Source organism: Paraburkholderia terricola (genome assembly GCF_900142195.1).
Lineage (GTDB): Bacteria > Pseudomonadota > Gammaproteobacteria > Burkholderiales > Burkholderiaceae > Paraburkholderia > Paraburkholderia terricola.
This window is the reverse complement of the sequence record NZ_FRAB01000029.1, coordinates 1-57,203: the sequence shown is the minus strand read 5'-3', so window position 1 is coordinate 57,203 and position 57,203 is coordinate 1. Positions and strand designations below refer to the sequence as shown.

50 protein-coding genes and 1 pseudogene (1 of these 51 running past the window's edge) are annotated in these 57,203 nt (G+C 64.2%); 32 read left to right on the top strand and 19 right to left on the bottom strand.

All coding sequences use genetic code 11. The features are described from left to right. Nucleotides 1-446, bottom strand: the beginning of a protein-coding gene (locus BUE39_RS22460; RefSeq protein WP_073430917.1) for an NAD(P)/FAD-dependent oxidoreductase. 895 nt of this gene lie to the left of the window's left edge; 446 of the gene's 1,341 nt are visible here — the first part of the coding sequence; the start codon lies at nt 444-446; its stop codon lies off the left edge, out of view. A 355-nt stretch (nt 447-801) separates the two neighbouring features. Between BUE39_RS22460 and BUE39_RS22455 the strand changes: the two genes are divergently transcribed. The 3 genes from BUE39_RS22455 to BUE39_RS22445 all read left to right on the top strand — a co-directional run bounded on the left by BUE39_RS22455 (nt 802) and on the right by BUE39_RS22445 (nt 3,698). After that, on the top strand, nt 802-1,056 hold the full coding sequence (locus BUE39_RS22455; protein WP_073430916.1) for a helix-turn-helix domain-containing protein: 255 nt from the start codon (nt 802-804) through the stop codon (nt 1,054-1,056). A gap of 2 nt (nt 1,057-1,058) precedes the next feature. Further along, nucleotides 1,059-2,399 carry a type II toxin-antitoxin system HipA family toxin gene (locus BUE39_RS22450; RefSeq protein ID WP_073430915.1) on the top strand — a complete coding sequence of 447 codons (1,341 nt, stop codon included), beginning with the start codon at nt 1,059-1,061 and terminating at the stop codon, nt 2,397-2,399. Nucleotides 2,400-2,843: 444 nt separating this feature from the next. Continuing rightward, nucleotides 2,844-3,698, top strand: coding sequence for a helix-turn-helix domain-containing protein (locus BUE39_RS22445; RefSeq protein WP_073430914.1), 855 nt, complete (start codon nt 2,844-2,846; stop codon nt 3,696-3,698). A gap of 193 nt (nt 3,699-3,891) precedes the next feature. On the opposite strand, the gene BUE39_RS22440 is transcribed toward BUE39_RS22445, so the two are convergent. The 3 genes from BUE39_RS22440 to BUE39_RS22430 are packed head-to-tail and all read right to left on the bottom strand — an operon-like array spanning nt 3,892 to nt 7,998. Further along, nucleotides 3,892-5,763: a hybrid sensor histidine kinase/response regulator gene (locus BUE39_RS22440; protein WP_073430913.1), complete on the bottom strand. Its 1,872-nt coding sequence runs from the start codon at nt 5,761-5,763 to the stop codon at nt 3,892-3,894. Next, nucleotides 5,733-6,275 (bottom strand): putative pterin-binding protein, encoded by a 543-nt coding sequence (locus BUE39_RS22435; protein ID WP_083086246.1) that lies wholly within the window; start codon nt 6,273-6,275, stop codon nt 5,733-5,735. Before BUE39_RS22435 ends, BUE39_RS22440 begins: the two co-directional genes overlap by 31 nt. A 28-nt stretch (nt 6,276-6,303) precedes the next feature. Continuing rightward, the gene (locus BUE39_RS22430) at nt 6,304-7,998 is read right to left on the bottom strand and encodes an ATP-binding domain-containing protein (RefSeq protein ID WP_073430912.1); all 1,695 of its coding nucleotides are present in this window, start codon (nt 7,996-7,998) and stop codon (nt 6,304-6,306) included. Nucleotides 7,999-8,180: 182 nt separating this feature from the next. Between BUE39_RS22430 and BUE39_RS22425 the strand changes: the two genes are divergently transcribed. Together BUE39_RS22425 and BUE39_RS22420 are read left to right on the top strand one after the other, a co-directional pair. After that, nucleotides 8,181-8,807, top strand: coding sequence for a glutathione S-transferase family protein (locus BUE39_RS22425; RefSeq protein WP_073430911.1), 627 nt, complete (start codon nt 8,181-8,183; stop codon nt 8,805-8,807). A 64-nt stretch (nt 8,808-8,871) separates the two neighbouring features. Then, nucleotides 8,872-9,537, top strand: coding sequence for a transcriptional repressor (locus BUE39_RS22420; protein WP_073430910.1), 666 nt, complete (start codon nt 8,872-8,874; stop codon nt 9,535-9,537). Nucleotides 9,538-9,565: 28 nt separating this feature from the next. On the opposite strand, the gene BUE39_RS22415 is transcribed toward BUE39_RS22420, so the two are convergent. Both BUE39_RS22415 and BUE39_RS22410 read right to left on the bottom strand, forming a co-directional pair. Then, entirely contained in the window at nt 9,566-10,078 is a 513-nt protein-coding gene (locus tag BUE39_RS22415; protein WP_073430909.1) for a response regulator, read from the bottom strand. A 356-nt stretch (nt 10,079-10,434) separates the two neighbouring features. Further along, on the bottom strand, nt 10,435-11,217 hold the full coding sequence (locus BUE39_RS22410) for a TetR/AcrR family transcriptional regulator (RefSeq protein ID WP_073430941.1): 783 nt from the start codon (nt 11,215-11,217) through the stop codon (nt 10,435-10,437). A gap of 105 nt (nt 11,218-11,322) precedes the next feature. On the opposite strand from BUE39_RS22410, the gene BUE39_RS22405 reads away from it, so the two are divergent. From BUE39_RS22405 to BUE39_RS22395, 3 genes are all read left to right on the top strand, one after another. Next, nucleotides 11,323-12,855: an MDR family MFS transporter gene (locus BUE39_RS22405; RefSeq protein ID WP_073430908.1), complete on the top strand. Its 1,533-nt coding sequence runs from the start codon at nt 11,323-11,325 to the stop codon at nt 12,853-12,855. Between the two features lie 303 nt (nt 12,856-13,158). After that, on the top strand, nt 13,159-14,211 hold the full coding sequence (locus tag BUE39_RS22400) for a hypothetical protein (protein ID WP_227470928.1): 1,053 nt from the start codon (nt 13,159-13,161) through the stop codon (nt 14,209-14,211). Nucleotides 14,212-14,235: 24 nt separating this feature from the next. Continuing rightward, entirely contained in the window at nt 14,236-15,336 is a 1,101-nt protein-coding gene (locus BUE39_RS22395) for a TAXI family TRAP transporter solute-binding subunit (protein WP_073430906.1), read from the top strand. 23 nt (nt 15,337-15,359) lie between these two features. Here the strand turns inward: BUE39_RS22395 and BUE39_RS22390 are convergent, their stop codons facing one another. Next, on the bottom strand, nt 15,360-16,793 hold the full coding sequence (locus BUE39_RS22390; protein ID WP_073430905.1) for an aminotransferase-like domain-containing protein: 1,434 nt from the start codon (nt 16,791-16,793) through the stop codon (nt 15,360-15,362). Nucleotides 16,794-16,910: 117 nt separating this feature from the next. Between BUE39_RS22390 and BUE39_RS22385 the strand changes: the two genes are divergently transcribed. From BUE39_RS22385 to BUE39_RS36090, 5 genes and pseudogenes are all read left to right on the top strand, one after another. Beyond that, nucleotides 16,911-17,798, top strand: coding sequence for a DMT family transporter (locus BUE39_RS22385; RefSeq protein ID WP_073430940.1), 888 nt, complete (start codon nt 16,911-16,913; stop codon nt 17,796-17,798). A 130-nt stretch (nt 17,799-17,928) separates the two neighbouring features. Beyond that, on the top strand, nt 17,929-18,531 hold the full coding sequence (locus BUE39_RS22380) for a GNAT family N-acetyltransferase (protein WP_073430904.1): 603 nt from the start codon (nt 17,929-17,931) through the stop codon (nt 18,529-18,531). After that, nucleotides 18,528-18,783 (top strand): annotated as a pseudogene (locus BUE39_RS22375) (MerR family transcriptional regulator); the annotation flags it as partial. The gene BUE39_RS22380 and the pseudogene BUE39_RS22375, both read left to right, overlap by 4 nt. A 108-nt stretch (nt 18,784-18,891) precedes the next feature. Further along, a complete protein-coding gene (locus tag BUE39_RS22370) occupies nt 18,892-19,890 on the top strand; it encodes a sulfonate ABC transporter substrate-binding protein (protein ID WP_073430903.1) in 999 nt (332 codons plus the stop codon). Nucleotides 19,891-19,943: 53 nt separating this feature from the next. Beyond that, a complete protein-coding gene (locus tag BUE39_RS36090) occupies nt 19,944-20,126 on the top strand; it encodes a hypothetical protein (protein ID WP_412534867.1) in 183 nt (60 codons plus the stop codon). A gap of 174 nt (nt 20,127-20,300) precedes the next feature. On the opposite strand, the gene BUE39_RS22360 is transcribed toward BUE39_RS36090, so the two are convergent. After that, nucleotides 20,301-20,855 (bottom strand): putative glycolipid-binding domain-containing protein, encoded by a 555-nt coding sequence (locus BUE39_RS22360; protein ID WP_073430902.1) that lies wholly within the window; start codon nt 20,853-20,855, stop codon nt 20,301-20,303. 316 nt (nt 20,856-21,171) lie between these two features. Between BUE39_RS22360 and BUE39_RS22355 the strand changes: the two genes are divergently transcribed. Both BUE39_RS22355 and BUE39_RS35945 read left to right on the top strand, forming a co-directional pair. Continuing rightward, nucleotides 21,172-21,948 carry a class II aldolase/adducin family protein gene (locus tag BUE39_RS22355; RefSeq protein ID WP_073430901.1) on the top strand — a complete coding sequence of 259 codons (777 nt, stop codon included), beginning with the start codon at nt 21,172-21,174 and terminating at the stop codon, nt 21,946-21,948. Next, nucleotides 21,830-22,195, top strand: a complete 366-nt coding sequence (locus tag BUE39_RS35945) for a 4-oxalocrotonate tautomerase (protein WP_073430900.1) — start codon at nt 21,830-21,832, stop codon at nt 22,193-22,195. Before BUE39_RS22355 ends, BUE39_RS35945 begins: the two co-directional genes overlap by 119 nt. Before the next feature lie 295 nt (nt 22,196-22,490). Here BUE39_RS35945 and BUE39_RS22345 read toward each other — a convergent pair whose 3' ends face one another. The 7 genes from BUE39_RS22345 to garD form a co-directional block, all read right to left on the bottom strand. Next, nucleotides 22,491-23,690: a porin gene (locus BUE39_RS22345; protein ID WP_073430899.1), complete on the bottom strand. Its 1,200-nt coding sequence runs from the start codon at nt 23,688-23,690 to the stop codon at nt 22,491-22,493. An 88-nt stretch (nt 23,691-23,778) separates the two neighbouring features. Then, the gene (locus BUE39_RS22340; RefSeq protein ID WP_073430898.1) at nt 23,779-25,131 is read right to left on the bottom strand and encodes a TRAP transporter large permease; all 1,353 of its coding nucleotides are present in this window, start codon (nt 25,129-25,131) and stop codon (nt 23,779-23,781) included. Between the two features lie 7 nt (nt 25,132-25,138). Further along, nucleotides 25,139-25,618, bottom strand: a complete 480-nt coding sequence (locus BUE39_RS22335; RefSeq protein WP_073430897.1) for a TRAP transporter small permease — start codon at nt 25,616-25,618, stop codon at nt 25,139-25,141. Between the two features lie 139 nt (nt 25,619-25,757). Next, the gene (locus BUE39_RS22330; protein ID WP_073430896.1) at nt 25,758-26,759 is read right to left on the bottom strand and encodes a TRAP transporter substrate-binding protein; all 1,002 of its coding nucleotides are present in this window, start codon (nt 26,757-26,759) and stop codon (nt 25,758-25,760) included. A 608-nt stretch (nt 26,760-27,367) separates the two neighbouring features. Next, nucleotides 27,368-28,303: an SMP-30/gluconolactonase/LRE family protein gene (locus tag BUE39_RS22325; RefSeq protein ID WP_073430895.1), complete on the bottom strand. Its 936-nt coding sequence runs from the start codon at nt 28,301-28,303 to the stop codon at nt 27,368-27,370. A 2-nt stretch (nt 28,304-28,305) separates the two neighbouring features. Then, a complete protein-coding gene (locus BUE39_RS22320; RefSeq protein WP_073430894.1) occupies nt 28,306-29,148 on the bottom strand; it encodes an NAD-dependent epimerase/dehydratase family protein in 843 nt (280 codons plus the stop codon). A 42-nt stretch (nt 29,149-29,190) separates the two neighbouring features. After that, nucleotides 29,191-30,780 carry a galactarate dehydratase gene (gene garD, locus BUE39_RS22315; protein WP_073430893.1) on the bottom strand — a complete coding sequence of 530 codons (1,590 nt, stop codon included), beginning with the start codon at nt 30,778-30,780 and terminating at the stop codon, nt 29,191-29,193. A gap of 216 nt (nt 30,781-30,996) precedes the next feature. Between garD and kdgD the strand changes: the two genes are divergently transcribed. The 3 genes from kdgD to BUE39_RS22300 all read left to right on the top strand — a co-directional run bounded on the left by kdgD (nt 30,997) and on the right by BUE39_RS22300 (nt 34,380). Further along, nucleotides 30,997-31,914 carry a 5-dehydro-4-deoxyglucarate dehydratase gene (kdgD, locus tag BUE39_RS22310; protein WP_073430892.1) on the top strand — a complete coding sequence of 306 codons (918 nt, stop codon included), beginning with the start codon at nt 30,997-30,999 and terminating at the stop codon, nt 31,912-31,914. Between the two features lie 163 nt (nt 31,915-32,077). Next, the gene (locus BUE39_RS22305; RefSeq protein ID WP_073430891.1) at nt 32,078-33,427 is read left to right on the top strand and encodes an MFS transporter; all 1,350 of its coding nucleotides are present in this window, start codon (nt 32,078-32,080) and stop codon (nt 33,425-33,427) included. Between the two features lie 209 nt (nt 33,428-33,636). After that, complete coding sequence (locus BUE39_RS22300) at nt 33,637-34,380, top strand: FadR/GntR family transcriptional regulator (RefSeq protein ID WP_073430890.1); 744 nt, start codon at nt 33,637-33,639, stop codon at nt 34,378-34,380. A 102-nt stretch (nt 34,381-34,482) separates the two neighbouring features. Here BUE39_RS22300 and BUE39_RS22295 read toward each other — a convergent pair whose 3' ends face one another. After that, entirely contained in the window at nt 34,483-36,066 is a 1,584-nt protein-coding gene (locus BUE39_RS22295) for an aldehyde dehydrogenase (NADP(+)) (RefSeq protein WP_073430889.1), read from the bottom strand. Between the two features lie 222 nt (nt 36,067-36,288). On the opposite strand from BUE39_RS22295, the gene garL reads away from it, so the two are divergent. The 3 genes from garL (at nt 36,289) to BUE39_RS22280 (ending at nt 40,138) form a co-directional block, all read left to right on the top strand. Then, entirely contained in the window at nt 36,289-37,089 is an 801-nt protein-coding gene (gene garL, locus BUE39_RS22290; RefSeq protein ID WP_073430888.1) for a 2-dehydro-3-deoxyglucarate aldolase, read from the top strand. Beyond that, nucleotides 37,086-38,015 (top strand): 2-hydroxy-3-oxopropionate reductase, encoded by a 930-nt coding sequence (locus BUE39_RS22285; protein WP_073430939.1) that lies wholly within the window; start codon nt 37,086-37,088, stop codon nt 38,013-38,015. Before garL ends, BUE39_RS22285 begins: the two co-directional genes overlap by 4 nt. 110 nt (nt 38,016-38,125) lie before the next feature. Next, nucleotides 38,126-40,138, top strand: a complete 2,013-nt coding sequence (locus tag BUE39_RS22280) for a glycoside hydrolase family 28 protein (protein ID WP_073430887.1) — start codon at nt 38,126-38,128, stop codon at nt 40,136-40,138. A 107-nt stretch (nt 40,139-40,245) separates the two neighbouring features. Here BUE39_RS22280 and BUE39_RS22275 read toward each other — a convergent pair whose 3' ends face one another. Together BUE39_RS22275 and BUE39_RS22270 are read right to left on the bottom strand one after the other, a co-directional pair. Beyond that, nucleotides 40,246-41,538 (bottom strand): MFS transporter, encoded by a 1,293-nt coding sequence (locus BUE39_RS22275; protein ID WP_073430886.1) that lies wholly within the window; start codon nt 41,536-41,538, stop codon nt 40,246-40,248. A 27-nt stretch (nt 41,539-41,565) separates the two neighbouring features. Then, a complete protein-coding gene (locus BUE39_RS22270) occupies nt 41,566-42,399 on the bottom strand; it encodes an NAD-dependent epimerase/dehydratase family protein (protein WP_073430885.1) in 834 nt (277 codons plus the stop codon). 614 nt (nt 42,400-43,013) lie between these two features. Here BUE39_RS22270 and BUE39_RS22265 point away from each other — a divergent pair. The 7 genes from BUE39_RS22265 to BUE39_RS22240 all read left to right on the top strand — a co-directional run bounded on the left by BUE39_RS22265 (nt 43,014) and on the right by BUE39_RS22240 (nt 47,684). Beyond that, nucleotides 43,014-43,346 (top strand): type II toxin-antitoxin system RelE/ParE family toxin, encoded by a 333-nt coding sequence (locus tag BUE39_RS22265; protein ID WP_073430884.1) that lies wholly within the window; start codon nt 43,014-43,016, stop codon nt 43,344-43,346. After that, the gene (locus BUE39_RS22260; RefSeq protein WP_073430883.1) at nt 43,333-43,620 is read left to right on the top strand and encodes a helix-turn-helix domain-containing protein; all 288 of its coding nucleotides are present in this window, start codon (nt 43,333-43,335) and stop codon (nt 43,618-43,620) included. Before BUE39_RS22265 ends, BUE39_RS22260 begins: the two co-directional genes overlap by 14 nt. 33 nt (nt 43,621-43,653) lie before the next feature. Beyond that, nucleotides 43,654-43,818 carry a hypothetical protein gene (locus BUE39_RS34920; protein ID WP_159442586.1) on the top strand — a complete coding sequence of 55 codons (165 nt, stop codon included), beginning with the start codon at nt 43,654-43,656 and terminating at the stop codon, nt 43,816-43,818. Nucleotides 43,819-43,945: 127 nt separating this feature from the next. Next, nucleotides 43,946-45,358: a cytochrome ubiquinol oxidase subunit I gene (locus BUE39_RS22255; RefSeq protein WP_073430882.1), complete on the top strand. Its 1,413-nt coding sequence runs from the start codon at nt 43,946-43,948 to the stop codon at nt 45,356-45,358. A 36-nt stretch (nt 45,359-45,394) separates the two neighbouring features. Next, nucleotides 45,395-46,399 carry a cytochrome d ubiquinol oxidase subunit II gene (cydB, locus tag BUE39_RS22250; RefSeq protein WP_073430881.1) on the top strand — a complete coding sequence of 335 codons (1,005 nt, stop codon included), beginning with the start codon at nt 45,395-45,397 and terminating at the stop codon, nt 46,397-46,399. Continuing rightward, the gene (locus tag BUE39_RS22245) at nt 46,374-46,559 is read left to right on the top strand and encodes a hypothetical protein (RefSeq protein WP_073430880.1); all 186 of its coding nucleotides are present in this window, start codon (nt 46,374-46,376) and stop codon (nt 46,557-46,559) included. The genes cydB and BUE39_RS22245 overlap by 26 nt, the downstream gene beginning before the upstream one ends. 330 nt (nt 46,560-46,889) lie before the next feature. Beyond that, nucleotides 46,890-47,684, top strand: coding sequence for a response regulator transcription factor (locus tag BUE39_RS22240; protein WP_073430879.1), 795 nt, complete (start codon nt 46,890-46,892; stop codon nt 47,682-47,684). 239 nt (nt 47,685-47,923) lie between these two features. Here BUE39_RS22240 and BUE39_RS22235 read toward each other — a convergent pair whose 3' ends face one another. Beyond that, nucleotides 47,924-49,819: an ATP-binding response regulator gene (locus BUE39_RS22235; protein ID WP_073430878.1), complete on the bottom strand. Its 1,896-nt coding sequence runs from the start codon at nt 49,817-49,819 to the stop codon at nt 47,924-47,926. Nucleotides 49,820-50,242: 423 nt separating this feature from the next. On the opposite strand from BUE39_RS22235, the gene BUE39_RS22230 reads away from it, so the two are divergent. From BUE39_RS22230 to BUE39_RS22215, 4 genes are all read left to right on the top strand, one after another. Then, the gene (locus BUE39_RS22230; RefSeq protein WP_073430877.1) at nt 50,243-51,034 is read left to right on the top strand and encodes a hypothetical protein; all 792 of its coding nucleotides are present in this window, start codon (nt 50,243-50,245) and stop codon (nt 51,032-51,034) included. 236 nt (nt 51,035-51,270) lie between these two features. Beyond that, entirely contained in the window at nt 51,271-54,687 is a 3,417-nt protein-coding gene (locus BUE39_RS22225) for an alpha/beta fold hydrolase (RefSeq protein WP_073430876.1), read from the top strand. A 172-nt stretch (nt 54,688-54,859) separates the two neighbouring features. After that, on the top strand, nt 54,860-56,674 hold the full coding sequence (locus tag BUE39_RS22220) for an L-lactate permease (RefSeq protein WP_073430875.1): 1,815 nt from the start codon (nt 54,860-54,862) through the stop codon (nt 56,672-56,674). Nucleotides 56,675-56,985: 311 nt separating this feature from the next. Next, nucleotides 56,986-57,203 (top strand): transposase (locus tag BUE39_RS22215; protein WP_073430120.1); only part of this gene is annotated, 218 nt, incomplete at its 3' end.

The window sequence follows — 57,203 nt, the reverse complement described above, 5'->3', positions numbered from 1 at the left end:
CCTTGCATGCCGGTCACGATGGTGTCGATCTGCTTGCGGTCGAGCATGCGGGTGTCGAGCCCATGCTGACGCGCGACGTCCATCCATTGCTGGAACGAACTCCAGTCCTTCTCCTTCGTTGCCACGTACAGGCAGCCGCCCTGACGCCATTCGAGATCGAAGTTCAGCTCGCTTTCGAGCCCTTTCCACAGCGGGATGCCCGCCATCATCAGCGGCACTTCAGCAGCCTCGCGGCCCTGCTGGCGCACGAAACCCCATGCCCGCGACGACTGCTGCCCCGCAATCCGCGACTTGTCGAGCACCACCGCCGACAGGCCGCGGCGGGCCAGATAGTAGGCGGCCGCACAGCCCATGATGCCGGCGCCGGCGATCACCACATCGGCACGTTTCGGGAACGCCTGATCGGCGGGCGTGAAGCTCGCATGCAGCGGATAGGTCGTGGTCATCGGGCAGGAAAGGTTTTAAGTGGGGGAATAATCTTCGCAGGCGGCAGCGTTGTCCGCAATGCCGCGGCGGTCGCGAGGCTCGGGGCGCATGGGCTCGCGGCGTCGTTGCGTCTGCGGTCTGCGGTTTGCGGTTTGCGGTTTGCGGTTTGCGGTTTGCGGTTTGCGGTTTGCGGTTTGCGGTTTGCGGTTTGCCGTATGCCGTCTGCCGGGAGCACGCCCGCGCGGTTTATTCGCTACACGCATATTCGCCTTTTATTCGCGAGACAGATATTTGCAGAATATGCGTCACACGAATATTTGACAAATATCCGTGTGACGCATAAAGTGCGTTTATTCGTCTCGCGGATATTTTGCCATGCTCCATCTCATCGCCACGCCGGGTCAAATGGCCCTGCTGCTCGCCGCCGGCCGGCGCCAGGCCGGCCTCACGCAGGCGCAAGCCGCGGCGCGGGTCGGCATCAGCCAAAGCCGCATTTCGGCGCTCGAAACCGACGCAGCGGCCATTACCCTCGCGCAATTGCTGGCGCTGTGCGGCGCCTACGGCCTGCAATTGCAGGTACGCGACAAGAACCAGCCGGTGTCTGATCCGGCGCCGTTGATCGAGTGGTGAGCATGGGTCGGCAAACGCATTCACGGGCGCTTTCAGTGTGGGCCAATGGCGAGCGCGTCGGCGTGTGGCGCCTTCCCACGCGCGGTTCGATGGAGTTCGCCTACGATCCCGCGTGGGTCGCCTCGCCCGCGGGCCGGCCGCTTTCGCTGTCGCTGCCGTTCACGCCGAGCAATCTGCCGCAGAAAGGCTCGCGCGTGCTCAACTATTTCGACAACCTGCTGCCCGACAGCGAGGCAATCAGAAAACGCATCGCCCAACGCTACCAGACCGAGACGCTGGATGCGTTCGATCTGCTGCAAGCGATCGGCCGCGATTGCGTGGGCGCCGTCCAGTTGCTCGCCGAGGACGACGCGCCAACCGGTGTCGAACAGATCGAGGGCACGCCGCTCGCGGACAGCGAGATCGAGGCCATGCTGGCGCGCACGGTCGGCAACCCGGCGCTCGGCACGCCCGACCAGGCCGACGACTTCCGCATCTCGCTCGCCGGCGCGCAGGAAAAAACCGCGCTGCTGCGGCACGACGGCAAGTGGCAGCGCCCGCATGGCGCGACGCCCACCACGCACATTTTCAAGCTGCCGCTTGGCCTCGTGGGCAACAAGCTCGCCGACCTCAGCACGTCGGTTGAAAACGAGTGGCTATGCCTGCGCATTCTGCGCGCCTATGGCTTGCCGGTCGCGAACACCGACATGCTGACCTTCGGCAAGCAGCGCGTGCTGAGCGTCGAGCGCTTCGACCGGCAACTGCATTCGAGCGGGCAATGGCTGCTACGGTTGCCGCAGGAGGACTTCTGCCAGGTGTACGGCGTGCCGTCGCATCGCAAGTACGAAAACGAAGGCGGCCCCGGCTTGCTCGACCTCGCGCGAATTCTTCAGCAGTCGGTCACGGCCCAGCAGGACATCGAAACGCTGCTGGCTAGCCAGATCCTGTTCTGGATGCTGGCCGCGCCGGACGGCCACGCCAAGAACTTCAGCATTCGCCTGCTGGCGGGCGGCCAGTATCGGCTCACGCCGCTCTACGACGTAATGTCGATCTGGCCGGTGGAAGGCAACGGTCCGAACCAGTGGTCGTGGTTCAAGGCGAGACTCGCGATGGCGATGTGGTCGCGCAGCAAACACGATGCGTTTCGCGACGTGCAGCGGCGTCACTTCAACACGATGGCGCTGAAGTGCTCGCACGGCGCCAACGCCGAGCCGCTGATCCGGCGGCTGATCGAACAGACGCCGCAAGTGATCGAACAGGTCTCGGCCGAATTGCCGGAGCGGTTCCCCGCCAAGGTGGCCGAGCGGATCTTCAAAGGACTGAGAACCTCGGCGGCCAGGCTGGAGAAAATGCCGGCAACGTAGGCTTCGGATTGCAGGCGGCGGCTTGAGCGCTTCTGGCTCGATGCGGTTCGAGGACACTTGCTTAAGCCTTCCTTAAGCTCGCGTGCAATACGCTTACCGGCTGCTCATGAAAAGGCGAGTCCGCCATCTTTTTTCGTTTGCCGGGCACCGCTCGGACGGTGCGCGCCGCAAGGGCTGCGAGCGGCTCCATGTATTTCCCTACAGATACGACGCGTCACATCGGTAAAATACCGTTAATGCCGAGTGCATAAACAGATCGCCGAATCTGTCCGTTCGCGCCGCGCGCGGACCGGTTCAGCGGCCGTCCTACAAAAACACAGGTCGCGATACTTTACGGTACATTTGCTGTCCCTCGCGTTGCCCGTGTCAATGCACATTGAATGCATGAGCGAGTGGCGTATCGCATTCCCCACAGCCCTTTACGACGGCGGATTTTCACGCAGTATGGCCAACGAAACACACTCACCCGACTCCATCGCAGTCGCCGAACGCGTGCGCGAGTTGATGAGCCGGCACGGAATCGGCAAACGCCAGCAAACCACGGAACTCTGCCGCATCCTCGATCTGAGTTTTTCGCAGGGGCACCGCAAGCTGCGCGGCAACAGTCCGTGGACCCTCTCGCAGATCAAGAAGGTCGCCGAGGTGTTCGGCGAACCCGCCGCCCAGCTATTCGGCGCGCAATCGCTCGATCCGGGCATGGTCGGCGCGATCGCGCAGGAAGCCGTGTTCAGCATCGGCGCGACCGAACTGGCCTGCACCGCCTGGGTCGGCGCCGCGCTCGAACCCGGCAGCCGCCCGGAATTCGTCGCCTATTCCAAGCTCGGCCAATGGCGCGTTGCGCGTCACGACGGCGCGCTCTATCAGAGCGCCTACGAAGTCCACAAGATCGAAATCTATCCGCGCCGCGCCGAGACCGACAAGCCGACCATCGCGGTAGTCGACGACGATCAGGCCAGCGCCGACAACCTGCGCGACTATCTGGAGCGCAGCGGCTTTACGGCGGTGGCGATCTACGGCCTGACGTCGTTCGCCGAGCAACTGCAAAGCCAGGTGTTCGACGGCGTGGTGATCGACTGGCTGTTCGGCTCGCAGACTTCGGCGGCGGCGATTCGGGCGGTGCGCGCGTCGGAGAATCCGGACGCGCCGATTTTCGTGCTGACCGGCGAATTGCTGACGGGCAAGGCCAGCGAATCGGAGATCAGCCAGGTGATACGCAACTACGACGTGGCGTGCTACGAAAAGCCCGCGCGCATGGCGATTCTGGTCGCCGATCTCTCCAAGCGGCTGAATCGGCCGTAAAGCGTCGGCCGTCAAGCGACGACCGTCAAGCGCGGGTCAGCGGCTGAAGGTGTGTGCTCAGGTTGATGCCCGCCTCCATCGCCTCCATTGCGCGCTTCCATGCGCCGTATCACACGCGCCTCGCTTCATCGTCCGCTTTGCAACCCGCTTTGCAACCCGCTTCACAACCCGCCTTGCAACCGCTCCCCCCGCTTCACACCGTATGCCGCGACGCCAGCGCTCGCTGCAACGCCTGACGCAAATCCTCGTAATGCACCGGCTTTAACAACGCTTCAAAAAACGGCTTCGAATCGGCCTCGCCTTCGGCCACGACGTTTTTCGTTCCAGCCACATCCGCCTCCGGCGCATACGCGCTGACCACGATCACCGGCACGCCTGCCGACGGTCCGCCGCGCACGGCGAAGTCCGCGAGAAACGCATAGCCGTCGCGCTCCGGCATATGCAGATCGAGCAGCACCACGTCGCAGCGGCGCGTGTCGAGCCACGCGAGCGCGTCGTCGGCGTTGGCGGCGACGTGCGCGTCGAAACCCATGTGCGCGACCATTTCGCTCAACGACTCGCGGATCAGCCGGTTGTCGTCGACGATCAGCACGCACGGCCGCTCGCCGCCCGCTTGCGCGTGAACGCTCACGCCTGCCGGCGCGACAGCCGCGACCGGCGTGACCGGAATCGTCACCGTGAAGGTCGTGCCCTGGCCCACCGTGCTCGCGACGTCGACGGTGCCGCCGAACAGCCTGACCAGCCCCTGCACGATCGTCAGCCCCATCCCCGCGCCTTCGAAGCGGCGCGTGCGCGACGCGTCCAGTTGCGTGAACTCCTGGAAGATCAGCGGAATCTGCGCATGCGGCACGCCCGGTCCCGTATCGCTGACGATGAACGTCAGCGTCTCCGGCTGCTGCTTCAACCGCACGCGCACCGTGCCGGTTTCGGTGTAGCGGATCGCGTTGGTGACCAGGTTGTTGACGATCTGGCGGATGCGGTGCGGATCGGAGTCGACCAGGCCGCTCACGCCGCCTGCCTCGATGACCTCGCTTTCGAGTTTCAGCCCGCGCGCGGCAGCCGACATCGCGTGCTCGTCGACGATCGACGCCAGCAATTCGCGCGGCTCGAAATGCTCGTGACGCAATTCGAGCTTGCCCGCGCCGAGGCGCGCGTAGTCGGTGAGGTCTTTCATCTGCGCCTCGAGATGCCGCGCCGCGGTTTCGAGCCGCTGGATCACCTTGCGGTCGGCTTCGGAATGGTAGTTGAAGCCCAGCAATTCGATCGACGAGACGATGGCGTGCAGCGGCGTGCGCAGTTCATGGCTGATCATGCCGAGGAACGCGTCCTTGGCGAGACTCGCCTCGCGCGCCGCGCGGCTCGCCTGGTGCTCGGCTTCGAGCGCCGCGTGCTGCTGAAGCATCAGACGCGTGCGGCGCCGGCCATTGAGCACGAGCAGCAGCGTGGCGGCCGCCGACAGCAACAGCATCAACATGCCGCCCGCGAACAGCAAGCGGCGCTTGTCGATGAAATCGCGGCTCATCGCCTCGCGATCGGCGACATCGGCGAAACGGCGGCTCAACGCGAGGTCGTTGACTTCGTTCCAATGCAGGCGCAACTGCGCAACGATCTGATTGGCGCCGCGGCGGTCCTTCGCCACGGCGGCGACCTCAGGCGCGAGGCCGGTGAGCAGACGATCGAGCGACTGCACTTCGTCGCGTTGCCGCTGCAGCAAAGGCACTTGCGCGGTCAGCCTGCTCGTGGAGCCGGCCAGCACGTGCAGCTTCGATTGCAGCAGCTGATAGCGCAGCAGCAGGCGCGGATAGTCGTCGTCGACGCCCGACTGATACAGCAGCAACTGATTCTCGAAACGCGCGTAGGCGATCTGCAGTTGCGCCGCGTCCCAGTAGAAGCCGTCGTAGGTGCCGGTCAACTGCTCGGTGGCGCGCGGGTTCAGCAGATTCGCGTACAACAGATAGCCGATCGCGCCGGCCGGCGCCGCGAGCGCGGTGAGCCAGATCAGCACGTAGAGAACGCGGCGCCACGGACGGCGCGCTATTTGACGATGAGAGCCTTGATCTGCCATACGAATTTCGAATCGCTCGCTGCGCCCACGAGTTCGTCGGGGAACGCATCGCGCGGATAGATAAGGAACAGCGGCCCGAAGTCGCTAAGCTTCAGACGCCGGCCGTTCATGCTGTACGCGACGATCACGCCATAGCGATCGCAGTCCGACACCGGCACGGTGTAGGTGTAGTCGTCGAACGTATGGATCTCCACGTGATCGCCGTACGCGCCGACTGTCTTCAGAATATCCGCGAGCAGCGGTCCCGTGAAGGTAGAGCGCGGAGTCCACGTGGTGCTCGTCGTGATCGCATGCACCGGCAGCGCGAGCAGTTGCGCCTCGGTGAAGTGATACGACTGGCGCGAGGCGTCGGTGGTCCTCGCGATCTTGCCCTTCACGTCGAGCGAGAAGGGCACCGAGTCCTGCTGAGCGTGCGCGCTCCATGCCGCCAGCGCGAACATCAGGCCCATTGCCCAGCGCGCACCCCGGTACGCGCGTTTCCCACCCTGCATTTTTTTGGTCACCTTGGTCATGTTTTTTTCCGTTGTTTTTTGCGGCGCGCTACGTTTCTCCAACTTCCCGTGCTTCTCTGATTTCCTTACCGTCGCGCAGATGCAGATGCCGCGCGGCCCGCTGCGAAGCGACCACGATCAGCTTCATGGTCGCGCGGGTGGCGCCGACGAACAGCTTGCGCGCGATGCGCTCGTCGAACGTAGCGAAGTCGATCTCCGTGAAAATCACGCACGGCGCCGCTTGCCCCTTGAAGCGGTAGATCGACTCGAACAGCACGTCGCCCTCGCGGTATTCCGGGTTGCCGAACAGGTCGTATTTGCCCGTGAAACTGCGCAGCCGGTGCGGACCGAGATGATCCTGCGCGGTGATCGCCGAACCTTCGCGGCCGCGGAAGGACAGCACCACGATGTCCTGCTTGCGAAAGCCGAGCGAGAGCGCCTGCGTGATCGCGCGCTTGGTGGCCTCGATGCTGCCTTCGACGGCATGGGCTTCGTCGTAGACGGACAGCGCAATGTCCGAGCCGTCGAACGGACTGCCCGATGCGAGCGCCGCCGCGACCGGCACCGCGGCGCCGACCACGTCGCGCACATAGTCGAGGATGTCGCGCGGGCTGCGGTAGTTGGTGGTTTCCTTCAGCGTGGTCCAGCCGGGCAGCTCGACCGGCTCACGCATGTACAGATTCTGCAGCGGGTCTTCGAGCCACCACCACGCCGCGCCCGGGCGCAGCAGCCGCTCGAGCGCCGCGACCCACGGCTGCTGGAAGTCCTGCCCTTCGTCGACGATCAATACGTCGAATTGCCAGCGCGCGCCGATCGGCGTCTGCGCGAAAACCGTTTCGAGCTGGTCGAAGACGTCGCCCGAACGGAAATCCGGCTCGCGGCCCGCATCGCGCGCAATCCAGTCGCACAGTTGGTGATAGTTCGCCACCTTCGCCTCGGGCGGCGCGACTCGCGCGATGTGATCGGCCAGCGGCCGGTTGAAGCACACGTATAAAGGCCGCTGGCCGCGCGCCACCGCGTCCTTCATCACCTGCACCGCGAGTTGCGTCTTGCCGGAGCCGGCCGTGCCGATCACGCGCAGCCGGAACGGCGAAAATTCGAGCCGCCGCGCCCATGTCGCGAGACCGCCGGCGAGGCGCGTGACGAGCGTGCCCGCCTGTCCGACCAGCGCGCTGGCGTCGGGCGTGAGCGCGAGTTCGTCGGCGAGAAAGTGATGGATTTTCGGCGCGCAGGCAAGGCGCGGCTCGTCCGCCGGCAACGCCTCGCGGATGATCGCCGCGAGCCGGGTTTTGCGCGTGGCGTCGACGATGCGCGCCGGGTTCACGCCCGCGATCGCCGCGTCCTTGACGATGTGGTCCGGGCAATACAGCAGTTCCTCGATGAAATACGTGCCCGCGCCGAATGCCGCGGTAAAACGCCGGTGCAGCCCCTCGATGGTGTGCGCGAGCGCGATCGCCACGTTGCGCTCCGTTTGCAGATAGACCTTGACGAGACCCTTCGGCGTTTCGCGCAGGAAACCGGTTTTCTGCTCGACGATCATCACGCGCCCGGCCGGACTGACGATCACGAAATCGGCCTCGCCGAACACCGAAAAGTTCTGGTTCAGACGCGTCCAGTGCACGCCGTGATAGACGGTATAGCCGTCGGGCAGCGTGTCTTCCAGCAACGCGAGGGTTTCGCGTTCGCGTGCCGCCGCGCCGGTGGCGGCGAGGCTCTTCCAGTCGTCGGGGACAATGCGGGCCATGCGGTGCCTCGTCGTATTCGGGTGCGCTCATTGTACGCAACGCGCAGATGTTTCCGGCATGCGCCTCGACGTGGGCCGATCGCGACCCGCCGCGTGCAAAACCATGCGCATCGTGTATCGTTACTGGCTGAACGCCGCGCGCCGGGCGCGGCTTGCCAACTGTAAAGAAGAGGATTTGCCGGATGATCACGATCTGGGGACGCACTAATTCGGTCAACGTTCAGAAAGTCTTGTGGTGCTGCGATGAGCTCGTGCTGCCCTACGAGCGCATCGACGCCGGTCTGCAATTCGGCCGCAACAACGAACCCGACTATCTCGCGATGAACCCGACCGGCAAGATTCCGACGCTGGTCGATGACGGCTTCGTGCTGTGGGAATCGAACTCGATCCTGCGCTATCTGGTGCTGCAATACGGCGAGGCGAGCCTGCTGTATCCGTCCGAGCCCAGGCTGCGCGCGAGCATCGACCGCTGGCTCGACTGGTCGCTCTCCACGTTGCAACCCACCGAGCGTCCGGTGTTCTGGGCGCTTGTACGCACGCCGGCCGCCGAGCGCGACGCCGCCAAACTCGCGGCCGACTTCAGCGCGGTCACGCTGCTATGGCGCATGCTCGACACCCACTTGCAAGGCCGCTTCTTCCTCGAGGGCGAACGGTTCACGCTCGCCGACATCGTGGTCGGCGCATACGCGAAACGCTGGTTCGGGGTGGACGGCGTCGAGCGTCCGCCGCTACCGAACGTGGAGCGCTGGTATTCGCGCCTCGCCACGCGGCCGGGCTTCAAGAAATACGTTGATTTTCCGCTGACGTGAAGCGTGGCTGGCAGCCGTGCCATGCACCGGCACGGCGCGGCGCGATGGCCCTTATAATCGACGCATGAAAACCGCCAAGCCCACCGCGACCGCCGCTGTGAAAGCCGCTGCGCAATCCACCGCGCAATCCACCGCGCAATCCACCGCGCAATCCACCGCGCAATCCACCGCGCAATCCACCGCGCAATCCACTACAGCCAGCTCCGCTCATTCTCATGAAGCGGGGCACATGCACGGCGATTCGCAGGAAGCCGCACTGACCCTCGCGGAAGAATACTGCCGCGAACGCGGCGAAAAACTCACGCCGATCCGCCGCAAGGTGCTCGAATTGCTGTTGAATTCGGGCCGCGCCACCAAGGCCTATTCGCTGCTCGACGAGATGCGCCAGATTCACCCTGGTTCGGCGCCGCCCACGGTTTATCGGGCACTGGACTTTCTGCTGTCGGCGGGGCTCGTGCATCGGATCGAATCGATCAATGCGTTCACCGTCTGCCACGATCTGACGCAATGCCAGCACGGCATTCTGGTGGTCTGCCAGCAATGCGGCACCGTCACCGAATTGCATCAGCCGAAGCTGCGCCAGGCGCTCGTCGCGCAAATCGAAGACGCGGGCTACCGCCTCGCCAGCGATGAGATCGAGTTGAAGGGACTGTGTGCCGCCTGTCAGGCAGCGGAAGCGGCGGCGACCGCCGCCGCGGGTTCAGCGGCATCCGTCGCCGCCGCGAAATAACGGCGACGCCCGTTTTGCAGCGGTCCGATCAACCCGCCGAGCGGGCGTCGATCGCGTCGTGCAGCAAGGTCACCAGATCTTCCGGCAGCGCCGGTTTGGTCATGAAATGCTGGAAGCCTTCGCCGATACTGCGCAAGCGATAAGCGTCGTCGGTATGACCCGTGAGCGCCACGGCCACCGAAGGCGCGTGATCGCCGCGAATCTCGTGATCGCGCAGCCGCTGGATCAGATAGAAGCCGTCCATGGCCGGCAATTCCAGATCGCATACCACGGCGTCGGGCAATAAACGCAGTGCCGCTTCGACACCCTCTTCCGCATCCGCCACCGCGACGACATGCGCACCTTCCGCTTCGAGTAACAAGGTCAGCGATTCCCGGCTGTCCGGGTCGTCTTCGACGAGCACGATCGTGGCCTGATCGAGTCTCAATGCTCCGTTCATGTTCTGTTGTTGCTCTAAAAAACCGGTTAGGCCGTCAGACTTGGCCAACTTATCGCCCTGCTGCTTGCCGCCGATTTGCGCGGCTGGGTTGTTGCTGTTCATGATTCCGACCCGGCTTCGCGCACCGAGTTGCAGACAGGCACACGATTTTAAAACATGGCCTTGGCGCAACGCGTGCGCACAGTAACGCGCCAAAATTGCACGCGGATGAAGAAACGGCCCTCGACGCCGTGACGATGGCAACGCGATAGCCGACATCCGATTCGCCGCGGCGGTTCGTGCCCCCGTTGGCACGGCCATTCTCGCCCGGCGTCGTTTCTCGAATTCGTATTCCGCTTGCGGCGCGGGCGACATTGCTTATTCCGCCCGGCGCTCACTTCCACCCGACAGGTAGCATGCCGCGTGCCGCGGCGGCTTCCGGCTCGCGGCATCGGCGCACTTTGCGGCGAACCCGCGCTTTAACCGGCTTTCTTCGGACCTATGCCCTGCACCAGCAGCGCCACCGCATGCCGCGCGATTTCCTCGCCGCCGACGTTGCACCGCATGGGATCCTCGCGCCACAGCTTCGAGGTGGCCAACGGCAGAATCGTCAGACCAAGCAACGTGACGAAGACCAGCGACGGCTCCAGCGCCGCGTTCAGGCGCCCCTCCTTTTGCCAGCGCGCGATGCATTCAAGCGACGCCTTCTGTTGCACGTTGCCGAACCGTTCATGCATGCGCTGGCGCAGCAAGCCGCCGTCGCTGATGACCTCGCGCACCCATAACGACGGAAACCACGGATTCTCGCTCGCCACTTGCACCAACCGCCGCGTGAGCGTGGTGATCGCCGCCACCGGATCGTCGGCGTGCTCCTGAAACGGCACGCCGAGCCCGGCGCGCAATGGCGCGAAACGCTCGTCGATCAGCACGTCCAGTAGCTGATCTCGCGTCTTGAAGTAGTAATGCATCATTGCCGGCGTGAAGCCCGCCTCGCGAGCGATCTCGCCAAGCGTGGTATCGACGATGCCCTGCCGCGCGAAGAGCGCGAGCGCCGCCTCCAGCAAACGGCCGCGCTGCTCCGGTCCGCGCGCGGCGCCCGAGGGCCGGCCGGGGCGCCGTGCGGGCGCTCCGGCCGCCACGCTTGCGGGGTTGACGTCTCCGCCAGCGCCTCCACCACCGGCTTCACCAGCGGCTTCAAGCCGCCCCTGCTTCGCGGGCTTGCGCGGTTTCGCAGTCGCCGCATTACGTGGCGCGACTTTCATCTTGTGCTCATCGGACGGAATTCTTGCCATTGCATTCAATTTGACCGGGGCGGCGATGTCGCATATATTAATCGCCACATTAATTAATTTCAATAGCGTGTCGCCATGGATCAATCGACAACGACTCAACCTATCGAACTGGCGGACACCGGGGCGCAGCCAGCCGCGGCCGCCGATCAACCGCCGATCCGCCTGCTGTTCCCTGCGCTGCTGCTCGTCATGCTGCTCGCCGCGCTCGATCAGACGATCGTCTCCACCGCGTTGCCGACGATCGTCGGCGAACTCGGCGGGCTCAACAATCTGTCGTGGGTGGTGACCGCCTACCTGCTAAGCTCGACCATCGTCGTGCCGCTGTACGGCAAGTTCGGCGACCTGTTCGGCCGCAAGATCGTGCTGCAAACAGCGATCGTGGTGTTCCTCGTCGGCTCCGCGCTGTGCGGCGTCGCGCAGGACATGACCCAGTTGATCGTGCTGCGCGCGCTGCAAGGGCTCGGCGGCGGCGGCCTGCTGGTCGTGACGATGGCCGCGATCGCGGACGTGATTCCGCCGGCCGAGCGCGGCCGCTATCAGGGCGTGTTCGGCGGCGTGTTCGGCCTCGCCACCGCGGTCGGGCCGCTGCTCGGCGGTTTTCTCGTCGAGCATCTCACGTGGCGCTGGATCTTCTACATCAACCTGCCGCTCGGCATCGTCTCGCTGCTCGTGATCGGCGCGGTGTTCAAGCCGCATGCGCGTCATGTGAAGCACACCATCGACTATATGGGCGCCGCCTTTCTCGCCGGCGCGCTCACCTGCATCATCCTGTTCACGAGCCAGGGCGGCACGATCCTGCCGTGGTCGTCGCCGCAACTGTGGTTCACGCTGGGTATGGGGCTGGTGGCGACCTGGGGCTTCATCCACGAAGAGCGCAGCGCGGTCGAGCCGATCATGCCGTTCGAGCTTTTCAAACAGCGCACGTTTTTGCTGAGCAGCCTGATCGGCTTCATCATCGGCGTGTCGATGTTCGGGGCGGTCACGTTCCTGCCGCTCTATTTGCAAGTGGTCAAGGGTTCGACGCCCACCCAAGCCGGCATCCAGATGCTGCCGATGATGGGCGGCCTGTTCGTGATGTCGATGGTGACCGGCCGCGTGATCAGCAAGATCGGCAGATACCGCATGTTCCCGATCGCCGGCACGTTGCTCGTGGCCGTCGCCATGCTGCTGCTCGCACGCCTGCAGATCGGCACGCCGATCCATGTGATGTATATCGACATGGGCATTCTCGGCTGCGGCCTCGGCATGGTGATGCAGGTGCTGATCCTCGCCGTGCAGAACAGCGTCGAATTCAGGCATGTGGGCGTCGCCACGTCGGGCGCCACGCTGTTCCGTTCGATAGGCGGGTCGATCGGCGTGGCCGCGTTCGGCGCGGTGTTCTCGAACGGCCTTGCGTCGCGCCTCGAAAAACTGCTTCCGCCCGACACCGAATTGCCGCACGCGCTCGGGCCCACTGCCATTCACGCGTTGCCTCAAGCGTTGCGCGACGATTACCTGCATGCGTTCGCCGGCGCGCTGCACACGGTGTACCTCGCGGCGGCTTGCGTGGTGCTGGTTGCCTTTGCGCTCGCGTGGCTTTTAAAGGATCATCCGCTGCGCAAGCAGTGAGCGAAGCACTCGCGTCCGTTCGTCCTCCGACATGCGAGATGCTTCGCCATACTATGAATGTGCGCTAACGCACATAAGGTAGGTAGCAACTTCGATTGACGTTCGCAACGAAACGCCACATATTGCAGGCGGCGGCATCGCAAGCGTGCGCTTGCGCCCCGACACTCCCCGGCGCATGTGGATCGTGATTTCCGCGGACATCGCTCCTGCCTCAGCACGATCCGGGGCATGCCGTATGGCATTGTTTTCCACAGGTGGGGCCACAGCATGTCCACCCAGTCAGCAGCCGGACATAGTTTTCCAATGCCCTGCAATCGGTGTGGCGGCGCCCTGTACCGCCAGGTCGACTATTGCCCGTATTGCGGCGCGGCGCATCCGCTCGATACCAGCCCACCTAAGCGCACCGTCATTCCCGGCAGCCGCGCCAGCGCCACGAGCGGAGCGGCGCGCAACAGCGGCTTCGATCCCCTCGCACCTGGAGAAGTACAACTCGCGGCGGGTGCCGCGCGCGTCGGCGCGGCCGCGTCTGCCGAGGTCGCGCTGCATGCGCCGATAGCGGTGTCGCCGGATACGTCGATCCCTTCTCTCGCCGGCGCGCTTGATTCGCATGGCCGCGCCGCGCACCGGATTCGCGGGCTGCTATGGGCGATCGCGGCGATTGTCGGAATCGGCCTCGCCTATGTCGGCTATGCGCTATTCGGCGACAGCCATGAAGCGCGCAACGGCAACAACGCGCAGATCGCCGAAACCGATCAGGATGCGAGGACAACGACCACGACGACCGGAACGATCGCGCGCTATGCACCCGCTCAGTCGACGAATCAGGCGGCCGCTGTCGAGCCGGCCAAGGCTGACGATGCGATGAAGGCAACGCCGGCGGCTCCCGCGACGCCGCTCGCGCCTGAAGCGGTGATGCAACCTGCCGCGCCGCGTTTTAGCGATGCCGGTCAAGCCATGCGTTCCGCGCGCCTCGCGTTCGACGCCAACGATCTGTCCGCGGCGCAAGCCGCGCTCGGCGCCGCGCAAACGCTGCGACCGGAGAATACGGACGCACGGAACCTGGCGGCCGAACTGAAGCCGCTCACCGCGCGCCGCGACATCGCGTTGCAAGCGGCGCAGCTCTGCGCCGCGCAACAGTCGTGGACCTGCGCACGCCAGCACGCCAACGAGGCGCTCACTATCGACACAGGCAGCGAAACCGCCAAAACCATTTTGCAGCGCGTGATTCGCGAGACCGGCTGGAAGCCGCTCAGTCCAGCGCAAGCCGCATCGCCGTCGCCATCACCATCGCAGCAAGCCCGGTTGCCAACGCGTTTACCAAAAGGCGGCGCGCACTCGCGCGAGAAGCGCTTCTAACCTGAACCATAGGCGGAGGAGACCATGCTGAAGAGACTTCTGACGGGGTGGCTGGGGCTGGTGCTGCTGGCCGTGTCTTCGTTCGTTTTCGCGGAGCCCGCGCACTACAAGATCGTGACCGGTCCCGAACGAGGCACGTACATACAGATCGGTCAGGATCTGTCGAAATGGGTCGCGCAACCGGCGGGCATCGACCTGGAGGCGGTGGCCTCGAAGGGCTCGGCCGAGAACGTGCAGCGCATGCGCTTCGAACCCGGCGTGAAGCTGGCGCTGGTGCAATCCGACGTCTACCAGGCCTACATCGACATGGCCAACGCGGGCAACGCCGACGCCGGCACGGCGATCCGGCCGCTGCGGCTCATCATGCCGCTTTACGACGAGGAAATTAACGTCGTGGTGCGTGCGGACTCGCCGTTCAATACCTTCGCGGACATCAGGAACAAGCGCATCAGCGTCGGCCTGATCGGCAGCGGCACCGCTCAATCGGCCACGACGCTCTATCACCTGATGTTCGGCACGGCGATTCCCGAACAGAACGTCGAGCACCTGAGCAACGAGGACGCGCTGGCCGCGTTGATCGTGAAGAAAGTGGACGTGGCGATCATCGTGGTCGGGCAGCCGGCGAAACTGTTCAACGACATGAATCCGGAACTGCTGCAACAGATCCGCCTGCTGAAAGTCGATCCCGCCGCGCCCGAAACGGCGCGCGCCAAACAGACGTACTTCCCCGCGACGATCCGTGCGAGCAGCTATCCGAACTGGCTGAAGGAAGACGTGCCCACGCTGACCGTGAAAGCCTTTCTCGTCACCTACGATTACGGTCTGCGCGACACGGTCGGCAATCTGAATCACTTCGCCGACTCGCTCTGCGCGAACTTCGACACGCTGCAGGAACACGGCCACCCGAAGTGGAAGCAGGTGAAGCTCGAATTGCCGGGCCTCGTGCGTGGATGGAAGTACTACCCGCCGGTCGAGAAGCATCTTCGCGCGTGTCTCGCGAAGCGGAACGCCGCGCTCAGCGCGACGGCGGCGGCGACGACGGCAAGGGCAACCGCGGCCCAGCCTGCGCAAAAACCCCTCGCCGCCTGCACGGATCAGGAACGGCTGCTTCTGCTGTGCAAATGAATCGGCGCGCGGGACGCGTTTGCTCAGGCGCGCGCCCGCTCCTTCGAAACAGCGGACGCTTCCATCGCCCGTTGCAGCGTCTCGTACACTTTCGGGCGGTTGCATTGCGAGACGTTAAAGCGCAGAAAACCGGCCGCCGATTGCGATGCGCTGAACACATTGCCGGGCGCGAACACCACACCGCCGGCTAGCGCGTGACGCGCGATGTCGGCGGCGTCGAGCGGGTCCGGCAAACGCGCCCACACGAACATGCCGGCGCGTGGCCGCGTCCATATTTCCAGGCCCGCATAGCCGAGCCGCCTGACCGTCTCGCCCATCGCGTCGGCGAGCTTCGCGCGCATCGACTCCAGATGCCGCCGGTAAGCGCCGTCCACCAGCAAACGATGCACGACGCTCGCCGCGAGCTGGCCGTTGCCGAACGAGGTGGCGAGCTTGAGATCGATCAGCGGCTCGATCCATTCGGCGCGCGCGGCGATGTAACCGCAACGCACCGCCGCCGACAGCGTCTTCGAAAAGCTGCCGATCGACACCACGCGCGCGAGCCCGTCGAACGCGGCAAGACGCGGCGCGGCTTCCTCTTCGAAGTCCGCGAAAATATCGTCCTCGACGATCAGCAGATCATGTTCGCCCGCGAGCTTCAGCAGCCGGTGCGCGACGGCCGGCGCGAGCGTCGCGCCGGTCGGATTGTGAATGGCCGAATTGGTCACATACAGGCGCGGACGGTGCTCGGTCAGCGCGCGTTCGAACGCCGCCAGATCGGGCCCGGACGGCGTATAGGGCACTCCGACGATGCGGGCGCGATGCGCGCGCAGCAACGCCTGAAAGTTGAAGTAGCACGGGTCGTCGATCAGCACCGTATCGCCGGGCTCGAGCAGAAAACGGCACACGAGATCGAGCGCGTGCGTGCCGCCGTCGGTGAGCACGATCTGCTCGGGCGGCGCATCCACGCCGTGCTGCGCGAGCCGCCATGCGAGCTGTTGACGCAGCGCGGGCAGACCATACGGGCTCGCATAATCGGCGAGCGGCGACTGCGGGTCGCGCGCCACCGCCCGCAGCGCGCGACGCACGCCGTCTTCGGGCAGCCATGAGGCGGGCATCCAGCCGCAACCCGGCTTGAGAACTTTTGACCCCGCTTCCAGCGACTGCCGGGTCAGCCACAACGGATCGACCTCGCGATCGAGGCTCGGCCCGAGATCGGCAAGCGCGAGCGGCGGCGCATGGCCCGACACGAAGAAGCCGGACCCGCGGCGCGCCACGATCACGCCCTCCGCGACCAGCCGGTCGTAGGCTTCCACCACCGTCGACTTGGATACGCCGAGCGTTTCCGTCATCACCCGGATCGACGGCACGCGCGCGCCCGGCATGAGCGAACGGCTCGCAATGCGCTCGCGCAAGCTGTCCATCACCGTGCCGACACGCGTGCCCGACGCCCCCTGCATACCTCGACTTTCCGCCATCTGTACTGCTCCATGTTCGGTACAGTTTGTACGAATTGTACTGATCCGTAGCTTACCGTTTACGGCCGGAAAGCGGATGCTACGAATTCCGTTTTCACGTGCATGGACTTCATGGCAATGGACAAGACAACGAACGGCTGGATCAGCGGCATGATTGGCGTGTTGATCTTCAGCGGCTCGCTGCCCGCCACGCGCCTCGCGGTGCAAGGGCTCGATCCGGTGTTTCTGACGGTGGCGCGCGCGACGATCGCCGGCACGCTGGGCCTGGTGCTGCTGCTCGTGTTTCGCGAAGCCCGCCCGGCCCGGCGTGACCTGATTCCGCTGGTAGTCGTCGCGCTCGGCGTCGTGGTCGGCTTTCCGCTGTTGACGGCTCTCGCGCTGCGTCATGTGAACGCCGCGCATGCGGTGGTGTTCGTCGGGCTGCTGCCGCTCGCCACCGCGATCTTCGGCGTGCTGCGCGGCGGCGAGCGTCCGCAGCCGGCGTTCTGGCTGTTCTCGGCGCTGGGCAGCGGCGCGGTGGTTGCATTCGCCTTGCGTCACGGCCTCGATGCTTCGCCCGTCGGCGACGCGTTGATGCTGGCGGCGATCATCGTCTGCGGCCTGGGCTACGCCGAAGGCGCGCGTCTGTCGCGCCACCTCGGCGGCTGGCAGGTGATTTCGTGGGCCCTCGTTCTGTCGCTTCCGGTGATGGCGCCGCTCGCGTGGTGGGCGCGGCCCGCCTCGTTCGACGGCGTCAGTCATGCGGCGCTGTGGGGACTCGCGTACGTGTCGCTCTTCAGCATGCTGATCGGCTTCGTGTTCTGGTATCGCGGACTCGCGCTCGGCGGCATCGCGGGCGTCGGGCAACTGCAGTTGCTGCAGCCGTTCTTCGGCTTGCTGCTCGCGGGGCTGCTTTTGCACGAACAGGTGCCGCCCGCGATGATCCTGGTCACGGTCGTGGTGGTGGCATGCGTGGCGGGCGCGCGGCGTTTCTCGCGAGCCGCGCCGGTGCGGTCGGCGGTCTGAGACAGTGAACGTCAACGCCAAGCCGGTGTGACCATACCGGGCACGTCGATTTTTGACTCCCTTCAAATTCGCGCGCGGGACGGGCATAGTCAAAGCTATCCTCAGACCCACCGGCCACCACAGGACCCGTATGAGCACCACCCACCCCGCGCCCGCGCCGTCCTCTTCCGACGCAGCAAGCGCCGCGCAGCCGCCCGGCGCCGCACTGGTCCGCGACGCCACCGAAGCCGATCTGCCCGCGATTCAGGCCATCTATGCGCATCACGTGCTGACCGGCGTCGCGTCGTTCGAGGAAACGCCGCCTTCCGTGGACGACTTGCGCACGCGGCTCGCGTCGGTGCGCAGCCACGGCTTGCCGTACATGATCGCCGAGATAGACGGCGAGGTCGCCGGCTATTGCTACGCCACGCCGTACCGGCCGCGCGCCGCCTATCGCAACACCATCGAGGATTCGATTTACGTGAGCGACGCTTATCGTGGGCGCGGCCTGGGGCGTGTGCTGCTGCAAGCGCTGATCGAGCGCTGCGAACACGGACCGTGGCGCCAGATGGTGGCCGTGATCGCGGACGGCGGCAGCGGCGGTTCGCTGTCGCTGCATACGCAACTGGGTTTTGAATTGACCGGCACGTTGAAGGCGGTCGGCTTCAAGCATGGCCGATGGCTCGACACGACGTTGATGCAACGCACGCTGGGCGTGGGCGACTCGATCCCGCCGGACGACGTGGCGCGGTAACGCGGCGGCTGGACCGCTACGATGCCGACGCGCTGCCGCGCCGACGTGCCCGCCCTGGCCGACGCCATCTGGCGCGTGCGGCCGCTGGCGATGGTGCTGACCGAAAGCGAAATGACCGGCGCGCTGGAAGAAGCCTCCGGTGATTATCTCGGCGACCGCGTCGCCGCAATCATGGCGAAAAAGCTCGGCCATCCGCTGGAAGGCGCGGCGACGGAGCGCGCCAGCGCGAAAAAGAACAAGCGCAAGAAGTAGCGCACGCGGCGCGCATCATATTCAAATCTCCATTGCTTCGTTTGACGGGCGCAACGTCCATGCGACGATCGCCCAACGAACCAATCGAACGCAACGGAGAATCACCGGATGCACCGTCACACCCGTTTGTCACTTCATCTCGCCGCCGCATTGCTCGCGGCGTTCACGACCTTGAGCGCCGCCGCGCAAACCAACGGCAGCAGCGGCGGCGAGCCGGCCAAGGTGCTGCGCATCGGTTATCAAAAATCGGGCTTGCTCGCGGTGCTCAAGGCGCAAGGCTCGCTCGACGAGAAGCTCAAGCCGCTCGGCTATAGCATCAAGTGGTTCGAATTCCCCGCAGGACCGCAATTGCTCGAAGCGCTGAACGCCGACAGCATCGACTTCGGCTATACCGGCGCCCCGCCGCCGGTGTTCGCGCAAGCCGGCGGCGTGCGCTTCGTGTACGTGGGCGCGGAGCCGGCCGGGCGTCATTCAGAAGCCATTCTGGTCAAGAACGATTCGGCGCTGCGCGGCGTGAGCGATCTGAAAGGCAAGCGCGTCGCGCTGCAAAAAGGCTCGAGCGCGAACTATCTGCTGCTCGAAGCGCTGAAAAAAGCGGGCCTGCGTTACGAGGACATTCGGCCGGTTTATCTGCCGCCCGCCGATGCGCGTGCGGCCTTCGAAAGCGGCGATGTCGATGCGTGGGTGATCTGGGACCCTTACTATGCCTCCGCACAACAAGCGCTGAAGGCGCGCACGCTGGCCGACTATTCCGAACTCGACGGTCCATACAACTTCTACGAAGCGACGCGCGACTTCGCGCGGCAGCATCCCGATGTAGTCGGTGCGATTCTCGGTCAGTTGCGCAGCGCAGGATTGTGGGTCAACGCGCATCCGGTTGAAACCGCGGCACTGATCGCGCCGAAGGTCGGCCTCGATCAGAAGCTGGTCGAAACCTGGGTGCGCCGCTACCCCTACGGCACCACGCCCGTTACCGACGAAATCGCGCGCGCCCAGCAAGTGGTCGCCGACGCGTTTTACGGCGCGCATCTGATTCCGCAAAAAATCACCGTGAAGGACAACGTCTGGCAAAACCGCGAAGTCGCCGCGGCGTTGGTCGCCAAGTGATTCTTCCGCGCGGCCACCGGCCGTGTTTCACACGGCTAAATCCGTGCGCACGCATGTGGCCGCTGTGGTTGCGCCTGACCGAACGCGTGAGCGCGGTGCGCGATCCGGCGCGGATGCGCAATGCGGTCAACGGTCTGAACCTCTACCGCGCCAATTTCATCGACAGGCTGCGGCACCGGCGCAAGCGGCGAGCGTACGCGCCGGTGCAATTCATCGTGCCGTTGCGCGACCGTTAGATTGGGCCCGCGCGCGCTCGCTTGGACTGGAAGGCTGGCTCGGCGCGTATCACCGCATCGAAATCGACGCGGGCCATTGGGTCGTGCCGCGCGAACCCGAGCGTATCGCGGCCTGCATCGAACGCTTTGCCGCACGGCGCGAAGCGAGTCGTGACGGTGGCGGCGACGCGTCGTTCAACGCGCACGCGGCAGGCGTGTGAACAAGGTCGGATAGTCGATCACGAAGCCGTCTTCGTCCACCGACAGGTTCGCGGTGAAATTGCGAAAGATGCCCTCGTAGCGATACTCGCGATTCACCTCGACACATGAATACGCCTGCTCGACGCGCGTGACCTGCAAATCCGGCGTCGAGATGTACGCCACTGAAATCGGTTGACGCTCGCCCTCGGCCAGTTGCAAACGGCGGATCGGCAGTGTGTTCGTGAACGGCGTGGCGGCGATGTCGATATCGACGCAGCCCTCGATTGCGCTCAGCACGAGGCCGTGACCGTCGCGCCAATTGCCGGCGCCGTCGCCATGCAATTCGAGTTCGCCGCCGCCGACGATCTTGAGCCACGCATACCGGGTGCGCCACTGCGCGTCGCAGCGCACCACGTAGTGCAGGCCATACGCCTTGCCGTAGCGCTGCCCGACCACGGCGCTTTCCACCGCGAATCCGTCCTCGCCCGTTTCGAACGCCAGATGTTCGATGCCGTCGCCCTCTTCCGATGCCCAGCGTAATTCACGCATTACCCTGTCTCCTCGTGAAGCGGCGCAGCGTGTGCGCGCCGGGCTCTTATCGTAGCGCGAAAGCTTGTGGTCCACCGGTATCGCTCTTCATATGCGAGTGCCGGCGGGCCTGCTAGGATTCAACGAACGCACTGGCCGATTGCGGCATGGCATGTGCCCTTGGCGGCGTGATCGTTGCGCTCGGGTCCGAAGCGGCTGAAGGTGCGGCAACCGCCAACGCCGCCAATCTTTGCCGGTACGCGAATTAGCGTCATGCGCCTCGGCCGCGACTCGGTTCGTGCGGTCAGCGCTCATCAAGCCATCCCTGGAGACGAACATGTCGTTCACTCACACGCCCACCGGACGCGTCGCCGAAACGGGGCCGCTGTCCGACGCGGAACAGCAGACCCGCGTCGACCTCGCGGCCGCTTATCGCCTCGCGGCGCTCAACGGCTGGGACGATCTGATCTACACGCATATCTCGGCGAGCGTCCCCGGCGAACCCGGCCACTTTCTGATCAATCCGTTCGGCCTCGCGTTCGACGAAGTGCGCGCATCCAATCTCGTGAAGATCGACATCGAAGGCAAGCTTGTCGGTGAAAGCGCGCACGCGGTCAACGCAACCGGTTTCGCGCTGCACGCGGCCGTGCACGCCGCGCGCGCCGACGCCTTCTGCGTGATGCATTTGCACAATACGGCGGGTGTCGCGGTTTCGATTCAGCCGGCGGGTCTGCTGCCCGCGTCGCAACACGCTTTACGCTTTTACGGCTGCCTCGCCTATCACGACTACGAGGGTCTCGCGTTCACCCGGGCCGAGGGCCAACGTCTCGTCGCGCATCTCGCCGACAAGCCGGCCATGCTGTTGCGCAATCACGGCACACTCACGGTCGGCCGCACCGTCGCCGAGGCCTATGTGCTGATGGCGACGCTGATCAAGGCCTGCGAAATCCAGTTGCAGGCGCAAGCGTGCGGCGCGGAACTGGTGGTGCCGGGCGATGCGATCGCCGCACGCACGGCCGAACAACTGTACGACGGCGACGCGATCGAGGGCGCGCTCGAATGGCCCGCCTTGCTGCGCAAGCTCGACCGGATCGATCGCGGCTATCGCGATTGAAGCCGCTCTGCACGCCGACCTTCGGCTCAATCCATTAATCAAACGGAGTCACGCAATGCCCACGTTTCATATCGAACTGTTCGAAGGCCGCTCGCTGGAGCAGAAACGCCAGTTCGTCGAAGCCATCACCAAGGCGACCTGCGAATCGCTCGGCGTCGAACCGAATTCGGTCGACATCATTCTCACCGACGTCAAACGCGAAAACTGGGCAACGGGTGGGCGCTTGTGGTCCGACGCGGACGCTTGAACGTTCGAGTACATCGCGGCGCGGTGCGCGGTTTTCACGTTATCGACAGATAACGGCGCTGAGCGCGGGAGAATTTGCCACTGGAAACGGCTGCCGATGCGAAGTCCCGCGATCTGCCGATGGTGACGTTTGTATGACTGAATGCGCTGGTCGGGCCGCCACGCGCGTTACCGCAAAGCGCGCGTCGCCGAAGATGCTGCGCGCGTTGCGCGCGCAGCCGGAGGAGGGTCAGCGACGCGTATTTAAACGCGTCGCTGTGGCGGCATAACAACACACCGCCGCCATACGAGCCCGATCAGAAGCGGTGAATGATGCCCACGCCGGCAGCAAACTGGCTGCGCGACGACGAAGGCGCACTGTTCTGGCCGTCGCCGATACTGGCCGTTGCGTTGATGATGCTCGTGCCGTTGTTTCCAATCGTCTGGCCGCTCGCACGCTGATAGGCTTCCAGCGCATACAGGCCGGTACGCTTGGACAGGCTGTAGTACTGCGAGAGGTTGAACTGCTGATAACGAGCCGCGCTCGAAATGCCGTTCGACTCGGTTGCGCGCGTGTAGCTATAGCCAGCGGCCAGGTCGAGTGCCGTCAGCGGCTTGAAGTGCACCACGGCGCCGGCCGTGTTGAACGTCGCCTGATGACGGAACGCCGAGCCCACGCCCGGAATGTATTGCACGTTCGAGTACGAGAACGACACGTCCCACTGCGAGTTGAACGCGTAGCCACCCGTCACGGCAACGCGCTGCTGCGCCTGCGCGGTCCGATAGCCGTTGTTGATCGCCGACACGCCCGTTTGCGCGCCGTTGTTCGACGTGGCGGAGTCCGCGCCCCACGCGCCGCCGCCAGGCGTCGAGTTGTTGATGCGCTGGAAGCCGGCTGCGATACCGAACGGACCGTTCAGGTACTGCAATGCCGCGCTCCAGGTCGAACCCGCGTTCAGGCTGCCCGGCACGCCGCCGAACGAATACGAACCGCTTGCCGTGAAGCCGTAGAACTTCGGCGACGTGTACACCAGCGAGTTATTCGTGCGATACACCGTATCGAGCGAATCGATGTCGCCCGGGTGCGCGCCGTAGGCGCCGGTCAGCCACGTGGTCGGGCTATACGGCGAGAGCAGCGTGTAATAGGCCGTGTACTGGCGGCCGGCCGTCAGCGTACCGTAGGTGGTATTGGTCACGCCGACCCAAGCCTGGCGGTTGAATGCCAGGCCCGAGACGCCCTGCGCGCCGGTTGCGCTGTTAAAGCCCTGTTCCAACTGGAAAATGGCCTTCGTGCCGCCGCCCAGGTCCTCACCGCCCTTCAGGCCGAAGCGGCTGCCCGCCCACACCCCGTTGACCATCTTCACGACCGAGCGGCCGCCCGAGGTCGAACCGAGCGACGTCTGGCTGCTCTGATAGCCGATCCCCGCGTCGACGATCCCGTACAGCGTCACGCTGCTCTGAGCGTGCGCGCCGAGGGCGACCAACCCAAGGGCCGAGGTTGCTAGTACCTTTTTCATTTCTGCTCCTCTTAAAAAATTATTCTGTATGTCCGGCGTCGCCTGTGCGGCGCGCCGGCTTCGCAATCGACAAATTCGGGAATTCAGCTCAAAACACCGGATGCCCATTGATCACACTCGGCAACCAGGTCGAGAACATCGGTACGTACGTGACGATGTTGATCGCGGAGAAGATAGCCAGGTAATAAGGCCACGCCACCTTGGTAGTTTCCCCGATCGACACATTGCCAATCGCGCAGCCGATGAATTGCACCGACCCGATCGGCGGGTGCACGAGGCCCAACGCGCAGTTCAGCAGGATCATGATGCCGAACTGCACCGGACCCACGCCGCTGTGCATCGCCATCGGCAGGAACAGCGGCGTGGTGATCAGGATGTGCGCCGCCATGTCGACGAACGTGCCGAGGAAAATCTGAATCAGGTTGATGTACAGCAGCATCAACCAGGGGATGCTCGTCGCACCGTTGAGCATGTGTTCGATCGCGTCGGGAATCTCCAGATAGGCCATCTGGAAACGCAGCATGTTCGACACGCCGATCAGCAGCAGCACCACGCCGGTCGTCTTGGCGGCCTTGGCGAGCGCGAACGAGAGCTTCTTCAGCGTCATGGTGCGATACACGACGATGGTCAGCACCAGCGAATAGGCCACCGCGATGGCCGCCGCTTCGGTCGCCGTCGCAATGCCCTTGGCCACGCAGACCAGAATGATCGCGATCACCATCAAGCCCGGCAATGCGCCGAGGAACGTGCGGCATACCGCGAACCAGCCGGGAAAGCGCTGCACGCCGGTCGAGCCGTCGGGACGGCGCGGATAGCCGTGCTTGACCGCTTGCCAGTAGGCGGCGATCAGCACGAAACCCATCACCCACAGAACCGGCAGCAGACCGGAGAACAGCAGGTCGCCGATCGAGACGCCGCTCATCTGATGCCCGTTCAGCGTCCCCGTGATGCCCTGCGCCGCGAACGCGTAGATGATCATGTTCGTCGAGGTCGGCATCAACGCGCCCGCCAGCGACGAATGGGTCGTGACGTTGACCGCGTACGCCGCGCTGTAGCCTTCGCGCTTCATCAACGGAATGACCACGCCGCCCATCGCGGACGTATCCGCCGTGGGCGAACCGGACACGCCGCCGAACAGCGTGCACGCGACCACGTTGGCCATGCCGAGCCCGCCGCGGAAATGCCCCACCGTGGCCTGCGCGAAACGCAGGATGCGGTCGGCGATGCCGCCGTGCAGCATCAGTTCGCCGGAGAAAATGAAGAACGGCACCGCGAGGAATGAAAACGCGTTCATTCCCGACACCATCGACTGCATCGCGGTGGCCGCGGGCAAGCCCTCATACAGATAGGTCAGGACGCACGAGAGCCCCAACGCGAACGAAACAGGCACCCCGAGAACGAGGAAGACGAGAAAACTAATGGAGAGAAGGGCAAGTTCCATGATTGTTCTATTTGTTTTTTCTGGCGAAAAGCGCCAGCAGATGCTCGAACGAGAACAGCGCGATGCAGACGCTGGCGATGACCGGAATGACGTAGCGCAGCGCTTCGGGCAGGCCCAGAATCGGAATCCGGTCTTCCATCGTGGTCTCCGCCATCTGCAGGCTGCCGAAGAAAATGGCCACGGCCAACGCGATCAGGCACAGATGCTGGAACGCCTCCGCAACAACCTGACCCTTGGGCGACAGGCTCTTCACGAGCGAGTCGAGTCCGATATGGCCGCTCTCACGGACCTTGAGCGCGGCGCCGAACATCGCGATCACGATCACCAGCAAGAGCGCGATCGGTTCGACGAAATCGGGCGCGTCGCTGAATACGTAGCGCATCACGACGCCGTAGATCACGAGCAGGCTCAGCACGGCGAGACTCACCGACGCCACGATCACCAGCACGCGGAATAGAAAATCATTTGGTCGCTTCATGAATTTCATTGACCCCATCCTTGCATACGACGCATCCGTCTTTAATATCCAGTCATCCCGCTGGACGTCGCCGGTTCAGCGGATCGCACGAAGAAAAGCCCTTGTTTATCGGGCTTTTCTCCGCTATGGCGTATCCGCTATACGAGCCTTATTTGATTGCCTGGATCTCGTCGACCAGTTGCTTCATTTGCGGGGTTTTTTCGTACTTCGCCCACACCGGCTGCATCACCTTGACGAAAGCCGCGCGATCGATCTGCGACGATGCGACGATCGACGCCCCGTTCTTGGTGACGGCCTTGCTTGCGTCGTTTTCACGCGCGGTCCACAGCTTCTGGTAGTACGGCACCGAGTCGGCGGCCGCCTTCTTGATGATCTCCTGCTGCTGCGGCGTGAGCGTGTCCCAGATCTTCTTGGAGAACACCAGCACTTCCGGCGTCATCGAATGCTGGGTTTCCGAGTACACCGGCGCGACTTCGAAGTGCTTGGTCTCTTCGTACGACGGCAGGTTGTTTTCCGCGGCATCCACGAGACCCGTCTTCAAGCCCGTATAGACTTCGGCGAACGGCATCGGCGTCGGCGTGCCGCCCATCGCCCTGATTTCGTCGACCATCAGATCGGAAGGCTGAACGCGCACCTTGAGACCCTTCATGTCGGAAGGCGAATGGATCGGCTTCTTCGTGTAGATGGAACGCGCGCCGCTCTCGTAGAACGTCAGCGCGATCATGCCCTTCGCCTTGAAGGCGTCGAGAATCTTCTGGCCTTCGGGGCCGTACATCACCTTGCGGAAATGGTCGATGTCGCGGAACAGGAACGGCAGCGACGGAATCATCGATTCGGGAACGATCTCGTTGAACGCGGCGCCGTTGGCGCGAGTCATGTCGAGCGCGCCGATGCGCACCTGGTCGATCGTGTCGTTCTCGGAGCCCAGCGCGCTGTTGCCGAAGACCTTCACGGAATCCTTGCCGCCGGTCGCCTTGCTGATCTGCTCACCCATGTACTTCACGGCCATGTTGGTCGGATAGGTGTCGCCATGCACGTCCGACACACGGAACACGCGCGCTTGCGCCGACACGGTGCTAAATGCCAGCACGGAGGCCGCGACAAGCAGCGAAAGGCGGCAAATGCGAGAAGAGGCAGACTTCTTGTTCATCGTGACATTCCTTGAAAATAGATCATCCAATCGCGGAGGGCCGCTCGTTGAGGCCGCTCCCGGATGTGACATGGTTTTGATGCGTCTCCCGGCTCACGCGCTCGGCCCTGGCGGGTATGACGCGCGTTTCGCCGTGCTGGCCCGCGCAACGTCCCCGGCACGGATACCCAACACTCCTGTCAGACAACTCGACTTCTTTTACTTCTACTGCGTCGGCATGCAGCTCATTCGCGAAGGCTCGCGCACGAGATAGATACGTTGCCCGCCCTGTCTGTCTCGAAATTCGAAGAAAGGAATCTGTTTGGGCTTATACGTTGTACGACGACGCACGAAGTCTATAAAACGAGTTTTGACTTGTACAGACGGTAGTTACCCGCACAGCGAACGCGCTCGGCATGAATGACCGATAAGGCACTCAAGGCGTGCCTGTACGCTTGGCAGGGAGAAATGGATAGCGAATACAGCGCATGAGATGCGCTATGTTTTTCGTAGCGAAGTCGAGAGATACGATCGGGGCTTTACGCCACGATGTTGTACGACGAGTGATGAATATGGGTGAAGGTGTTGCGCCAGGGCGACTCCCGACGCAACACCGATGCAAGCGCCGCTTACAGGTCGCCAGCGTATTCAGGCTCCGGCAACCCCGCCACTCCGGGACGCACGGCGAAGAGGTGTCCGTCATGTTCGCTCGCGCCCGTTGCGGGACGAATCGACGTGACGAACAACGTATCGAGTTCGCGCCCACCGAACGCGCACATGGCCGGCTTGGTGGCGGGCACGGCGATCCGCCGGTCGAGCTTGCCTTGCGGCGTGAAGCGCAACAGCAGACCCGCATCGTTCGCGCAGATCCAGTAGCAGCCGTCCGCATCCACCGCGGCGCCGTCGGGACGGCCCGCGTGGTCGTTCAGATCGGCGAAGACGCGCCGGTTGCGCGGCTCGCCTGACTCGACGTCGTAGTCGAACGCCCAGATCTGCCTGCACAGAGGATGCGAATCGGAGAGGTACATCGTCGCGCCATCCGGCGACCAGGCGAGGCCATTTTGCGTGATCAGCCTGTCGACGACCGGCTCGGACAACACGCCGCGCTCATCGAACCGATACAGCGCGCCGGCGGGATTGGCGGCCGCCATGTCCTGCACCATCGTGCCGGACCAGAAGCGCCCTTGACGATCGCAACGGCCGTCGTTGAAACGCATGTCATCGAACGGAAATGCGGGCGCGGCCAGCTTGCGTGCCGTCGCCTTTAGCGGTTCGCCGCCAGGTGTATCGCTCGCCGCTGCTTCGGCGAGCGCGACCGCGAAAAGGCCCGTTTCGCAGCCGGCCAGCACTGTGCCGCGACGATCGAACGCAATGCAGGCCACCTTCTCCGGCAGCAACCATTCGGAACGCTCCGCCGAGTCGAGCCGCAGCCGCACGATCTTCCGCGCCGGGATATCCACCCAGTAAAGCGCCTGCTCCGCCGCGCGCCACACCGGGCTCTCGCCGACCAGCGCGGGCGCCTGCCCTGCTCCCTCGACTCGTTCCACGCGCGGGTTCGCCGTCATGCTCACCGCTTCGGCTCCATCGGACCGGCAAGCACGAACGCGCCGCCCTGAAAACGCTGGGGCGGATCGTCGAAATCAGCAGTGGGAGCCGTGACCGGAAACAGGTGCTCGAACTCGACCGAACTGTCTTGCGGACGAAAACCGAGAAACGCCGCTTTCGTGTTGTCCACCCACTTGGTGCGGTTATCCGACACGCCGTAGACGATCGCATGTCCCACCCGGTTGGTGAACAGCGAGCAACGCACCAGCTCGATGAAGTCGCGATAGCTCAGATACGTCACGAGCATGCGCGGATTCTTCGGCTGCTCGAACGACGAGCCGATCCGCAGACACACCGTCTCGAGACCGAAGCGGTCGAAGTAGTAGCGCGACAGCGATTCGCCGAAGCATTTGGTCACGCCATACAGACTGTCGGGGCGCAACGGCGCGTCGATATCGACCACCGAGGTCACTGGATGAAAACCCACCGCGTGATTCGAGCTCGCATACACGATGCGCTTCACGCCCTGCTTCTGCGCGGCCGAATACAGGTTGTACAGCCCGCGGATGTTCGCCTCGAGCAGAGCTTCGAACGGCGCCTCGACGGAAATGCCGCCGAGATGGATCACCGCGTCCACCCCTTCGAGCAGTGCATGAACGGCGGCTTCATTCGCGAGGTCGACGGTCGATGCTTCCTCGTGCGCCGCCACGTCGCCGAGCGGCGCGATATCGGTCACGCGCACGATATCGGCCCATGCCGCGAGCGCGCCGCGCAACTGCGTGCCCAGATTGCCGGCGGCGCCGGTCAGCAGAAGGCGGCGGAAAGGTTTTCGCGCCGCGGCGCGGTCAGGATTCGAATCGGTCATGTCTCTAGTCGATGTCTTCGTTGTTTCTTAACGGCTGTCGGGTCAGGTCACCGGCGCCGGGTTGAACAGCGTCAGCGCATTGTGGAGCTTGAGCTTCTCCGCGCAAGTCTCCTTGCGCCCGCTGGCGATGTCGAGCATCAGGCGGAACAGTTCCCAGCCCACTTCGTCGATGGTCGCGGCGCCGGTTGCGATGGTGCCCGCGTTGACGTCCATCAGATCATGCCAGCGGCGCGCGAGATCCGAGCGCGTGGCGACCTTGATGACGGGCACTTCCGCGAGACTGTACGGCGTGCCGCGGCCGGTGGTGAACACATGCAGGTTGATGCCGGCGGCGACCTGCAACGTGCCGCAGATGAAATCGCTCGCCGGCGTGGCCGCGTAAATGAGGCCCTTCTGGCGGACCTTTTCGCCGGGCGACAACACGCCGGAGATCGCCGAATTGCCCGACTTGATGATCGACCCCATCGCCTTTTCGACGATGTTCGACAAGCCGCCCTTCTTGTTGCCCGGCGTGGTGTTCGCGCTGCGGTCCGCGCCGCCGCGCTTCAGATAATCGTCGTACCACTGCATTTCGCGGATGATCGCCGCCGCCACGTCCGCGTTGGCCGCACGCGCCGTCAGTTGATCGACGCCGTCGCGCACCTCGGTGACTTCGGAGAACATCACGGTTGCACCGGCGCGCACCAGCAGGTCGGTTGCGAAGCCCACGGCGGGATTGGCGGTCAGCCCCGAGAACGCGTCGCTGCCGCCGCATTGCACGCCGACCACCAGGTCGGACGCGGGACAGGTCTCGCGGCGGCGATTGTTCAGCCGCTTCAGATGACCTTCGGCCATCTTCATGATCGACTCGATCATCGACTGGAAACCGACGTGCGCCTCGTCCTGTAGCACGACCACGTCGCCGTTCAGATCGGCTGCGACGTCGCCGATGTCCGCGACCTCGGCCACATTGGCGGCCGCGGCAATCGGAATCGTGCCCGGCGGCATCAGGCGTTCAGGCTGCAGCTTTTCGCAACCGAGGCTGACCATCATCACCTCGCCGCCGAAATTCGGATTCAGGCTGATGTTGCGCACGGTGCGAATCGGCACCATCGCGTCGGGCGCGTCGATCGCGACGCCGCAACCGTAGGTGTGGCCGAGGCTCACCACGTCGTCGACATTGGGATACTTCGGCAGCAATTCGGCCTTGATGCGCGTGACCGCATGCTCAACCACGTCGGCCACGCACTGCACCGTGGTCGTGATCGCCAGAATATTGCGCGTGCCGACCGAGCCGTCGGCATTGCGGTAGCCCTCGAACGTGAAGCCTTCGAGCGGCGGCATCTCCGGCGCCTTGATCGTGGCGATCGGCAGATCCTCGAGCCCCGGCGGGTTCGGCATGCGGATCACGTGTTCGTTGATCCAACTGCCCTTGGGCAAGGCCTTGAGCGCATAGCCGATCACCACGTTATAGCGGATGACCTCGTCGCCTTCGGCCAGATCGGCCAGCGCGACCTTGTGCCCTTGCGGCACGCGCTCGCGCAATACGAGACCATCGGGGAAAACTGCGCCTTCACCCAGGCCGCCGTCGTTGACGACGATCGCGACGTTGTCGTTGGGGTGAACGCGAATATAGAGCGGGGGTTGTTCCATTGCATCGATCCTTAATGGCGTTTCACGCCTGCTGCGCCAGATTCATACGTCATCCTACAACATGAAATATCGCGCAGACGTTCCGTATTTACCCTAGGACACGCATTATGCCGCGAAATCAGCGTTGAGTTAGCCGATTTCTTGTTGTACGATGACGTATAAGAAATCTTGATTTCTGTCTATTTACCTCTATTCGACGCTCTGGATACTCAAATCATGACGACACCGCAGGAACTGAAGCAGATCGTTTCAAAAGGCCTTTTGTCCTTCCCCATTACCGACTTCGACGCCAATGGCGATTTCCGTGCCGACACCTATGCCGAGCGTCTCGAATGGCTCGCGCCTTATGGCGCTTCGGCGCTGTTCGTCGCGGGCGGCACGGGCGAATTCTTCTCGCTGACCAGGAGCGACTACACGAACGTGGTGCGCACCGCGACCGAAGTCTGCAAGGGCAAGGTGCCGATTCTCGCCGGCGCGGGCGGCCCGACGCGTGTTGCGATCGAATACGCGCGGGAAGCCGAGCGCCACGGCGCGAACGGCATCCTGCTGATGCCGCATTACCTCACGGAAGCCTGCCAGGAAGGCATCGCCGCGCACGCCGAAGAAGTCTGCAAGTCCGTGCCGAACATGGGCGTGATCATCTACAACCGCGCGAATTCCAAGCTTAACGCCGATATGCTCGAAGGGCTGGCCGCGCGCTGCCCGAACCTGATCGGCTTCAAGGACGGCGTGGGCGAGATCGAGAACATGGTGACGATCCGCCGCCGTCTGGGCGATCGCTTTTCCTATCTCGGCGGCCTGCCGACCGCGGAAGTCTATGCGGCGGCCTATAAGGCGCTGGGCGTGCCGGTGTATTCGTCGGCGGTATTCAACTTCATTCCGAAGACCGCGATGGACTTCTACCGCGCGATCGCCTCGGACGACCACGCCACCGTCGGCAAACTGATCGACGAATTCTTCCTGCCGTACCTCGCGATCCGCAACCGCCGCGCGGGCTACGCGGTGAGCATCGTGAAGGCGGGCGCCAAGCTTGTCGGCCATAGCGCCGGTCCGGTGCGCGCACCGCTGACCGATCTGACCGAAGAAGAAATGACCCGGCTCGACGCGCTCATCAAGGCGCTCGGCCCGCAATAACCCAGTCGGCGCAACACGCATCGTTTTGAGCGCCCGGGACGGCAACGTTACCGGGCGCTTTGTGCAACACGAATGCGCCGGCGGCGCTTCTGAATGAAGCGCCGCCGGCGAAGCAATAGAGCCAGGGAGCCCGCTCCCTTGTATAAAAATTCAGGAGATGACCATGGAAATGAGCCGCACGGCGAGTTCCGTCCAAGTCGCGAAGCGCACCAAAGTCCGCTACGCGATCCTGCTGCTGATCTTTGTGATTACCACGTTCAATTACGCCGACCGGGCGACGCTTTCGGTGACCGGCTCAGCGATGCGCGCCGAGTTCGGCTTCGACGCGATCCGGATGGGCTATATCTTCTCCGCGTTCAGTTGGGCCTACGTGCTGTCGCAGTTGCCGGCCGGCTGGCTGCTCGATCGCTTCGGCGCGCGGCGCGTCTACGCGGCGAGCATTTTCTTCTGGTCGCTCTTCACGTTGCTGCAAAGCTCGATCGGTTTGCTCGGCAGCGCCGCTGCCGCCGTCACGGGTCTGTTCGTGCTGCGCTTCGCGATGGGCGCGGCGGAGTCGCCGGCGTTCCCGGCCAATGCCAAGGTCGTCGCGAGCTGGTTCCCCACGAATGAACGCGGCACCGCGTCCGCCATTTTCAATTCGGCCCAATACTTCGCCGCGGTCGTGTTCACGCCGTTGATGGCCTGGCTCACGCATGCGTTCGGCTGGCACACGGTGTACGTGGTGATGGGCGGCGCAGGGCTGCTGCTCGCTCTCGCCTGGCTCAAGGTGATGAAGAACCCCGCCGATCATCCGGGCGTGTCGCCCGCCGAGCTCGAATACATCGAACAGGGCGGCGGCGTGGTGAACGGCCACGCGAAAGCCCGCCCCGACGACGTCGCGCGCGCCGGCGGCTGGTCTCTCGTGCGTCAGTTGCTGACCAACCGGATGCTGCTCGGCGTCTATCTCGCCCAGTACTGCATCAACGTGCTGACTTACTTCTTCCTGACCTGGTTTCCGATCTACCTCGTGCAAGCGCGCGGCATGACGATCCTGCAGGCGGGCCTCGTGGCCTCGCTGCCCGCGATCTGCGGATTCTCCGGCGGCGTGCTCGGCGGCATTCTGTCCGACTCGCTGATCCGGCGCGGCCATTCGCTCACCGTGGCGCGCAAGGTGCCGATCGTCGGCGGCATGCTGCTGTCGGTCAGCATCATCGGCTGCAACTATGTCTCGACCGACTGGATCGTCGTCGCGCTCATGTCGCTCGCGTTCTTCGGCAAGGGCATCGGCGCGCTCGGCTGGGCCGTGGTTGCCGATACGTCGCCGAAGGAAGCAGTCGGTCTGTCGGGCGGGATCTTCAACATGTTCGGCAACGTGGCCGGCATCGTCACGCCGATCGTGATCGGCTATCTGGTCGCGAAGAGCGGTTCGTTCAACGGCGCATTGGTGTTCGTCGGCGTGAACGCGTTGCTCACCGTGTTCAGCTACCTCGTGATCGTGAAGGACATCAAGCGGGTGGAGTTGCGTCCGCGCTGAGCGGCCGGCTAGCGATCGTACTTCCGGCGTGCTTGCGTGGCCGGCATGGCCATGATGGCCTGCCGGCCGCGACGCCCGAATCCACGCGCCGGCTTCAGGCCTGAGGCCGGCGCTGAAAATGATCCGGCGTTTATATAATCAGTCGTCAGACGACGGTATAATAGATAGCAGGAAGTATCTGCATCTATCTGATTTAAGGGGCGTTTTCGATGGCTACACCACTGGCGTCCGCGGCACCGCCACGACGCGCTCGCAATCTCGCCGAGTTTGTCGTCGGCTACGTCACCGACCAAATCGCGTCCAACGCCTTGAAGCCAGGCGACAAGCTGCCCACCGAATCGCAACTGATGGTCACGCTGAGCGTGAGCCGCACCGTCATCCGCGAAGCGATTTCGCGTTTGCAGGCCGGCAAGATCATCGAGACGCGCCACGGCATCGGCAGTTTCGTGCTGGAGCCGCAGCGCGAAAAGCTGGGCATCGACATGGTGCCCGCCACCACCTTGCGCGACGTGCTGTCGATCCTCGAACTGCGCATCAGCCTCGAAACGGAATGCGCGGGTCTCGCCGCTCAACGCGCCAAGCCCGACGACCTCGCGCGCATGCGCACCGCGCTCGACGCGATCGAGGCCACGCGCCACAACGGGCTCGACAGCGTCGACGCCGACCTGCAGTTTCATATCTCGGTGGCGCGCGCCACCGGCAACCGGTATTTCGTCGACATCCTCACGCAAATGGGCAGCGCGCTGATTCCGCGCAACCGCCTCGACTCGGCGGGCATTGCGCGCGCGGAGCCGGATGCGTATCTGTCGCTCGTCAATCTGGAGCACGAAAGCATTCTCGAGGCGATCACGCGGCACGACGCGGAAGGCGCGCGCGCGGCAATGCGCATGCATCTGTCCAACAGCCGCGAGCGGTTGAGGCGCGCGAACGAAGCCGCCGAGACGAATAGCTGATTGGCGCGTTCGTAGCAGCGGTTGGCGCACAAGCAAATGGCCGGGTTTCCCCGGCCATTTGCTTTTCAGACGAAGCGCGTTGGCGAGCTCTCTTCCGCGAGCTTAGCCGCGCGTGATTTCGCCATCGCGACGGCGCCACAAGTTCAACGGATTACCGTCGACGAGCGGCTCGGGCAACAGATCGGCCGGGAAGTCCTGATAGCACACCGGACGCAGGAAGCGCTCGATCGAAGTCGTCCCCACCGAGGTCGCCCGGCTGTCGGACGTGGCCGGGAACGGACCGCCGTGCACCATCGCATGCGATACCTCGACGCCCGTCGGGAACCCGTTGACGAGAATCCGGCCAGCTTTGCGTTCGAGAATCGGCACCAGCTTTTTTGCCGCCGGCAGATCGGCGCTGCCCATCTGCACCGTGGCGGTCAACTGCCCCGCGAAATGTTCGGCGACCGCGAGCAGTTCCTGCTCGTCCTTGCAGCGCACGATGGTCGACGCCGGTCCGAAAACCTCGTCTTCGAGCGCCGGCGTGGCGAGGAACGTCTGCGCGTCGGTCACGAACAACGCGGCGCGCGCCTGTGTCGGGCCCGTTACGTCGACGCCGCGCGCAACGGTCTCCACGCCCTTGATCGCCGCCAGCTTGCCCTCGCCTTCTTCATAGGCCGCGTGAATGCCGGACGTGAGCATGGTTTGCGCGGGCTTGCCGCCGAGCGCCTCCGATGCCGCCGCGACGAAACCCTTGAGCGCGTCGCTGTCGACGGCGATCGCCAAGCCGGGGTTGGTGCAAAACTGCCCCGCGCCGAGGACCAGCGAATCGACGAAACCGCGCGCGATGCTGTCGCCGCGCTGAGCCAGCGCGTTCGGCAACAGGAACACCGGGTTGATGCTGCTCATTTCGGCGTAGACCGGAATCGGCTCGGCACGCGCCGCCGCGACGCGCATCAGCGAGGTGCCGCCCGCGCGCGAACCCGTGAAACCCACCGCCTTGATCGCCGGATGCGCGACCAGCGCTTCGCCGACGGAATTGCCCGCGCCGACGATCAGCGAAAACACGCCCTCCGGCAAGTCCATTTCCTGCGCGACGCGCTGAATCACGCGGCCGACCATCTCCGAGGTGCCGAGGTGCGCGCGATGCGCCTTCACCACCACCGGGCAACCGGCGGCCAGCGCCGCCGCCGTGTCGCCGCCCGCCACCGAAAACGCGAGCGGGAAGTTGCTCGCGCCGAACACCGCAACCGGGCCGAGCGGAATCTTTTGCATGCGCAAATCGGAGCGCGGCAACGGCTTGCGCTCGGGCAGCGGCGAATCCAGTGTGGCGGCGAGCCATTGCCCCGCGCGCACGACTTGCGCGAACAATTTGAGTTGACCCGTCGTGCGGCCACGCTCGCCTTCGAGGCGCGCCTTCGGCAAGCCGGACTCCTGCTGCGCGCGCTCGATCAATGCGTCGCCCAGTGCGGTGATGCCGTCGGCGATCCGTTCGAGGAATTCCGCGCGCACCGCGAGCGGCAAGTGCCGGTACGGGTCGAACGCTTTCTGCGCAAGCTCACAGGCTTGCGCCACATGGGCCACCGTGCCGCTGCCGAAAACCGGCTCGGCGATGTTGGAACCCGTGGCGGGATTGAACGCGTACAGTGGTTTTTCGTCGCCGCGCACTGCTTGGCGGCCGATCAGCATTTCGCCGGTAATAGACATTTCGCTTTCCTTGGAATGAACGCTTGGATATAAGTCATCCTACAACATATCGAGATGCGCATGCAACCGGACACGCCCATCTGGCGAGGACTTCGGGTTTACGTGACCGTTACAATAAATGGGACCAGTGCTAATCTTCACCAAGACGTACGACGACCTATAACATGTCGTCCTGCAGACATCAGCGCCCGCCCGATCAATCGCAGTTCGAGGAAACGTCCCATGCCAGCCGTCACGCCTTACCAGTCTCTACCCAATAGTTTTCGTCGCGCCGTATGCGGCGGCGAGACCCTGATCGGCTGCTGGGCATCGCTCGCCAGTCCGATTGTCACGGAACTGCTCGGCGTGGTCGGCTTCGACTGGATGCTGCTGGACGCGGAACATGCGCCCAACGACGTCCTGACGCTGATCCCCCAGTTGATGGCGCTCAAGGACAGCGTGAGCGCCCCGGTCGTGCGGCCGCCGGCGAATGATAGCGTGTTCATCAAACGGCTTCTCGACAGCGGCTTCTCCAACTTTCTCGTGCCGTTCGTCGACAGCGCCGAAGACGCGGCCCGCGCCGTCGCCGCGACGCGCTACCCGCCGCAGGGCATTCGCGGCGTCTCGGTGAGCCACCGCGGCAATCGCTACGCGACGGCGGCCGATTATTTCAACATCGCCAATGACAACGTTTGCGTCATCGTGCAGATCGAAAGCCGCAAAGCCGTCGAATCGATCGACGAAATTCTCGCCGTGAACGGCGTCGACGCGGTCTTCGTCGGACCGTCCGATCTCGCGGCGGCGTATGGCCACCTCGGCAATCCCGCTCATCCCGACGTGCAGCAGGCGATTGCGCGCGTATTCGAACGCGCGCAGGCCGCGGGCAAGGCGAGCGGCATTCTCGCCCCGGTGCAGGCCGACGCGGAACGCTATCTCTCGATGGGCTGCCGCGTCATCGCCGTGTGTGCCGATATGGGGCTCTTGAAAAACGCCGCGCAGACGGTCCAGAAACACTTCATGCAGAAACAGGCCGGCCAGCAATAGACACGGCCGCCACGACATCCACGGAGAATTCCATGCAAAAAGCAGGTTTCATCGGACTCGGCATCATGGGCAAGCCCATGGCCGCGAATCTTCTCAAGAACGGCGTGAGCCTCGCGGCGTTTACGCGCAGCGGCGTGCCGGACGACCTCGGGCAGGCCGGCGCGCTCGCGTGCGATAGCCCCGCTGCGGTGGCCGCGCACGCCGACGTGATCTTCATCATGGTGCCCGATACGCCGGACGTCGAGCGCGTGCTGTTCGGCGAACACGGACTCGCCGCCGCGTTGCGCGCGGGGCAAACGGTGGTCGACATGAGCTCGATTTCGCCGATGGCGACGCGCGAGTTCGCGGCCCGCGTGCGCGAGCGCGGCGCGGACTATCTCGACGCGCCGGTGTCGGGCGGCGAGGTCGGCGCCAAGGCGGCTTCGTTGACCATCATGGTGGGCGGCGAGCCGGCGAGCTTCGAGCGCGTCAAGCCGCTCTTCGACATGATGGGCAAGAACGTCACGCTGATCGGCGGCGTGGGCGCGGGACAGGTGTGCAAGGTGGCGAACCAGGTGATCGTCGCCGCGACGATCGAGGCGGTCGGCGAGGCCTTGCTGCTCGCGTCGAAGGCAGGCGTCGATCCGGCGCGCGTGCGTGAGGCGCTGATGGGCGGCTTCGCGTCGTCGCGCATTCTCGAAGTGCATGGCGAGCGGATGACGAAGCGCACCTTCGATCCGGGTTTCCGGATCGAACTGCACCAGAAGGATCTGAATCTCGCGCTCTCCACCGCGCAAGCGCTCGGCGTTTCGCTGCCGAATACGGCCACCTGCCAGGCGCTTTTCAACGCGTGCGCGGCGCACGGCGGCAAGGCTTGGGACCACTCCGCGATGGTGCGTGCGCTCGAAGTGCTCGCCAATCACGAAATCGGCCAGCAAACCGCTTAAGCCCCAAACCCTCATGTACAGCGCCGCCTCGCTTTCTCGACAGGGAAAGGGGGCGGCGCTTTCATTTCTGGCGATTACCGACAACGCCCGCAAAGGGCAAGGAGACATGCGTGGCCATCATCAATAAAAACAGCGGCAAGCCGGCAGCATCGAGAGCCAACAATCAACGCGGACCCGATTCGCCGACACGCAGGGCGTTTATCGTGCTGACAGGAACGTCAGCGGGCGCAACCCTGCTCGGCGGCTTGTCGGCCTGCGGCGGCTCGGTTAGCGCAGGGTCCGCGCCGCCGGTGGTGCAGGACCCGATCTGGGGCACGTCGGGCGCCGCGACGCGGATCATCGCGTCGTTGCAAGGCGTCACTCAATCGATGTTTGCCGCGCGCGATTATGTCGTCACGCAATACGGCGCGCAGCCTTGCGCGGTCGTCGCCGCGACCAACCCCTATACAGGCGCGGCCTCGCTCGCCAGCCCCGGCTCCGGACAAACCAACGCCGCGGCGTCGTTCGACTCCCGCCCCGCGTTTCTTGCCGCGATTCAGGCCTGCAATGCGGCCGGCGGCGGCCGCGTGGTCGTGCCGTCGGGCACCTGGTACTGCGCCGGGCCGATCGTGCTGCTCAGCAACGTGAACTTTCATCTCAGCGCGAATTGCACGATCTATTTCAGCCCGAACCCGGCGGACTACGCAAAGGACGGCCCGGTCGACTGCGGCGCGAACGGCAAGCTGTTTTACAGCCGCTGGCAGGCAAACGATTGCCTGAATTACGGCTCACCGGTCTACGCGCGCAACCAGACCAACATTGCGCTCACCGGCGAAGACGCCACCTCGGTGCTCAACGGCCAGGCCATGACGCCGTTCGCCGGCAGCGGCAACACAGCCACCTGCTGGTGGACCTACAAGGGATCGAATGGCGCATACGGCTGCGTGAATTCGTCGACGCCCTCGCAGGTCTATCTCAACCCGAACAATGTCGACCTCAAGATCGCGGCGCCGGGTATTTCCGACGCGCTTTATGCGCAACTGACCAGCCCCACGACACCGTGGCAGGAAGATCAGAACTATCTGCCCGCGCTCTCGGAGGCAGGCGTTCCGATCGCCCAGCGGATCTTCGGCATCGGGCATTATCTGCGTCCGTGCATGGTGGAATTCATCGGCTGCACGAACGTGCTGATGGAAAACTATTGCACCAACAACACGCCGTTCTGGCAGCACCACCCCACCGATTGCAAGAACGTCGTGATCCGCGGGGTGACCACCAACAGCATCGGCCCGAATAACGACGGCTTCGATCCCGACGCGTGCGACAACGTCCTGTGCGACAACGTCACGTTCAACACCGGCGACGATTGCATCGCGATCAAGTCCGGCAAGGACCAGGATACGCAGTATGGTCCCGCGCAGAATCACGTGATCCAGAACTGCACGATGAACAGCGGGCATGGCGGCATCACGCTCGGCAGCGAAATGGGCGGCGGCGTGCAGAACATCTACGCACGCAATCTGCAGATGCTCAATCAGAACTGGGCGACCAATCCGCTGAACATCGCGATTCGCATCAAGACGAACATGAATCGCGGCGGCTTCGTGAAGAACTTCTACGTGGATACGGTCACGCTGCCCAACGGCGTCAGCCTGAAAGCCAGCGGCTACGGCAGTGCGCTGCTCGCCGGCAGTCCGATCAACGGCACGGTGCCCTTGGGCGTCGTCACGGCGACGGCGGCCAATCCTTCCGCGGCGCAGGGCGGCCTCATCACGTTCGACTGCGATTATCAGCCGGCCAACGACGCCATTCGCACGCGTCCGGCGGTCGTGCAGAACGTGAACATTTCGAACGTGCAGGCGAGCAACGTCACGCTCAACGGTGTAACGGGCTCGTGTTTTCAGGCGATCGTGGCCCAGGGGCCCGTCGCCTTCGACTACAACGGCCCGGCTCCCGCGCCGGCGGTTCCGCCGATCAGCGGCGTCACGATCTCGAACTGCAACCTGGGGACGGCGGTCGCCGCCGGACCTGCGACCTCGACGGCGCCCGGACCGATCTATGCCTACAACGTCAACGGCATCACGTTGAAGAACGTGGTGATCGGATCGACGACTTACAACACCACCGTGGTCGATCAGCGCTAAGCGAGTCATCGATCCGAAGCCCAGCTAAAAAAATGGCGGCGTCCGAGGACGCCGCCATTTCATTTCCGTCACGCCGCGGACCCGCTAACGAATCCGCCGCTCGCGACTCACTTCGCCGCCGCGCTCGCCGCCACCCAACGCGGCTCGGACGTCTTGTCGGCGCTTCTCGCGAGCAGGCACACCACCGCAGCCGCAACGATGTCGAACACCGCCAGCACGACGAACAGCGGGCTGTAGCCGACCTGCGTCACCAGCACGCCGAACAGCGCCGTGAATGCGGCAGCGCCCAGGTAACCCGCCATGCCGCCCATGCCCGTCGCGGTCGCGACTTCGTTCTTGCCGAACATGTCGGACGTGATCGCGTACAACGCACCGGACAACGTCTGGTGAGCGAATCCGCCGACGCACAGCAGCGCCACCGCCACATAGGGACTCTCGACCAGCCCGACACATGCCGGCCCGATCATGAACAGCGCGCCGACGACGAAAACCATCTTGCGCGACGTGAACAGCGAGACCTTCGCGTACTTATGAAACAGCGGACTGAGGTAGCCGCCGAGCACGCAGCCGATGTCGGCGGCAAGAAACGGCATCCACGCATACAGCGCGATTTCCTTCAGGTTCATGTGCCGCTCGGTCATCATGTACAGCGGAATCCATGCGTTGAAGGTTTGCCAGGCCGGCTCGGAAAGAATGCGCGGAATGCCGATCGCCCAGAAGTCGCGGCTGCCCAGCATCGCACCCCAACTGCGCTTCGGCGCGCCGGCGTCGCTGTGCTTCGCCTCCTGCCCGCTCAGGATGTAATCGCGTTCGGCGTCGCCCAGCAGTTTCTGGTCGCGCGGATGCTTGTACAGCAGCATCCACACCGCGCTCCACACGATCCCCGCCACGCCGACGATCACGAAGGCCCATTGCCATTGCCCGTGCAGCAGCGCCCACACCACCAGCGGCGGCGCGAGCAGCGCGCCGATCGACGAGCCGATGTTGAACCAGCCGATCGCCACCGAACGCTCCTTGGCCGGGAACCACTCGCTCGTCGCCTTCACGCCGGCCGGAATGCCGGCCGCCTCGGCGACGCCGAGCAAGCCGCGAAAGAACGCGAGGCTCTGCCAGCCGGTCGACCATGCCGCCGCGGCGCAGGCCAGCGACCACGCGATCGCGAAGGCGGCGAAGCCGATCTTGGTTCCGATGGTGTCGAGCAGATATCCCGCGACCGGTTGCATGAACGCATAGCAAAGCTGCCACGCCACCACCACATGCGAGTATTGCTCGGTGGTGATATGAAGGTCCTTCATCAAGGTCGGCGCGGCGACGGACAGCGTATTGCGCGCGAGATAATTGATGATGAGGCCGGCGGCGACCAGGCTGACCATCCACCAGCGGATGCCCTTGATTTTCATGACTACGTCTCCTTGATCTTTAACCGGTCAGACGGACCTTGCGCGCGAAGCCGCGCCATCCGGGCCGGCGTCGTCGCGCGAATAATCGATGCCCACGAAGCTGCCGCCCTGGAAGCGTTGGCCCAACGCGTCGAGCGGGTTCGGGCGCGCGAGGATTTCCGCGGCGTAGTCCTCGGCGTTCTGCGTCGGCCGATAGCCCAGGCGCTCGGCGCCGCTGTTGTCCCACCAGCTACGCGTGTTGGCCGAGACGCCCCAGACGGTGAGGAACCCAACGTCTTCCGCCTCGATGCAACGGTCGATGAAATGCAGCAGGTCGCGATGTCCGAACCACGTGCTCAGATGCCGGGGCTCGGTGGGCCGCTCGAGGCAACTGCCGATGCGCACGCAAACGCTTTCGATGCCGTGCTTGTCCCAGTACATTCTCGCCAGCGCTTCGCCCCACACCTTGCTCAAGCCGTAGAAGCCGTCCGGGCGTAGCGCGCAGTCGAGGCCGAGCTGTTCGGTGACCGGATACATGCCGATCGCGTGGTTCGAACTGGCGAACACCACGCGCCGCACGCCCTGCCAGCGCGCGCCTTCGTACACTTCGACGAGCGCGCGCAGATTGTTCTCGATGATTTCGGGCAGCGGGCGCTCCACGCTGGTCCCCGCGAAATGGATCAACACGTCGACGCCATCGAGCAGGCGATCCACGACGGCGGAATCGCGCAGATCGCCGTGCATCACGTCCTCGCCTTCCACCAGGGGAACCAGCGGCTTCGAACCGGCGGCCGAGCGCAACGGCGTGCCGCGCGCGACCAATGCCGCACGCACTACCGAGCCCAGCTGGCCACCGGCCCCACTCAGGGCAATCTTCTTCATAAGCTTCCTTCCTTTACTGCGCCGTGCGCGAGCAGACTTGAGACAGCAAGCGGGAAGGCCACGACGGCCTCGATGAAATTTCCGTGCTTGTTGTACGACGACGTACTATCAACGATGGAAAGACGGATTTCAACTAGGCATTTACCCGTATTATTTTTGGGCTTTCGACGGTTGCGCCGTTGCCGATAAACGGCTGATACCACATAAATTGATGTGACATCGTATAACTAGGAAGCGCGTCGCAATCGTCACGCGCTGTCACTGGCCGATTGGCTAGCTAACCGGCTAATGGAAAGCCGGTTCGGATTTGGCTATCGTCGGTTGGTGGCGAGCTGGCCTCGATCAGCCATCCCTTCCTATCGAGTTTGCCGCTGCAAAAAAGGAGATCCGCATTCGTGCCGCGCCGCCGTCGCGTCCCGCACGAAACCATCTAGCCGACACCGAACACCTGGTTGCGCCGACGCCGTCGTAACCGCTCATCGCGGTCCAGCTTTCGCCCTCCTCCTGTCGTTCGATTCCTTGCCGCGCAATGCCGGGCGGTGGTTGCTTGCTCACGGCAACCGTCATAGCCGTCAGCTTGCGCGTCAATAACATATTTGTTATTATCAAGTTCAATGGCATTTACGATCGACTTCTACAACGAGAAGGTCAAAGTCAACGTCGCCTCGCTGCCGAAAACGCTGCTCGCGCGCTTCATCGCGCTGGCCGACCGCATGGAGGAATACGGCCCGAATCTCGGCGAGCCGCACACCGCTTCAATGGGCGGCGGCTTGTTCGAAATGCGCCTGAAAGGCGCGGAGGGAATCGCCAGAGTGTTCTACTGCGCAATCGTGGAACAGAAAATCGTCATGCTTCACTGCTTCGTGAAGAAGACGCAACAAACGCCGCGCAACGAACTGGACGTGGCGCGCAAAAGACTACTGGAGATCAGAAATGGCAACCTATAAGGCCATGCGCGAACGGGCGCTCGCCGACCCCGAAGTACGCGCCGAGTATGAACGGCTCAACCGCGAGGAATTCGCGCTGCTCGACCAGATGCTCGCGGCGCGCCGGGAGGCCGGCTTGACGCAGGCGCAAGTCGCCGAGCGCATGGGCACGAAAGCACCGGCGATCACGCGGCTCGAACGGGCGCTGGCCTCGGGGCGGCACTCGCCTTCCATCGACACATTGCGCAGGTACGCGGCCGCGTGCGGCAAGCAGTTGTTCATCTCGATCGCATAAGCCGCGGGAGCGGATCTGATCCGGCGCGGTTGAATGCGCGAACGCGGCTTCGCGGCGTTGTTGCAGCGCGGTCGATTGCCGCAGTTTTCGCCTGATCGCGTCAAGCAGCAGCAACGACGCTATAAGAAAAACTTGATGCCCATCAAAGGCTTGCGGCATAAGAATCCGAAACTCACGCAAAACAAGGCGGTTTTTTGACGCACGTCGCGTCGCAGCAGAAAATTCGCTCATCCCCTACTCTTGCGCCCATCTGCCCAGCGCAGTGCGCACCGACACCGGTCGACGCGCGTAGTCCGCCCTCGCGGGCATCACGCACTTCACGCTCATGAACTCCGCTCTCTCGGCACTCGACCTCGCCCGCATCCAGTTTGCGTTCACCGTCTCCTTTCACATCGTTTTTCCGGCGCTCAGTATCGGCCTCGCGAGCTTCATCGCCGTGCTCGAATGGCGCTGGCTCAAAACCGGCAAGACGTATTACAAGGATCTTTGCCTGTTCTGGTCGAAGATTTTCGCGGTGGCCTTCGGCATGGGCGTGGTCTCCGGCGTCGTGATGAGCTATCAGTTCGGCACCAACTGGTCCGGTTTTTCGAGCTTCGCCGGCCCGGTCACCGGACCGCTGCTGATGTACGAAGTCATGACCGCGTTCTTTCTCGAAGCGGGCTTCCTCGGCATCATGCTGTTCGGCTGGCAGCGCGTGAGTCCGCGCGCACACTTCGGCGCCACGTTGATGGTCGCCGTCGGCACGCTGATCTCGACCTTCTGGATTCTCGCGTCCAATAGCTGGATGCAAACGCCGCAAGGCTTCGAAGTGGTGAACGGCCGGGTCGTGCCGCTCGACTGGTTTAAGATCGTTTTCAATCCGTCGTTCCCGTACCGGCTCGCGCATATGGCGCTCGCCGCGTTCATCGTCGCGGGGCTGGTGGTGGCGGCGGTGGGCGCATGGCACCTGTTGCGCGGCCGGCGCGATCCGGCCGTCAAGAAGATGTTCTCGATGGCGCTCTGGCTGCTGTTGATCCTCACGCCGCTCCAGGCAGTCGTCGGCGATCAGCACGGTCTGAACACGCGCGAGTATCAGCCCGCGAAAATCGCGGCGATAGAAGGTCTGTGGGAAACCGAAAAAGGCGGCACCGCGCTGAACCTGTTCGGTATTCCCGACATGCAGGCGGAGACCACGCGCTACGCGGTGTCGATTCCGCACCTGGGCAGCCTGATCCTCACGCACAGTTGGGACGGCGAGATTCGCGGCCTGAAGGAATTTCCGCCGCAAGACCGGCCGAACTCGACGGTGGTGTTCTGGAGCTTTCGCGTCATGGTCGGCCTCGGCATGCTGATGATCCTGATGTCGCTGATCGGCTGGGCGCTGCGCCGCCGTGAACGGCTGTTCGAGGCCAGGTGGTTCCAGCATCTCGCCGTGCTGATGGGCCCGACCGGTTTCATCACGCTGCTGGCTGGCTGGGTCACCACCGAGGCGGGCCGTCAGCCGTGGGTGGTCTATGGCGTGATGCGCACTTCCCAAGCCGTGTCGCCGCTCACCACGCAGCAGGTCGGCATCTCGTTGATGACCTTCGTGGTGGTCTATTTCCTGGTGTTCGGCACCGGCGTCTATTACATGCTCAAGCTGATGCGCTCCGGTCCGCCGTTACCCGGACAAACGCCGCACGACGCGCCGGAGCATTCGCCGAACCAGACCGCGCGCCGCCCGCTCTCCGCCGCCGATCACATGATCGACGCGGCCTGAACCCACCCGCTTCACTAGCTGCTTGCGAGAAAGACAATGGACGTAACCGTAGTGTGGGCCGCGATCATCGCGCTGGGCCTTTTCATGTATGTGGTGCTGGACGGCTTCGACCTGGGCATCGGCATCGTCTTCCCGTTCTTCCCCGACGAGAAGGAACGCGATCTGATGATGAACACCGTCGCGCCGGTGTGGGACGGCAACGAAACCTGGCTCGTGCTCGGCGGCGCCGGCCTGTTCGCGGTGTTTCCGGTGGTTTACTCGACCGTGCTGTCCGCGCTCTATCTGCCGCTGATCTTCATGCTCGTGTGCCTGATCTTTCGCGGCGTCTCGTTCGAGATTCGCGCCAAGGCCAATCGCACGAAACCTATGTGGGACCTCGCGTTCATCGGCGGTTCGGCGGGCGCGACGTTCTTCCAGGGCATCGCACTGGGCGCGTTCCTGCAAGGCATCCCGGTGATCGACGGCGGTTATGCCGGCGACGCCTTCGGCTGGCTCACGCCGTTCAGCCTGCTCACGGGACTTGGGCTCATCGTCACTTATGCGCTGCTCGGCTGCTGCTGGCTGGTCGCGAAGACCGAAGGCGATCTGCAACGCCGCCTGCATCGCGTGGTATGGCCGCTGACGATGGTGCTGCTCGGCTTCATCGCGATGGTCAGCGTGTGGACGCCGCTGCAGGACCCGAATATCGCGCAACGCTGGTTTCATGACGGCCTCTTCTATCGGCTGTTGCCGGTGCCGTTCCTGGTTGCGGTCTGCGTGTTCTTCATGCGCCGCGCGGTGCGTGAGCGGCATGACAACACGCCGTTCGTGCTGGCGCTGCTGCTCGTGCTGCTCGGTTACGCGGGGCTGCTGGTGAGCCTGTGGCCGTATGCGATTCCGTCGAGCATGACGCTATGGGAGGCCGCCGCGCCGCGTTCGAGCCAGATGTTCACGCTGGTCGGCGCGGCGGTGATTCTGCCGATCATCATCGCCTATACGACGATGGGTTACTGGGTATTTCGTGGCAAGGTGCGTCATGACGACCAACATCACTATCACTAAGCACGCGGAGGGCGGCGCCGGCGCGCAAACGCCGGCGCGCAAGAAGCTGCCCGGCTGGCTGTGGTTCATCGCGCTATGGTGCTTCGGCGTGGCCTCGGCGATGTCGCTCGGCTTCGCGTTCAAGCTCCTGATGAATGCGACGCTATTTGCCGTTAAATAAAGGCCCGTTGTCGCGCGCCTCGATCCGGCGCGCATAACCTGCGGAATCCCTTAGGCACGGCTTCAAAAACGGCGCTCGCGGCTCGTCTACCTAGCAAGCCGGAACCTGTGCGCGGGAGACCAACCTTAGCGACAACGTGGTGCATCTAAACAGCCGGCGATCATATAAATAAATAGTCACGTGCGCGGCGGGCCGGAAGGTTCGCCGCGCCGCCGATCGGTATAGGATCGCGGGGTAGCCGGCAATGATGCAATTCACGAGAATAGAAGTAAAACGAGACGCTACAACGGCGGTAGCCCACAACGCGCAGGCTCGACTCGCGGAGACATCATGAAGTTTCTTGTGGCCGACGACCATGAACTGATCCGGCAAGGCGTCAAGGGAATGCTGCGCGGTCTCGATCCCGACGCCCAGTTCGACGAAGCCGATAGCTGGGAAACGCTCGCCACCGCCGCGCGGCCCGACGCCGATCACGATCTGGCGATCGTCGATCTGCATATGCCGGGCATGAGCGGCGCGTCGTCGCTCGAGACGCTGCTGGCGGCGAATCCCGCGTTGCCGGTGGTCGTGCTGTCCGCCGAGGAGTCGCCCGACGAGATGCGTGCGGTGCTGGCCGCCGGGGCGCTCGGCTTCGTGCCGAAGCGGCAGCCCGCCAGCGTGATGCTCAAGGCGATCGAACTCGTTCTTTCCGGCGGCGCGTATGTGCCGATGGAAGCACTCAGTCTGCTGGGCTCTCGCGAAGCGCAAGCCGCGCCGGTCTGCGCCGACGGCGCCGCCGGGTCATCCAGCCTGGGCAGCATGCCGATTACCGCTCAGGCGGGCATTCAGGCAAGCGCGCGGGGCGCGGGCCAAGGCGCGACGGCGCTCACCGAGCCGATCACGCAACTGCCGGCGCTGCAGCCGCATCAACAGCATTTGCTGGAAAACCTGTCGCCGCGCCAGCAGGACATCATGCGGCTCGTGCATCGCGGCTGGACCAACAAGATGATCGCGCGTGAACTCGGCGTCGCGGAAGGCACGGTCAAGGTGCACCTGTCGGTCATCTTCCGGGCGCTCGGCGTACATAACCGGTCGATGGCGATCGCGGTGATCAACGGCTGGCTCGAAGCGGGGAAAACGTTGTAGGCGGGCGGGTGTCGGGCGGTGGCAAGTGGTGCGGCGAACGCCGGCAGGCGGTGCGACGGACGGCAGCAAGCGGCGCGGCGAACGCCGGCGAGCGGTGCGACGAACGGCAGCAATCGGCGCAGCGAACGCCGGCGAGCGGCGCATTGTTTAACGCTCCGGCTAGCGCTTGCCGCTTGCGTCCGCGCCTGGCATCCGCTTCCCTCCCGCGTCCCTCCACTCCCCAATCCCTGCGACTATCCCTACGCCCCCAACCTCGCGCCGCTCGCCGACTGGCCCGCCACTTGCCCCACCCCGCCCGGCGCCGCCCAACTCCCCGGCTCATTTCCCGTTCCATCCGCGCGCAATTCCGGCGTGGCCGCCGCCCGTCTCTTATCCAGTTCCGCCTGCTGCCAGAGCATTTCCAGCGTGCGCCGCAAGCGCGCCGGCGTGACCGGCTTATGCAGCACGGGAATCCCCTGCAAGGCCAGCGCCGCCAGTTCCGCCGACGCCATATCGCCCGTGATCAGCAGCGTCACCACGCCTTCATGCCCCGCGCGCGCGAGCACGTTGCGCACGGCGGTCAGCGCCTGCGCGCCGGTGCGGTGATGCGCCAACTGGTAGTCGCATAGCACGGCGTCCGGCACGAAGCCGTCCTCGAGCGCCGCCAGCGCGGCGGCTTCGTCGCGCGCGCCGCGCACGGTGCAACCCCAGCGTCCCAGCAAACTGGCGAGGCCTTCGAGAATCGACGGTTCGTCGTCGATGCACAGCACGCGCCGCCCTTGCGCCGAAGGACCGCCCGCCACCGCTTCATTCAGGCTCGCCACGATGCCGCGGGCGTCGCCCGCCTGCACCGGAAAGCGGAACACCGAACCGCGCCCCGGCGCCGAGCGCAGTTGCAATTCGCCGCCCAGCATGCCGACCAGCCGCTTCACCGTGGGCAACCCCAGGCCATGCCCCTGACGTGCATCGCGCTGCGGATTGGCGACCTGATAAAACTCCTCGAAGATGCGTTCATGTTCCTCGACGGGAATGCCGATGCCCGAATCACGCACTTCGATATACCCGCCCGCTTGCCGCCCCGCGCGACGAAAGCCCAGCCAGATCGCGCCTTCCTCGGTATAGCGCACCGCGTTCGAGAGCAGGTTGCTCAGCACGCGTTCGAGCAACACCGGATCGTCGTGCACGACCATCGTGGTCGGCGCGATCCGCAGCGCGAGTCCCTTGGCGGCGGCTTGCGGCCGGTACTGGCTGCCGACGCGCTCGAACAGTTCGGAAAGCCGGAAATGCAGCCGGATCACCTGGGTCACGCCGCTTTCGAGCCGCGCGAGATCGAGCACCTGGTTGAATAGCTGATTCAACGCCTCGACGTTATAGACGATGTGCTCGGCCGTTTTGGCATGCTGCGCCGGTGTCGCCGCCGCATCGTTGAGCGAGGCCGCGAGCAGGCCGATCGCGTGCAAGGGCTGACGCAAATCGTGGCTCGCCGCGGCGAAAAAGCGGGTTTTGGCGAGGCTCGCCTCTTCGGCGACGTGCTTTTGCACCGCCAGCGACTCCGCCAGATACTGCTGATCGACCCGCGCCTGCACGACCTGCCGGAACAGCTTGCGATAGCTCAACGCATAGACGTTGATCGCGAAGAAGAAAAACGCGAGGACGATGGCGAGTATCGTGCGGTCGAACGTATGCGTGCCGACATGCAGCACGATCGACGGAAACAGCAGGAACGGAATGGCGGTCGAAAAATTGAGCAGGTCGAAGCCGTTCGACATGAACACGCCGGCCGCCAGCGTGACGAGCAACACGGTATGCAGCAGCGGCAAATCCGTTTGCGGGCTCTGGAACGCGAACCACACCGCGAGGCCCGGCGCGCTGTAGAGCAACACGCCGCGCACCGCATGCAGATAGATCCAGCCGCGCGGCGATACGAGTTGCGGATAGCGCCGGTTGCAGATCCACAGTGCGAGGCTGCCGCAATTGGCGGCCGCATAAAACCCGAAGCACGCGATGAACAGCGGCGGCGACGGTATCTCCGGCCAGTAGATCGCCACCAGCACCGCGATCGAGAACCAGTGCGAAAAGAACGCAATCGGATCTTGCGCGTACAGCACGCGCACCAGATCTTCGTCGATTGCATGCTGGATAGGCTCGGCCCGCATTGCGCGGTCTCCTTTATCGTTCGGCCTCGGCGCTTCAGCGCTGACTCCGGTCCGGTGCACGGCATCGGGCATGGCGGATACGGTGATAAGGCGCGGGCGCCCGGCGACGCGGGCCTTGGGAGCCCAGGCGTGCCGCGCGAAGGGACGGCATCGGTGCTGCGTATTGCTTCACTGCGCGGCAGCTCGCGGTCCACGTTGGTCCCGCGGTCCACGTCGCGTCACTGTTCAGACGAATGACGTACCGCGCGCCGGACGGTTTACCCGGCAGTTTACCCATCAGCTACCACTTAATCCATATAGGCGAAGCCATTTGCGAAACGCATACTGGCCTCACATTCAGCGCGGCTTCGACATTCCAGCCACTCTTCACCGCCTGCCTTCGAGGCTCGCCGCGCTTCTGCCTTCCCCCTTATGGAGGTTTTCATGGGCGCTGTTCCGAGCCACGAGTTCGTCCGCAATCTCGACGATGCGATCCTGCCCGAGTTGTGGCGCCGGCGTACCCGCTTGTCCGCCGATGAAATGGTGTCGATGGTCGAGCTGGTCAAGCGGGCGCTGCGGACCTACCATCCGCTCGAACTTCACGCGCTCGGCGAGGACAAGGAAGAACTGGTCGCCCAGTTCATCTATTCGAAAGTGCTGCGCCTCGCGCCCGGCCACACCGAAACGCACGCCTGCGCCGATAGCGCGCCGTCCAACGGCTACGCATTGTGCGCGTATTTTCGCCGCTACCTGATCGACTGTTTGCGCAGCGCCGGCCATCAGCGCAACGTGTCGATGGAAAACGAAGGCATGGCGCAGGAGATTGATCTGCATGCCCAGGCGCTGGAAGACCCGGTGGAAAGCGTGCTGCTGCAATACGGCCTCGACGAACAGCGCGTGCGGCTCGCGGCGCGCACGTTCATCGACGGCCTCGACGAGCCCGAGCGCATCGTGCTCGCCGGCAGCCTCGGCTGGTGTTCGGAAGGCAAAGGCGGTTTGTCGGCAGTCGCAGCTCAGCATCGGGTGCCCTCGTATCACTATCGCGCCGTCAAACTCGGCGTCACCATGAAAAAGACGGCCGGCGCCGCGGATTTTTCCAATACCAAGATCGGCCGCTGGCTGAGCGACGTGCTCGGCATCGAAATCGACCTCGACAATCGCGCGGCGATTCTCGTCGCGCTGAACCTGCTCGCGGCCGAATCGAGCGACAGCGAAATGAATGAAGCAGCGGCGTAACAAGCGCTCATGATGACGCGTCGCTCACGGGCGGCAGCCGCGCCGCACGATGCCCCACGCCTCACACGGGTCCCACACGGTTTTTCACACGCGCCACATCTCGCGCGCCCCGTACGATGCGCCTTTTTTTGTCATCGCGCACCGCCTACGATAAAAAAGCCGCCGCCGCACGCCGTCTTCCTTGCGAAGTCCGGCTTCCCTCCCCCCGCATTGCCATTCCTGACGAGGTGGTCCTGATGAACCGCTTATCGAGCGCCGTGACGGCGATGAAGTCGCATTACGATGTGGTCGTGGTGGGTTCGGGCTATGGCGGAGCGATCGCCGCGAGCCGCATGGCGCGCGCCGGCCGCAGCGTGTGCGTGCTGGAGCGCGGGCGCGAATTCATGGCCGGCGAATTTCCGCGCACGCCGTTCCAGGGCGCCGCGCAGGTGCAGTACAACACTTCGGTCGCGCGCATCGGCTCGCCGCTCGCGCTGCTCGAAGTGCACGTGAATGAAGACGTGAACGCCGTGGTCGGCTGCGGTCTCGGCGGCACTTCGCTGATCAACGCGAATGTCGCGCTCGAAGCCGACCCGCGCTTATGGGACGACCCGCGCTGGCCCGCCGCGCTGCGCGCCGACAAGGACGGCCGCGACAAGGGTTATGCGCGCGCCTTCGCGATGCTGCAACCGTCGCCGGTGCCGAGCGACTTTCCACCGCTGCCGAAATTGCAGGCCCTGGAGAGGTCGGCGCAGGCGCTCGGCATGGAAGATCGCTTCAGCCGTCCGCCGATCACCGTCACGTTCGAGAACCGCGTGAACGCCGCCGGCGTCGCGCAGCAGGCTTGCGTCGGCTGCGGCGACTGCAATTCGGGCTGCAATTACGAAGCGAAGAATTCGACGCACATGAACTATCTGCCCGACGCCGTCGCGCACGGCGCGCAGATTTTCACGGGCGCGGCGGTGCATTCCGTAGTGCGCGACGCCGCCACGCGCAAGTGGCGGGTGAACTACCAGTTGGTGAGCGTCGGCCGCGAGAGTTATGGCGCGCCCGATCTGTTCGTGAGCGCCGATATCGTCATCGTGTCGGCGGGCACGATCGGCTCGACCGCGCTGCTGCTGCGTTCGAGCCAGGCGCCGCAAGGGCTCAGCGTTTCCGCGATGCTCGGCCAACGCTTCACCGGCAACGGCGACGTGCTCGCCTTCGCGTACAACACCGACGCGGCCATCAACGGCGTCGGCTGGGGCGCGCACGAGCCGGGCGAGATCGCGCCGGTCGGGCCGACCATCACCGGACTCATCGACCATCGCAACACGCCCGATGTGAAAGACGGCTTCGTGATCGAGGAGGGCTCGCTCGCCGGACCGGTCGGCGCGGCGCTCGTCGCCCTGCTCGGCGCGGCCGCGCCGCTCGAAGGCGAGGAGGTCGCTGAGCCAGGCTCGCCCGAAAAGCCGTTCGCCTATGACGCGCGGGTGATCGAAAGCGTGCTGCGCGGCCCGTATCACGGCGCGCTCAACCACACGCAAAGCTACCTCGTGATGGCGCACGACGACGAAAGCGGCCGCATCGGCATCGACGACAACGGCCGCGCGCGCATCACCTGGGAAAACGCCGGCAAGCAGCCGATCTTCGAAACGATCGAGGCCACCCTCAAGCAGGCGACGGCGCCGCTCGGCGGCAAGTATCTGCGCAATCCCATTTCGACGGACTTCATGGACAACCGCACCGTCACCGTTCATCCGCTCGGCGGCTGCGGCATGGGCGAGGACGCCGCACACGGCGTGGTCGATCACATGGGCCGGGTGTTTAGCGGCGCCTCCGGCGACGCGGTGCACGAGGGCCTCTTCGTGATGGACGGCGCCGTGATGCCGATGTCGCTCGGCGTGAATCCGCTGCTGACGATCTCGGCGCTGGCCGAACGCAATTGCGCGCTGCTCGCCGCCTCGCGAGGCTGGACGATCGACTACGAGTCGAAGGGCGGGGCCGCCGTGCCAGCGCCGCAGCGCATCGGCCTGCGCTTCACCGAAACGATGGTGGGCACCTATACGCCGGCCGTCGCGGGCGAGGCGGCCACGAGCCCGATCGAATTCACGCTGACCGTGGAATCGGACGATCTCGCCGACATGCTCGTCAATCCGCAGCATCTGGCGCAGACGGCCGGCACGCTGACCTGCCCCGCCCTCTCGGCGCAACCGATGACGATCACCGACGGCACCTTCAATCTGTTCGTCGTCGATCCGGCGGATGTCGACGAACGCAACATGAACTACCGCATGACGCTCAATGCCACCGAAGGCAAAACGTACTATCTGAGCGGGCAGAAGATCATCACGCGCAGTTCGCCGCTGAATCTATGGGAGCAGACCAACACGCTGTACGCCGAGATTCGCGGCTCGGCGCAAGCGGATGCACCCGTGATCGGCAAGGCGACGCTCGTCATCACGCCGGAGAATTTCCTCAAGCAGCAACGCACGCTCGAAGTCACTCACGCGCCCGATTTGACGACCCGCCTCGAATGGACACTGAAGTTCGGCAAGTTTTTTGCGGGCGTGCTGTTCACCGAATACGGCGGCGTGGCCGCGCCGCTACAGTTTTTCGATCCGAACGCCAAGCCGCGCATGAAGCGGCCCTTGCGCGCGCCGGCGCCGCAACTGTTCTTCTTCGATACGCCCGATGGCACGACGCTGAGACTCACGCGCTATCTGGACCACGCCAACAAGGAAGCGCGTCCGTTGCTGCTGATCCACGGCTCCGGCGTATCGAGCCGCATCTATTCGACCGATCTGATCGCCACCAACCTGGTGGAATATCTATGCGCGGCCGGCTACGACGTATGGCTCGTCGATCTGCGCGTCAGCATCGAAATGCCGAGCGTGCTGGTGCCGACCAACGTCGACCAGGTCGCGCGCGAGGACATTCCGGCCGCCGTCGCCAAGGTGCGCGAGTTGACCGGCGCGCCGAACATCCAGGTGCTGGGCCATTGCCTCGGCGGCCTCGCGTTGAGCATGTCGCTGCTGTACGGACTCGAAGGCGTGCGCTCGGCGGTCATTTCGCAGGTGTCGGCGCATCCGGTGCCGGGCACCCTGCAACGGATCAAGGCTGGCTTGCATATTCCCGACCTCATCCAGCATCTCGGCGTGTCCGATCTGACGGCTTATACGCAGCACAAAAAGTGGCCGCACAATCTGTTCGACGAAGCCTTGCGGCTCTACCCGATCGATCACGACGAAGGTTGCGGCAACGCCATCTGTCACCGCTCCACGTTCCTGTACGGCTTGCTCTATGAACACGCGCAACTGAACGAATTGCTGCATTCGAATCTGCAGGAATTGTTCGGCATGCACGACGTCGAGCTGTTCAGGCATCTGGCCGCGATGGCGCGGGCAGGCGAAGTCGTCGACGCCGAAGGGCGAGCCATTTACCTCAGCGGGACGAACGGCGCAAAAGGCCTGGAAGGCATGCGTATGCCGATCGGATTTATCCACGGCGATCGCAACGAAACCTATCTGCCGAAGAGCACCCAACTCACTTATGACCTGCTGACAAGGGAATTCCCGGAGCAGCCTTACGAGCGGCATCTGATTCCCGGCTATGGGCACATCGACTGCATCTTCGGCAAGCATGCGGCGGTGGATGTTTACCCGGTCATCGCGAGGTATCTGAACGCGCATTGACCGCCCACGGCGCTCCCAACCTTGAAATCGACGGCTGCCCCCGCTATACCTCAATGCGGCAGCCGTGAATCGGCTGCCGGCCCTCCTGAGCCGGTTTGCGTTGTTCTGGCGCATGATCGGGCCTTCACGCCGCGCGAATAGTCCCGAACCCTAATACCAAAAGGGAGACGCCATGTACCAGCAGACCTATAACCCGTTAGGCAATGCATTCCTTTCCACGCTCGTTGCCGCGATTCCGATCCTGACGCTGCTCTATTTCATCGCCTTGCACCGCCACCGCGACACCCAGGGCAACGTGCACCTGGGCATCTCCGCGCCCTACGCGGCTTTTTTCGGCGTCATCGCCGCTTTCGCCGTGTCGTGTCTGGTCTTCAGGATGCCGGTTGTATCGGCCGTCTCGGCCTTCGCGCTCGGCTCGCTGTCGGGGTTTCTGGGCATCATCTGGATCGTGCTGGCGGCCATGTTCCTCTACACGATGAGCGTCGTGACGGGCAAATTCGAAATCGTCAAGGAATCGATTGTCCATATCTCGTTCGACCGGCGGTTGCAATGCGTGCTGATCGCTTTTTCGTTCGGCGCGATCATCGAAGGCACGTCGGGGTTCGGCACGCCGGTCGCCATCGCGGGCGCCGTGATGGTGGGCCTCGGCTTCAAGCCGTTTCAATCCGCCGTGCTGAACCTGCTCGCCAACACGGCCCCGGTCGCCTGGGGCGCGATCGGCACGCCGATCGTGACGTTGGCGGCCGTGAGCGGCCTCGATCAGGTCACGCTTTCCGCCATGGCGGGTCACCAGTTGCCGTTCGTCTCGATCTTCGTGCCCTTCTGGCTGGTCGCCACGTTCGTGAAGATGGAAGGCGGAACCTGGAAGGAAGTCTTCGAAGTCTGGCCGGCCATGTTATGCGCGGGCGGGTCGTTCGCGCTGATGCAGTTCTTCGCGTCGGGAACCAACGCACTGCACCTGATGACCGACGTGGTATCGGGCGTCTTTTCGGTGATCTGCACGGCGCTGTTCCTGCGCTTCATCTGGCATCCCAAGACCCGCTTTTTGCTGCGCTCCGAGCGTGAAGCACTCGCGCAAGCCGGCAAGACCACGGCCGCCGCAACCACCGACACGAGCGAATGGAAATACAAATACTCGGCCGCCGAAACCGCCTATGCGTGGATGCCGTGGGTGATTCTGATCGCCTGCTGCGCGCTCTGGGGCGTGCCGGAGTTCAAGAAATTCCTCAACAACCTGTTCGCGGGAATCACCTTCAGCACCACGCTGCTCGGCTCGAAGTTCAGCGGGTCGCTGTCGCTTCCGGTCTGGGACATGCCGGCGCTGCATAACCTCGTGCAGCGCATGCCGCCCGTCGCGCCCGTCAACGCGAAACCCGAAGCGGCCCGCTTCATGATCAACTGGCTGTCCGCCGCCGGCACGGGCGTGTTCGTGGCGGCGATCCTGTCCGGCCTCGTGCTCAGGCTGAACGCGGCGCAATGGAAGGATGCCTTCATGCAGACCATGCACCGGATGAAGATTCCGGTGCTGGTGATCGCTCAGGTGCTGGGCCTGGGATTCCTGACCCGCTACTCGGGCACCGACGCGGTCCTCGGTCTTGCGTTCACCAACGCGGGATTTCTCTACCCGTTCTTCGCGGCGTACCTGGGCTGGCTCGGGGTCTTCCTGACCGGTTCCGACACGGCGTCGAACGCGCTCTTCGGCAGCCTGCAGCGCATCACGGCGCAGCAACTGAACCTCAATCCGATCCTGATCGTCGCGACCAACTCGACCGGCGGCGTGATGGGCAAGATGATCGACGCTCAATCCATCATGGTGGCGTGCGCGGCCTGCTACGACGATCCGAAGGAGCGCTCGTTCGCGTTGGGGCCGATCTTCCGAACCGTGTTCTTTCATTCGATTGCCGGGGCCGCGGTGATCGGCCTGATCGCGATGCTGCAGGCGTATGTGTTCCCGTGGATGATTCCGATCGCGCCGCTTGCGAAGTGAGCATCTCCGAATGAACGGCGCGCACGGCCTCGACCTGCGCGCCGGTCGTCGAATCTTGCCGTGTGCCGTGGAGCGCGAGCCGCAGCGTATCGGTGGCGCCGGAGTCGCCCGTCCCGTCCTTGCTGATGCCGTTGTGCGTGTCACGGTCATATTTCGGCTACGCCTTTGTTGATTTTTCCCGACTGGCAATTGAAAAATCATCGCGGGTATTCGCATCGACGACTAACAGGCTGCTGAAGTATCGGCGGTAATGTCATCGCTGAAGGCCCCTGAAGCGTTGATGGAAGACCCCCACTTGCCCCTTGGAGATCATGCGCGGCGCCGACACATTCACCGAGAGTTTGTTTTCCATGCGCAAGCTGGACGACTTCGTTCCGAAGTCGCATCCGTTGCGTTCGATCCGGGTGATGGCGAACGAAGCACTGGTGAAGATGGATCGGTTGTTTGCCGGGATGTACGAGGCCGACCTCAAGGGTGGGCGGCCGAGCATCGCGCCGGAGAAGTTGCTGCGAGCCATGCTGATCCAGGT

Bases quoted from the DNA above. Each gene is read 5' to 3' on its own strand.
- BUE39_RS22455 (WP_073430916.1), top strand. From the start codon at position 802: ATGCTCCATCTCATCGCCACGCCGGGTCAAATGGCCCTGCTGCTCGCC.
- BUE39_RS22450 (WP_073430915.1), top strand. From the start codon at position 1,059: ATGGGTCGGCAAACGCATTCACGGGCGCTTTCAGTGTGGGCCAATGGC.
- BUE39_RS22445 (WP_073430914.1), top strand. From the start codon at position 2,844: ATGGCCAACGAAACACACTCACCCGACTCCATCGCAGTCGCCGAACGC.
- BUE39_RS22440 (WP_073430913.1), bottom strand. From the start codon at position 5,763: ATGGCAGATCAAGGCTCTCATCGTCAAATAGCGCGCCGTCCGTGGCGC.
- BUE39_RS22435 (WP_083086246.1), bottom strand. From the start codon at position 6,275: ATGACCAAGGTGACCAAAAAAATGCAGGGTGGGAAACGCGCGTACCGG.
- BUE39_RS22430 (WP_073430912.1), bottom strand. From the start codon at position 7,998: ATGGCCCGCATTGTCCCCGACGACTGGAAGAGCCTCGCCGCCACCGGC.
- BUE39_RS22425 (WP_073430911.1), top strand. From the start codon at position 8,181: ATGATCACGATCTGGGGACGCACTAATTCGGTCAACGTTCAGAAAGTC.
- BUE39_RS22420 (WP_073430910.1), top strand. From the start codon at position 8,872: ATGAAAACCGCCAAGCCCACCGCGACCGCCGCTGTGAAAGCCGCTGCG.
- BUE39_RS22415 (WP_073430909.1), bottom strand. From the start codon at position 10,078: ATGAACAGCAACAACCCAGCCGCGCAAATCGGCGGCAAGCAGCAGGGC.
- BUE39_RS22410 (WP_073430941.1), bottom strand. From the start codon at position 11,217: ATGAAAGTCGCGCCACGTAATGCGGCGACTGCGAAACCGCGCAAGCCC.
- BUE39_RS22405 (WP_073430908.1), top strand. From the start codon at position 11,323: ATGGATCAATCGACAACGACTCAACCTATCGAACTGGCGGACACCGGG.
- BUE39_RS22400 (WP_227470928.1), top strand. From the start codon at position 13,159: ATGCCCTGCAATCGGTGTGGCGGCGCCCTGTACCGCCAGGTCGACTAT.
- BUE39_RS22395 (WP_073430906.1), top strand. From the start codon at position 14,236: ATGCTGAAGAGACTTCTGACGGGGTGGCTGGGGCTGGTGCTGCTGGCC.
- BUE39_RS22390 (WP_073430905.1), bottom strand. From the start codon at position 16,793: ATGGCGGAAAGTCGAGGTATGCAGGGGGCGTCGGGCACGCGTGTCGGC.
- BUE39_RS22385 (WP_073430940.1), top strand. From the start codon at position 16,911: ATGGACAAGACAACGAACGGCTGGATCAGCGGCATGATTGGCGTGTTG.
- BUE39_RS22380 (WP_073430904.1), top strand. From the start codon at position 17,929: ATGAGCACCACCCACCCCGCGCCCGCGCCGTCCTCTTCCGACGCAGCA.
- BUE39_RS22370 (WP_073430903.1), top strand. From the start codon at position 18,892: ATGCACCGTCACACCCGTTTGTCACTTCATCTCGCCGCCGCATTGCTC.
- BUE39_RS36090 (WP_412534867.1), top strand. From the start codon at position 19,944: ATGTGGCCGCTGTGGTTGCGCCTGACCGAACGCGTGAGCGCGGTGCGC.
- BUE39_RS22360 (WP_073430902.1), bottom strand. From the start codon at position 20,855: ATGCGTGAATTACGCTGGGCATCGGAAGAGGGCGACGGCATCGAACAT.
- BUE39_RS22355 (WP_073430901.1), top strand. From the start codon at position 21,172: ATGTCGTTCACTCACACGCCCACCGGACGCGTCGCCGAAACGGGGCCG.
- BUE39_RS35945 (WP_073430900.1), top strand. From the start codon at position 21,830: ATGCGATCGCCGCACGCACGGCCGAACAACTGTACGACGGCGACGCGA.
- BUE39_RS22345 (WP_073430899.1), bottom strand. From the start codon at position 23,690: ATGAAAAAGGTACTAGCAACCTCGGCCCTTGGGTTGGTCGCCCTCGGC.
- BUE39_RS22340 (WP_073430898.1), bottom strand. From the start codon at position 25,131: ATGGAACTTGCCCTTCTCTCCATTAGTTTTCTCGTCTTCCTCGTTCTC.
- BUE39_RS22335 (WP_073430897.1), bottom strand. From the start codon at position 25,618: ATGAAATTCATGAAGCGACCAAATGATTTTCTATTCCGCGTGCTGGTG.
- BUE39_RS22330 (WP_073430896.1), bottom strand. From the start codon at position 26,759: ATGAACAAGAAGTCTGCCTCTTCTCGCATTTGCCGCCTTTCGCTGCTT.
- BUE39_RS22325 (WP_073430895.1), bottom strand. From the start codon at position 28,303: ATGACGGCGAACCCGCGCGTGGAACGAGTCGAGGGAGCAGGGCAGGCG.
- BUE39_RS22320 (WP_073430894.1), bottom strand. From the start codon at position 29,148: ATGACCGATTCGAATCCTGACCGCGCCGCGGCGCGAAAACCTTTCCGC.
- garD (WP_073430893.1), bottom strand. From the start codon at position 30,780: ATGGAACAACCCCCGCTCTATATTCGCGTTCACCCCAACGACAACGTC.
- kdgD (WP_073430892.1), top strand. From the start codon at position 30,997: ATGACGACACCGCAGGAACTGAAGCAGATCGTTTCAAAAGGCCTTTTG.
- BUE39_RS22305 (WP_073430891.1), top strand. From the start codon at position 32,078: ATGGAAATGAGCCGCACGGCGAGTTCCGTCCAAGTCGCGAAGCGCACC.
- BUE39_RS22300 (WP_073430890.1), top strand. From the start codon at position 33,637: ATGGCTACACCACTGGCGTCCGCGGCACCGCCACGACGCGCTCGCAAT.
- BUE39_RS22295 (WP_073430889.1), bottom strand. From the start codon at position 36,066: ATGTCTATTACCGGCGAAATGCTGATCGGCCGCCAAGCAGTGCGCGGC.
- garL (WP_073430888.1), top strand. From the start codon at position 36,289: ATGCCAGCCGTCACGCCTTACCAGTCTCTACCCAATAGTTTTCGTCGC.
- BUE39_RS22275 (WP_073430886.1), bottom strand. From the start codon at position 41,538: ATGAAAATCAAGGGCATCCGCTGGTGGATGGTCAGCCTGGTCGCCGCC.
- BUE39_RS22270 (WP_073430885.1), bottom strand. From the start codon at position 42,399: ATGAAGAAGATTGCCCTGAGTGGGGCCGGTGGCCAGCTGGGCTCGGTA.
- BUE39_RS22265 (WP_073430884.1), top strand. From the start codon at position 43,014: ATGGCATTTACGATCGACTTCTACAACGAGAAGGTCAAAGTCAACGTC.
- BUE39_RS22260 (WP_073430883.1), top strand. From the start codon at position 43,333: ATGGCAACCTATAAGGCCATGCGCGAACGGGCGCTCGCCGACCCCGAA.
- BUE39_RS34920 (WP_159442586.1), top strand. From the start codon at position 43,654: ATGCGCGAACGCGGCTTCGCGGCGTTGTTGCAGCGCGGTCGATTGCCG.
- BUE39_RS22255 (WP_073430882.1), top strand. From the start codon at position 43,946: ATGAACTCCGCTCTCTCGGCACTCGACCTCGCCCGCATCCAGTTTGCG.
- cydB (WP_073430881.1), top strand. From the start codon at position 45,395: ATGGACGTAACCGTAGTGTGGGCCGCGATCATCGCGCTGGGCCTTTTC.
- BUE39_RS22245 (WP_073430880.1), top strand. From the start codon at position 46,374: ATGACGACCAACATCACTATCACTAAGCACGCGGAGGGCGGCGCCGGC.
- BUE39_RS22240 (WP_073430879.1), top strand. From the start codon at position 46,890: ATGAAGTTTCTTGTGGCCGACGACCATGAACTGATCCGGCAAGGCGTC.
- BUE39_RS22235 (WP_073430878.1), bottom strand. From the start codon at position 49,819: ATGCGGGCCGAGCCTATCCAGCATGCAATCGACGAAGATCTGGTGCGC.
- BUE39_RS22230 (WP_073430877.1), top strand. From the start codon at position 50,243: ATGGGCGCTGTTCCGAGCCACGAGTTCGTCCGCAATCTCGACGATGCG.
- BUE39_RS22225 (WP_073430876.1), top strand. From the start codon at position 51,271: ATGAACCGCTTATCGAGCGCCGTGACGGCGATGAAGTCGCATTACGAT.
- BUE39_RS22220 (WP_073430875.1), top strand. From the start codon at position 54,860: ATGTACCAGCAGACCTATAACCCGTTAGGCAATGCATTCCTTTCCACG.